Below are 57,671 nucleotides of genomic sequence, written 5' to 3'. Positions count from 1 at the left end.
GACCCAGAGCAAAAGTATACGTTTTGGAGTGGAATAACGGGAGGTTTTTTCCTAGCATTGGCGTATTTTGGAACCGACCAATCACAAGTAGGACGGTATTTATCTGGAAAATCGGTTCGAGAAAGTCAAATGGGATTGATTATGAATGGGCTACTCAAAGTTCCTATGCAATTCTTTATCTTATTGACTGGTGTTATGGTTTTTGTTTTTTTTCAATTCAATCCAGTACCGCTTAACTTCAATCCGAATAACAAAACGGTGATTGAAAATTCTAAATACAAAAAGGAATATCAAGCCTTAGAAAACAAACTTAATGCGCTTTCTGAAGACAAGAAAGTTATTAATCTTTTGTACATCGACCAATTGAATCAGGATTATGACAACCCTACTTTGCGCAAGGAATTGGTAGCTTTATCGAATAAAGAAAAAGATTTACGCGACCGCGCCAAAGACATTATCACCAAAGCCGACCCCGATAGCGAAACGAATGATAAAGATTATGTGTTTTTTCATTTTGTACTCAACTATCTACCTAAAGGTTTAATCGGTTTGTTGTTGGCGGTTATTCTTTCAGCGGCTATGTCCTCTACGGCTTCTGGATTGAGTGCTTTGGCTTCAACAACAGCAATTGATATTTACAAACGCAATCTCAAAACCGAAAAATCAGAGACACATTATTTGAATGCTACGAAGTTTTTCACTTTGATGTGGGGAGTAATCGCTATTCTTTTTGCTTGTATTGGAACATTATTCGAGAACTTAATACAGTTGGTTAATATCATTGGTTCTATTTTTTACGGTACTGTATTAGGGATATTCTTAGTTGGTTTTTATATCAAAAAAGTACAATCACAAGCCGTATTTTATAGCGCAGTAATCAGTCAAATTACCATTTTTATCATCTACTATTTTGCGATTTTCATCTATCCGAGTGGTGAAGAAAAATTAGGCTACTTGTGGTTGAATTTTATTGGTGCCTTATTAACAATTATTTTGTCTGTTTTGATTCAAATGGTAGTGCCAAAAAAGGAAATAGCCGTTGAGGGTGAATAGCTAAATGATAAAAAATCATTGAAAGCAATACTTTTATAAAATAAATTCTATGCAGATGAAAGCTACCAAAAAAAGAAAGCTATTGCTAATAAGTTTAATGGTATTGTTTTTATTCGTTGCTGAAAATACAATAGCTCAAGAAAAAAAACAAATGGTTCGGATTGCAAAAATAAAAGTGCATCCAACACATCTTGATGCCTATAACAAAGCTTTAAAAGAGCAAATGAATGCAGCCATTCAGCTAGAACCAGGTGTACTAACTTACTATGCAGTTTCGGATAAGAATGTACCAACTAACATTACCATCTTAGAAATCTATGCTGATACAATTGCTTATAAATCTCACATTGAAACAGTTCACTTTAAAAAATATAAAACTACTGTAAAAGATATGGTACAATCGTTAGAACTCGTAGATGTTGACCTTATTGCAGCAGCAGTAAAAGATAAAAAATGAGTTTTTATAACCCTTAAAGCAAAAAAAATCCCGTTCTTATGATAAGAACGGGATTTTTATAAGATAACAATTGCAGCTTATTTTTTACTCCACTCTGCAATACTGTCTTTGTTCATTTTTACGTAATCTTGGTTTTTAGCAGCTTCAGCTGCTGCAAGAGATTGTTTCGCAGTTTCGATAGCACCAGCTTTATCACCTTGTTTTGCTTGAATCAATGATTTCAAACGCAAGAACCAAAATGGTTTTTCAGTGCTTAATTCTAAAGCTTTGTCAACATACGTTCTTGATTTTGCAATATCTCCATTAGCTTGGAATAAATATTGAGAAGCCGAAAAATAATCATTCGCCGTTGGACCAGCTAATACTTTTTCGATGCTTGCTGTAGCTATTTTTTGAGTTGGTACTTCAAATTTCATTGATACTGAAGAATTTTCCCAAGCTAAATCCAAATGTCCAGAATTCAAATCTAGATTATTGATTCCGATAGTGAATGATTCTACTGCTTTTGGTAAAGCTTCTTCTTTTACAGTAGTTCTCAAAGCCACATTAGCTTCTTTGAATTCTTCTGGCAATCCCCAGTTGTCTGTAGTCGTGTAGAAAATAATTTCCCAACTTTCGATTTTTGGAATAGTGTACAAAGCATATTTTCCTTTTTTCAAGGTTTTACCATCAATCACTACGTCATCTGAAAATGAAATTGTAGTATTGGCGTTTGCCCCTGTTCTCCATAATTTCCCAAAAGGAACTAAGTTTCCAAAAACTGGTCTTCCTTTGGCAGCAGGTCTTGAATACACCACCTCTACATCTGTCAAACCTACTGTTTGCATAATAGTCGCTTTTGGACTTGGAGCTGGCGTTTTTACTTGTGCTTCGATAGTGAAATTCGCAATAAAAATCGCTAAAGCAATAATAATTTTTTTCATATGTCTTAATTAAGTTAGTGGCTCAAATTTACAAATAAGAAGCTTTTGATTTGTTAATTTTATTATAATTTGAACCCGTAATTGGATACCATTTTTGCATTTATTGCATTAAAATCGTTTATCACAATATCTGCTGTTTCTAAATTCTGGTCTTTGGAATGAAAACTTTTATATCCAACACAAAAAATTCCTGCGGCATTGGCTGCTTTTACACCATTCGTACTGTCTTCAATGACGATACAGTTTTCTTTGGGAGCAATTGAGAGGCTCGCCGCGTGCTCAAAAATGGCTGGATGCGGTTTGGACTGTGGAAAATCTTCACCACTAACAATATGAGAGAAATATTGATGCAAATTGAAACGAGTAAACACCCTATCAATCGTAACTTTTGAAGCTGATGAAGCTACAATTAACTGCATTCCGTTTTGATGCAAATCTTTAATTAAATTTTCTACGCCATCCAATAAAGTTAAATCTTCTTTGGTATCAAAAGCATCATTAAAACGGTTGCGTTTTTCCTGAATCAGGTCCTCCACGTCTAGTGATAAATCAAAATTAGTTTTCAAAATTTGAAAAGTATTTCGAGTTGAAAAACCAGTAAAAGAAGTATACATTTCCTCGGGAACAGTAATATTTAATTCTTCGAATAATTGGTAATAGGCATAACGATGAACAGGTTCTGTATCTACAATTACCCCATCCATATCAAAAATTACAGTTTGTATCATATTTTTTTAAGTTGCTAAATAGCTAAGAAACTAAGTTTCTGAGTCGCTTTATTTGTATTGAACTAATTACTAATCACTAGGTACTAAGGACTAATTCTTCAGTAAATGACGAATTACAGTCTCTGCGGCATGCAAACCAAAAAGACCTGGCATATAACTGTTAGTTCCGTAAAAAGATTTCTTGAAATTAGAACCATCTGTCATTCTTAAGCTATTTGGGTCTTGAATTTCTGAAGAAAAAACTACTTTCAGTTTGTTGATTTTTAATTCTTTTAAGCGACGTCTTATGGTTTTGGAGAAGTAACAATTCATTGTTTTGGAAATGTCTGTGACTTTTACTTTTGAAGCCAACATTTTACCTCCTGCTCCCATACTACTGATGATTTTGACTCTGTTTCTTTTGGCTGACAAAATCAAATTCAATTTTGGCGTTACGCTATCGATACAATCCAAAACATAATCATAATCGGTTGAAACAATTTCTAAAGCGCGTTCTGGAGATAAAAACTCTTGTACTCGAGTAAGGTTAAGCGCGGGATTGATATCCATTAATCGGTCGCCAACGACGGTTACTTTGGGTTGCCCTACAGTGGAATGTAAAGCTGGTAATTGACGATTGATATTAGTAATATCTACCACGTCTCCATCTACAATGGTCATGTTTCCTACGCCTGCTCTTGCCAAAAACTCGGCAGCAAATGAGCCTACTCCTCCTAGTCCTACGACTAATACATTGGCGTTTTGTAATTTTTGTAATCCTTCGGCTTTAAATAAAAGCTCGGCTCTTTCGGTCCACTCTGCCATATTCTTTGTTTAAAGTTATTCTTTGTTATTAATCGTTTTCCTACAAAGTCTTTTTCTGACTTAGTATTTATTTAAATTTATGAAACATACCTACAAGGTTTTGAAAACCTTGCAGGAAATAAAAATATTTGAAATTTAACTATCTAATTGCCTATCATTTTTCTTTATTTGAAAATCCAATCTTGCCTTCTAGCCCCGGTAGGAGCGGCATCCTTTGCTTTTTTTCTTTAAAAAAGCAAAGATATAGCGGATAACGGGACTTTGCTGGCTAAAATGCCTATTTTTTCTGCTCCTAAAAACTCATTTTATTCTAAAATCAATCGAGAGTTAGTCCAAAGACTCGTTTTATGTTTGCGTTGATTTGTTGCTGTATGGCTTCAACGGTTGTGTTTTTGTATTGGGCGGCCAAAGCGTAGACTTCTTCGATTCCGTTTTCGATGGTATCGGTTTCTAGAAAGAACTGATGGTCTGGCACTTTTTGAAAAACGCTTGCCAAGGCTGGATTTTGAACCAAATACTTCCCGAAGGACAGATAAAATCCGTTGTTGAGTAACGATTGTGCCACGATTTCGTTCTTAGAGAATCCGTGAATGAGTAACGGAACAGTGATTTTTAACTTTTTGCTACTAGCAATTACCTCCTGATACGCCGCCACACAATGAATCACTACAGGTTTGTTGTACTTTTGCGCCAAATGCAACTGTTGTTCAAAAACGGATTGTTGCACCTCCAAGGGAATGGCAATTCGCTTATCTAAACCGCACTCGCCCAAGGCCAAACAATTGGGGGCTTGGAGTTGTTGCTCGATGATTTCCAAATCGCTTACTATCCGCTCCTCCACAATATACCAAGGATGAATGCCAATGGAATAATAGGGAAAAGAGTTCTCGAACTCGTTTGGATACTGATTGACCAACTCGATTCGGTTGGGATTTTGGGTGGCTTTGTGCGTATGTAAATTGAAATATTTCATTTAGTCGTGAAACTTTTTTACTCCCGCATTTATGGCTACTGGCAAATCATTTTCAAGCGGCACTATAGGGCAAGAATATTTGTGATTGTAAGCGCAATAAGGGTTGTAAGCCGTATTGAAATCGATAAAAATGGTATCGCTTGTTGGGATTTTCAAATCGATGTAGCGTCCGCCGATGTAACTTTCTTTGCCACAAGTCAGGTCAGAAAAAGGCAAAAACAAATAGTCTATGTATTCTTTCTTTTTGGAAAGTTCGATGTTTTGATAAATATTGAGCACTAAATCTTTCCCATCGATTTTGAAATGTGCTTCTCCGAATTTAATGTACAAGGGTTTTCTTGTCGTAGAGGTTTTCATTTCGAACACCTTCTCATTCGGCGTACGAACAAAACGGGCTTCAATTTGCAAGTTGGGATTGAAAGGAAAAAAATCCAAGCTTTTGAAAACGGCTAAATCCTCTTTGAGCAAAGGACTTTTTTCAGCGGAAGCATATTCTTCATTGAGTTCTTTTTGGAATTTTTCTACGGCTTCGCTACCTTTTTGAGCTTGTCCGAAAGTCCAATTTGAGCAAATAATCATCAATACAAGCAGTGCTTTTTTCATCTTTGAGTCATTTTTGGCAAAAATAACTTAAAGTTAGCAGTCAGCAAAGTGCTTCCAAACAAAGTTACTACCTTTGGCAAAACGAAAAAAAAGATGCTGACCACTGCCATTCAACGCTATTTTGACAATTACCGAGGCTTTTCGAGAGAAATTTGGATACTTACTTTAATGACTTTCATCAATCGAGCTGGAACGATGGTGTTGCCTTTTTTGTCCAAATACTTGAAAGAAGACCTTGGTTTTTCGTTTGGCCAAGTCGGATGGATTATGGTATGTTTTGGTTTAGGCTCTATGCTCGGTTCTTGGCTAGGTGGTAAACTATCTGACAAGATAGGGTTTTACAAAATAATGATTTTCAGTTTATTCACTACTGGAGTGTTGTTCTTTTTTGTGCAATATGTGACTTCCTTCTGGGGATTGTGCTTCAGTATGTTTTTTATTATGTCGATAGCCGATATGTTTCGACCCGCAATGTTTGTTTCGTTAGGAACTTATGCCAAACCAGAGAACAGAACTAGAGCCTTGACATTAGTGCGATTGGCCGTAAATCTAGGTTTTGCAGCTGGACCAGCGCTGGGCGGTTTAATCATTATGGGAATGGGGTATCAAGGATTGTTTTGGGTAGATGGTGCTTCGTGTATTTTTTCTATTTTAATTTTTGCCCTTTTGGTAAAAGAAAAGAAAAGCACTATCGACAAAGAAAAACTGAAAGAAATCAATGCTACAAGAATCTCGGTGTTTAAAGACACGGTTTTTTGGATTTTCTTGTTTGTGTGTTTCATTACAGCAGTGTTATTTTTTCAACTATTTACAACTTTGCCTTTGTACCATAAAGAACAATTTGGCTTGACTGAATTTCAAAGCGGATTGCTATTGTCGTTGAATGGATTGATTATCTTTTTTCTCGAAATGCCTATCGTAAGCGCTTCCCAACGCAAAAACGTGAACAAACTCAAAATCATTCTTTGGGGCTGCGTTTGTATGTCATTTAGTTTCCTAGCGTTGTTGTTCAATTTTTGGGTGGGCTTTTTAGTAATTAGCTTATTGTTTATCACTTTTGGAGAAATGTTCATTTTTCCTTTTTCGAATTCTTTTGCTTTGAGTCGAGCTCCCAAGGGACACGAAGGGCGTTATATGGCCCTTTTTACGATGAGTTTTAGTTTGGCTCATATCGTTAGTTCCAAAACAGGAATGGATATTATCAGTCGATTTGGCTACCAAAACAATTGGCTTTTTATGGCTTTCTTGGGCGTAGTATCCATTTTGGGTTGTATTTGGGTAATGCGATTGGTTCGCAAAGAAAACCAATAACTCCTTATTTTACTGCATTTTGCGATAGTAAAATTTGAACTAACTTAAAATTTAGTTAAATAACTATATTTTTAGTTTGTCAACTACAAAAATAGTTGTAGGTTTGTTTTGTCATTAAATCAAACTTAATCAAGATGCAAAAATTAACCAACAAGGAAGAAGAAATTATGCATATTTTATGGAAGCTAAAAAAAGCTTTTGTAAAAGAAATTCAAGCAGAAATCACAGAAGAACAACCCCACTACAACACCCTTTCTACTATTGTCAGAAATCTAGAAGAGAAAGGATATGTTTCGCACAACGCTTTTGGTAACACCCATCAATATTTCCCTGTCGTTAAAATTGAAGACTATCGCAAGAAATTTATGTCGAATGCCATAGAAACTTTTTTTGGCAGTTCCTACAAGAATATGGTATCGCAATTTGCGAAAGAAGAGAAAATATCTGCTGAAGAGTTACGAGAAATATTAGCGATGATTGAACAAAAATAAGCGTTATGGAAACCATCTATATCTACTTACTAAAAGCAAGCGGTTTGATTGCCTTATTTTATTTGGCTTACTATTTCTTGTTAAGAAAAGAAACTTTCTTTACAGCCAATCGCTTTTTCTTAATCGCTGGATTAGGAACAGCTGTGGTGCTTCCGTTATTCTACATAACCAAAATCGTTTGGGTAAACCCTACTCCACTCACTTTTCCTATTTCTGAACTGCCAATGCAGGAAATTGCGCCTGAGGAAACCTTTGAAATAAATTGGTATTTGACTGCCATTGCCATTTATATAGTAGGCTCTGCTTTGTTCTTCATCAAATTCGGAATGGATTATTGGAGTTTGAATCGAGTATTGTATAAAACCAAAGCACAACAACAAGCCGACTTCAAATTGATTGATGTTCCAGAAAAAATAGCGCCATTTTCGTATTTCAACACGATTGTTTTCAATTCTTCTTTGTATTCGCCATCAGAATTACAAAGCATTTTAGAACACGAAAAAGTACACAGCGAGCAACACCATACCATAGATGTTTTGATTATTCGCTTTTTTACTATCGTATTTTGGTTCAATCCTTTTATTTGGTTGTACCAAAGAGCCATACTTCAAAACCTAGAATTCATTGCAGATAACGAAGCTACCAAACGACTAGACAACAAAAAGGCCTATCAAATGGCACTTTTAAAAATAACAACACACGAAAATTGTGTTGCCCTTACCAATCATTTTTATCAATCATTAATCAAAAAACGAATCGTTATGTTAAACAAAAATCAATCAAAAAAATGGAATTCGTGGAAGTACGCGCTGATACTTCCAGCATTAATCGCCTTTGTATTTATCTTCCAAATTAAGGTTTTAGCTCAGGAAAAAACAGTAACACACACTACATCATCCAAAACAACAACAGAGGACATCATTTTAGTCATAGACAAAAATACTTCTGATACCAAGTTAAAACAAGAAGCACAATTACTAAAAGACCAACACGGTATTAACCTAAAAATTTCGAAAGTTAAGCGTAATGCGAATCAAGAAATTACAGGAATCAAAGTCCAATTTGATGACAAAAACGGCAACAAAGGAACCAATCAGGTTGATAGCGACCGTCCTATTTCACCTATCACTTTCATAAAAAGTACCGATAGCAAAGGAAAATCAAGTATCGGATTTTATACTGGAAAAGCCAATCCGAAAGGAAAAATCAATAAAAGAATAGTACTAAATTCTTCTGATGATGAAGAATCTAACTTTGCTTTTTCTTTTAGTGATGACGAAGAGGATTTAACTCCACCTGATGCTCCAAGTATTCCTGATGCAGCAGACGCACAGGACGCTCCAGATACTCCAGATGCTCCAAACGCACCAAAAGTTCAAATCCAAAAAAAGGTAATTGTAACCAGAAGTAAAAATGGTGAAAAACCAATAGTGTACATCAATGGTAAAAAAGTGGATGTAAGTATGGATGACTTAGATTCCAAATTAGATCCTAATTCAATCGAAAGAATGGATGTTTATAAAGGAGACATCTCTATTGAAAAATACGGAGACGATGGCAAAAACGGCGTAATCGCAATTACAACTAAAGATGGAAGAACTGAGGTAAATGTGAACAAAATAATCAAAAGAGCTCAAGCTGATGTAGAACGCTCTCTCAACGACAGAGAAAATATGCAAGCCGATATGGAACGTGCTAGAAAGGAAATAGAGCTATCAAAAATTGAAATGCAAAAAGCAAAAGCCGAAATAGAAAAAGCGAAACAAGAAATTCTAAAAGCCAAAAAAGAAATAGAAAAGGCGAAAGCTGATACTCAGAAAAATCAGAAAAAATAATCACAAAAGACGGTCTCATTTCAAGACCGTCTTTTTTTATATCTTTGAAAAAAATATTTTTATGTACAAAATTTTAGCTCAAATCAACAAAATACTATTACCAAGTTTTACCAAACAACGTTTAGACATCAGCAAAGCTAAAAAATGGCAAATGGCTATAATAGGCTACAGATATTACGTTACAACCAGAGCATTAGATTGCTAATAGCAGTAATGAATTAATAAGTAATCGCAGCAAAAATTTCGTTACTTCCTAATTTTTCTCTTCCGTTTAAGAAAGTGAGCTCCATAATGAAGTTACACTGAACAATTATACCTCCTAATTGTTCTACTAGTTCACAAACAGCCTTCGCAGTTCCACCTGTAGCTAATACGTCGTCGTGAATAAGCACACGGTCTCCTTTTTGAATTGCATCTGTATGGATTTCTAAAGTGTCTGTTCCATATTCCAAGGCATAAGAAGCCGCAATTGTATCATAAGGCAATTTATTGGGTTTACGAACAGGAACAAAACCTGCATTTAACTCTTGCGCAAGTAGCGTTCCAAAAAAGAACCCTCTACTTTCTACTCCAATTACTTTGTTGATGCCTTTATCTCTCAAGGTCGAAACCAAGATATCCAAACATTCTTTTCTTGCAGAGGTATCAATTAATAACGGAGTAATATCTTTAAATAAAATTCCCTCCTTAGGAAAGTCCTGAATATCACGAATGTACTTATCAACTGTCATTTTTTTTTATTTTTATACAATTTTACTCTTGCAAGTTACACATTTATTCCTATATTTGCACCCGCAATAAGGCACTAGTACTTTTTTAAAAAGTCGTCTTAAAAAGTAAAAAAGGCCTCGTGGCGCAACTGAATAGCGCATCTGATTACGGCTCAGAAGGTTACTGGTTTGAATCCAGTCGAGGTCACTAAAAAAACGCAATTATCACTTGATAATTGCGTTTTTTGCTTTAAAACACTTCCTTTGTGCATGCCAAACTACAATCTAGACCAACATTACCAAAAAATCATCTACAGCAGAGACGAATTGAACCATAATGAATTCGAGTGTTGTACTTTTGAAAATTGTGATTTTACGGCTTGTAATTTTATGGATGTTACCTTTATTGATTGTGTTTTTACAAAGTGTAATTTTAATGGAGCACACATCAATCACGTGGCGTTACGAACCGTTACTTTTGATCATTGTCAAATCAGAGAGGTTAATTTTGCAATGTGCAATAAATTAATTTTTGAAGTACATTTTCAAAATTGTGTATTAGACTTTTCAAAGTTTTATACTTTAAAACTAAAAGGAACCACTTTTATGAATTGTAGTTTAATTGCGGTAGATTTTATGGCAACTGACTTAACCGAAAGTATTTTTGATAATTGCGACTTGTACCGCGCCGAATTTGACAAAGCTATTGCCAACAAAGCGAATTTCAAAACAAGCTATAATTATACTATAGACCCTTCCAAGACCAAACTCAAAAAGGCAACTTTCAGTCTCAACGAAGTAAAAGGCTTACTTTTTAAACACGAAATTCTAGTAGATTAACTTTTTATGATTCGACCGTCTTGCATGGTTATTGTTCTATCTGAACGCTCTGCAAAATCATTATCATGCGTTACAATTAATAGCGTCTGTTTCTGCTCATGGGTCAATTGCTTAAAAATATCAAACACTAAGTCGCTGTTTTTTTTATCTAAATTTCCTGTAGGTTCATCTCCCATAATGATTAAAGGATCATTGATTAACGCTCTCGCTATAGCTACCCTTTGTTTTTGTCCACCGCTCAATTGATTCGGCAACTTCAAAGCGTGTTCGTGCATGTCTAATGTTTTCAGATGCTCCATTGCACGATGCTCAATTTCCTTTTCAGAAAACTTAGCCAATTTCAAACCCGGAAGCATTACGTTCTTCAGCACATTATATTCATTGAGCAAATAATGAAATTGAAAAACAAAGCCGATTTTTTCATTGCGAATCAAAGCCAATTCTTTATCTGATTTTCCCGTAATCAATTCATTATTCACAAACAATTGACCATCATAATCTGTATCCATAGTCGAGAGCAAATACAACAACGTTGATTTTCCACAGCCTGATTTACCTACAATCGAAACAAACTCGCCATGATTGATACTCATATCGATTTCCTTCAATACTTGAAATTTTACAGGATCATAAAAATATTTACTCAATCCGATAGTTTGCAGTACTTTATTTTCCATTTTATTTTCCTCTAATAATTTCTACTGGATCTACTTTGCTGGCTTTTAAAGCAGGAAACAAACCTGCAATAGTCGTGGTGAACAACGCAAATACAATTCCGATGATATAATACAAAATATTGAAATTAATTGGATACGTTTTGACCGTTGGTAAAGCCGCAGTTTCAAAAGGAATCACATCAATAATTGAAGTAAAAATAAAGCTAAAAATGAGACCAAAAATACCTCCAGCCAAACCAATAATTATTGATAACGAAACAAAAATCCACTTGACGTCATTTCCTGAAAAGCCAGTCGCTTTCAAAATAGCAATACTGTCCATTTTCTCGTAAATCATCATGTTTAGAATATTGTAAATTCCAAAACCTGCCACTATCAACAATACAATTCCAACCGCATAGGAAATTATTGTTCGCACAGAACTTCCGGTCTCAAATTGTGAATTGGCCGTTTGATAATCGATAGTATCCAATTGATACGTTGCTTGCAATTCTTTGGCTACAAGAGGTGCCGAAGTCATGTCAAACAATTTAATCTGAATATCCGTAATGTAATTTGTGGCTTCCCCCAACATTTTTTGAGCCGTATCTAAAGAAGTATAAGACATTGTATCGTCTATTTCTGCAATACCAATTTGAGAAATCCCGACTACTTTTAAGGTTGCCAAATTCCCTTTGGATGTGGTGACTTTGATTCGGTCTCCAACAATCAATAGCATTTTATCCGCCAATCCTTTACCAATGATAATGCTATTGTTTTGCACCAAATCGGTTATCTTTCCTTCGATGATATAATCGCTGGTTTGAAACAATTTTTCTTCTGCTAAAACATCTATTCCATTCACCACTCCAGAAATCTCAATAGTTCCCGAATTAAAAAAAACAGGAGCCACTACCTTTGGAGCCACATCAATGATTCGTTTGTCTTCTTTAAGAGCTTTGATAATTGGAATTCCGTTATATATTGATTTCCCTCTATCTTTAGGCTTGACCGAACGGATAAAATTGGTAGTATTTTTATAGCGATTTGATAAATCAATGGGTTGATTAGCCGTAGGTTTTATTTCGTTATACAAGCGAACATGAGGTGTTCTATTTAGCATCAATCCATCTAATAAATCATTGAGTCCGTTCATAAAACTAACCAATGAAATAAACATAGCGATACTAAAGGTAACCCCAATTGCTGCCACAATGGTTTGTTTTAAGCGGGCACGCAACAAATGCAAAGCGATGTTTAAGATAAGCTTGTAGTTCATTAGTTCGGTTTATAAAGCGTTTCATTGGCTTGCAATCCTTCTAAAATCTCAACTTTTTTGTAATCACTTAAACCGACTTTTACTTTTCGTTTTTCATCTTTATTTACCAAAACATAAGTACCTTCTATTAAATACTCTTTCGGAATAGTGAGTGCGTTTTTTTTGGTTTGAATAACGATATTTGCTTCTGCTGTTAAATTAGGATACAACTTGGGAGGAGCTTTTGCAAACTGAGCTTCTATCTTGAAAGTTCTCGAACGCTCATCCATTATGGGATAAATTTTTGAAACTACTGCATCAAAAACAGTTCCTTTATAGCTATCCATAGTAACAACGATATTTTGTCCCAACACCACTCGAACCATATCGTTTTCATCGACATCCAATTCAAGAATAAAAGTATTACTTTTCCCAATCGTAGCAATCGGTGTTTGGGGTGTCACCAAGGTTCCTTCTTTAACAGGCAAGTCGAACAATTGACCGTCAAATTCACTTTTTACAGCAAAATCACTTTGACTTTTTTGGCTAATTTTTAAATTGATTGCATTCTTACTTTGGTCATTTTGTAGTTGGCTTTTGAATTGAGCCAATTGTTTCTGAGCCATTTCAAAATTACTTTTCGAGCTTTTGTAGGTTTGCGCTACTCTATCAAAATCAACTTGGGAAATTCCTTCATACTGTAATGCTTTTTGATTCCTGTGATAAATAGATTCATCCAAAAGTAGTTTGTCTTTCGCTGCCAAAACTTTCAACTCTAATTCGGCAATTTTATCTTGAATGTAACGACTATCTTTTTTGCTCAATTCATACGCCAATAAAGCGTTTTGAGTATTCAAATCGGCTTTGTCGCTATCTAACTCAAACAATAATTGACCTTTGCTGATTTTTTGACCAACTACCACTTTTGTTTTTTTCAAAATCCCACTTACAGTAGGATAAACAATGTATTGGTCCTTGGCTTTTATTACGCCAGATGCATAAACGCTTTCAGTAATATCGCTTATGGTAGGTTGAATTTCTTGAGATTCTTTTTTGGAACAATTTATTAGAAATATCGAAAAAAAAGATACTACTACAACTACTTGTGAACGCATGGCATTTTATTTATTATGAAGAAAGTTACCTCATAAATATACGCTTTTTCAACTTAGCATTTTGATATAAAACAAAAAACAAATCAGCGACAAGATTCCTTCTATATTGGTCGTTCCATCACATAATCTTCCATCAAGTAGCCATGTTCTAACTCGATGTTTACCTCACTAATGATAGAAAAACCCATTCTTTCATAAAAAGCAATCGCTTTATTAAAGCGATTGACATTCAAACACAAGGTAAGAGAACCTTGCTTTCTCGCTTCAGTGGCGATATAATCTATAAGTACTTTACCTACTCCTTTACCTTGGGCGGAAGGAAGTATATAAATTTTATGAATCTTGGTTTGTTTTTGATGGTCGTAATTCCATTCAAAAGAAGCAAAACCTAAGGTTTGATTTCCTTCATTTGCCAAAACAAAATGATGTCCTCTTTGTGACACACTTTCCTTTAATGCTGTATCATTATAAAAGGCACCCAACATATAATCTAACTGAGATTTTGACAAAATTTCACCATAAGCTATTGGCCATGTTTCGTAGGCAATAGAACGAATCGTAGCAAAATCCGTTTCGGATGCTGGGAGAACTGTAATCATAAAAGGAGTAAATTGGAATTAGACTTAAAAATGGCTGCTATTATTTAAAAATCAACCATGAATGGTTTCATTCTTTCCATAATTTGAGATGACAGATTCTTCAAAAGCCAACCATTCTCTCCAACGTTTCTCAACATCAATACCTACTCCGTATTTACGAGCATAGGTTATAAAAGTAGTATAATGTCCTGCCTCACTTTCCATTAAATCTCTATAAAAAGAAGCTAATTCTTCGTCTTTAATATTTTCTGAAAGCACTTTAAATCGTTCACAGCTTCTTGCTTCAATCATGGCAGAAAACAATAATCGCTCCACTAAACCAGAAACGCGACTACCATCTATGCTTTTTTTCATATAAGCATACAATTCATTAACATAATCATCTTTGCGTTCTCTCCCAAGTTTTAATCCTCTTTTAATGATAATGTTATGGACTTGCTCAAAGTGGTCGATTTCCTCTTTGGCTAATGCCAATAAATCTTGCACTAAATCTTGATGTTCAGAGTTATTCGTTATAATCGTAATAGCATTTGTAGCCGCTTTTTGTTCACACCAAGCGTGGTCAGTTAAGATTTCTTCAATATTTTTCTCAACAATATTTACCCATCTCGGGTCTGTTGGCAATTGTAAACGCAGTACTCCCATTATTTCATTATTTAAAAATTTAAAAAAATGTTTAAAGTTGTCTTAAAAATGAAAAAAGTTTAAAGTTCAAATTCTTTGTGACAACGCAATGTTAGCACAAACCTTCAAACTTTAAACCTTTAACAATTTATACTTTTAAACCTATTTAGAAAACGAAAATTGCTCTTTCGCTCATCATTTCATTTACTTCGGCTGCTACTTCTTCAATAACATCCTCATTTGTATGATTCATTAATACTTTATCAATCATAGCAACAATAGTTTCCATATCCTCTTCAACTAAACCACGAGTTGTAATAGCTGCAGTACCTACACGGATACCTGAAGTTACAAAAGGAGATTTATCATCAAATGGAACCATGTTTTTATTTACTGTAATTTCAGCTTTCACTAAAGCATTTTCTGCATCTTTACCAGAAATATTTTTATTTCTTAAGTCAATCAACATCATGTGATTGTCTGTTCCTCCAGAAATGATTTCGTATCCTCTAGCTACAAATGCCTCAGCCATAGCTTTAGCATTTTTTTGTAATTGCATAGCATAAGTAAAGAATTCATCTTGTAAAGCTTCGCCAAATGCAACTGCTTTAGCAGCAATAATATGCATTAATGGTCCACCTTGATTACCAGGAAAAACAGCTAAATCCAATAAAGATGACATCATACGAATTTCACCTTTTGGAGTTTTGTGTCCCCAAGGGTTTTCAAAATCTTTACCCATCATAATCAAACCACCACGTGGTCCACGAAGTGTTTTATGAGTAGTAGTTGTTACAATATGACAATGTGGAATTGGGTCGCTCAATAATCCTTTTGCAATAAGTCCTGCAGGATGAGAAATATCAGCCATCAAAATTGCACCAACACTATCCGCAATTTGTCTGAAACGAGCAAAATCCATATCACGAGAATAAGCAGATGCTCCAGCGATGATTAATTTAGGCTGCTCTTTAGTAGCGATTTCTTGAATTTTATCGTAATTCAAACGACCAGTTTCCTTATCTACACCATAAAAAACAGGATTGTACAAACGTCCTGAAAAATTAACTGGAGAACCATGCGTTAAATGCCCACCATGAGACAAATCAAAACCTAGAATCGTATCGCCTGGTTTTAAACATGCATGATAAACAGCTGTATTTGCTTGAGAACCTGAGTGAGGCTGAACGTTAGCATACTCAGCACCAAATAAAGCTTTTGCTCTATCAATAGCAATTTGCTCAACTACATCTACTACTTCACAACCTCCGTAGTATCTTTTACCAGGATAGCCTTCAGCATATTTATTAGTTAAAACAGAACCCGCTGCTTCTAATACTTCATCACTTACGAAGTTTTCTGAAGCGATTAGCTCTAATCCGTGTATCTGTCTCTCTTGTTCTTCAAGAATAAGGTCAAAAATTTGTTCGTCGCGTTGCATTTCTTTGTTTTTCGTTAATATGGTGCAAAAATACAAAAAAACGTTTGGTTAGTACTTAGATTATAATATATTTGATGTGGAATTTTCAACAATATAATTAACACATTATGCCAATAACAGCAAATAATCCAAATAGAAAGTCATGGTTAGACGTTCCTGTTGACAGTGATTTTCCCATTCAAAACATCCCTTTTGGTGTTTTTCTTACCAAAGAGAATATAGTAACGGTAGGAACGCGAATTGGTGATTACGCGATTGACCTTGGAGCATTACAACAACTCAATTATTTTGAAGGTATCGAATTAACTGACGATATGTTCATGCAAGATACACTTAATGATTTCATATCTGACGGAAAAAAAACATGGAGGTTAGTAAGAAACAGAATTGCTGATATTTTTGACGAAACCAATCCAAAATTGCGTGACAATGACAAACATAAAGAAGTTGTTGTTTTCAAAATTTCAGAAGTAGAAATGCAACTCCCTGTGCTAATCGGCGATTATACAGATTTCTATTCTAGCAAAGAACACGCAACTAATGTTGGGAAAATGTTCCGCGACCCAGAAAATGCACTATTGCCTAACTGGCTTCATATTCCTGTAGGTTATCACGGAAGAAGTTCTACCATAATTCCTTCTGGAATACCCGTTCACCGTCCGATGGGGCAAACCTTACCTAATGGAGAAACAACTCCAGTTTTTGGTCCTTCTCGACTAGTTGATTTTGAACTAGAAACAGCATTCATTACAACTGACGTAAACATTATGGGAGAAAATATTCCTGTTTATGAAGCTGAGGACTATATTTTTGGTATGGTTTTATTAAACGATTGGAGCGCTAGAGATATTCAAAAATGGGAATATGTTCCTCTTGGACCTTTCTTGGCTAAGAATTTTGCATCCTCTATTTCACCTTGGATTGTAACGCTTGATGCTTTAGAACCTTTTAGAACCAAAGGACCAAAACAAAATCCTGCACCATTACCCTACCTACAATTAAAAGGCAAACACGCTTTCGATATCAATCTTGAAGTAGCAATTACACCTAAAAATGGTGTTGAAAACGTAGTTTCTCATACCAATTTCAAATATATGTATTGGACGATGAGCCAACAATTAGCACATCATACTTCAAACGGTTGCCGAATCAATTCAGGTGATATGATGGGGTCAGGAACTATCTCTGGACCAACTCCAGATAGTTTTGGGTCGATGCTTGAATTGACTTGGGGAGGAAAAAATCCTATTCAAATGAATGATGGAAGTGAGAGAAAATTCATTAATGACTATGATACTGTTACCATTAAAGGCTACAGTAAAAACAATGAGGTTCGAATTGGTTTCGGAGAAGTTACAAGTCAATTATTACCACCATTTGTAAGACAATAGAAAAAAATAAAACCCTAAAAATAAAATCCGACAAATTGAATTGTCGGATTTTTTTTGGCACTATATTTGGCATCTCCAAAAAGAGCCAAAATCAAATCGTAACCCCAGAAATTACATTAAATATGAAGAAAACTACTCTTATCCTATTCCTCCTTTTTATTATTAGTGGTTGTGGAGTAAAGCAAACCCAACAATTAGTTAGCACCGGAAATTATGATGAAGCCATTAACAACGCTTTGGCTAACCTAAGAACCAACAAAGACAAAAAGGGAAAACAAGACTACGTTTACCTACTCGAAGAAGCCTTTGCAAAAGCTAAAGAAAGAGATTTGAACAACATTCAAATGTTAAATATTGAATCCAATCCCAATCAAATCGAAAAATTGTACAATTATTATGTGCAGCTACACGACCGCCAAGAAAAGATAAAACCAGTACTTCCTTTGTTTTTAATTAAAGAAGGACGCAATGCTATTTTCCCTTTTGAAAATTACAACAGCCAAATCGTTTCAACTAAAGCTGCGCTAGCCGAATACTTATACACAAAGGCGCTTCAATTGATGAAAACCAATACTAAAGTAAATTTCAGAAACGCTTTTGAAGAATTGACATATCTCAATAAAATTAGTCCTAACTATAAAGAAGTAAATCGATTACTAGACGAAGCTAAATTCAAAGGAACCGATTTTGTTTTGGTAAAAACCAAAAACGAAACCAATATGATAATTCCTGCACGTTTGCAAACCGATTTGTTGGACTTTAGTACGTATCGCTTGAATAATCCTTGGATTGTATATCACAATGCGCCTGAAAAAGGAACCAAATACGACTTTTCTATGATGATTTTGTTTAGAAACATTTTGGTTTCGCCAGAACAAATCAAAGAGCGCGAATTCATCAAAGAACGCGATATCAAAGACGGTTACAAAAAAGTAGTTGATGCTAATGGTAAAGTAGTGTTAGACGAAAAAGGCAAAGAGGTCTTGGTCGACAACTTCAAAAAAGTAACGGTTCAAATCTATGAATACCGTCAATTAAAAACGTGTCAAGTAACGGCTAAAGTAGAATTTGTTACCACAAAAGCCAATCAATTGCTTCAATCCTACCCTGTTACTAGCGAATTTGTTTTTGAAAATATTTATGCCACCTACAAAGGAGACCGAAGAGCTTCTGATGAAAGCTATTATTCTAACTTTGACCGTAGAGCTGTTCCATTTCCTACTACAGAGCAAATGGTGTATGATACAGGAGAAGATTTAAAGTCAAAAATCAAAGATATTATGAATTCTAACCGATTCGAATAAGAAAAGTAGCTTTTCAAAAAACAATTCTTCCCCGTACTACCATAAAAAAAGTGATTTTGACTTTCAAAGTCACTTTTTTTGCTTTAAAAAATAAATTTTGTCGAAATTTAACAATTTTAAGTAAAATTTGATTTTTTATAAAATTTTATATCGTAAATTTGCAGCGATGAAAAATACAAGTTTACATATAACTTCTATCTACCGGATAAATTTACTTCCTGCTTCTCCCGAAGTGCGGATGCTATGCCTATAGTTTCCAAAAAAGTATTTTCTATATTTTATCCTTTTTCATTTTACCATTTTGAAATCAAATCCATTTTTTAATGGAGTTTCAAATCTGACTGAAACTCAATATAATCTTATAAGTAACTACATTTCAATTATTTACAATAAAATATTTGGAAAAAATGTGGTACTTTTAATAGCTCATTGACTATGATTGCTTTAAAAAAAAGAACCAAACGATTTTTAACCTCTAAATCGAATTCCGAAATGAATATTTCTATAGTAGTAGCACAAAAAGAGCACTATGCATTTGCTGCAGAAATTTGTGATACAATTGAAACCTCGGCCTTACAAAGAGGAACGGGAATAGCTAAAAGAACCCCAGAATACATCCAAAAGAAAATGGAAACCGAAAACGCGGTTATCGCCATAATCGATGGAAAATTCGCCGGTTTTTGTTATATCGAATCTTGGCAACACGGACAATTCGTAGCCCATTCAGGTTTGATAGTTCACCCAGACTTTAGAAATTTAGGATTAGCCAAAAAAATCAAAACTTTCGTTTTTGAGTATTCCCAACAAAAATACCCAGAAGCCAAAGTTTTCGGTATCACCACTGGATTAGCGGTAATGAAAATCAATTCCGATTTAGGATACAAACCCGTTCCTTTTTCTCAATTGACTACCGACCCAACTTTCTGGAAAGGTTGCCAAACGTGCACCAATTTTGAAATTCTAAAAAGCAAAGACTACAAAATGTGTTTGTGCACCGGAATGCTGTATGACCCAAAAGAAAAACAAAAAAATCCACCGAAACACCCATTCAATGTCCGGATTTGGAATCGTTTAAAAGAAATCAAACAAGCCCTTTTCTTAAAAAAATAATAGTTCAAAAAATAAAAAAACAACGTTTTGTCAGACACAAAACATCAAAAGATATACAATGGAAAATAAAAAAGTAGTATTAGCCTATAGCGGAGGATTAGACACTTCCTATTGTTTAAAATATTTAAAAAACGAAAAAGGATTCGAAGTACATACCGTATTAATTAACACGGGTGGATTTGATGATGCCGAGTTAAAAGCCATCGAAGACAGAGCCTACGAATTAGGAAGCGCCAAACACGCCAACCTTACTATTCTAGACAAATATTACGACAAAGCCATCAAATACTTGATTTATGGCAATGTCCTAAAAAACAACACCTATCCGCTATCCGTGAGTGCTGAGCGTGTTTTTCAAGCCATCGAAGCCATAAAATACGCCAAATCTGTTGGAGCAACAGCCATTGCACACGGAAGCACTGGTGCAGGAAATGACCAAATTCGTTTTGATTTAATTTTCCAAACCATCGCTCCCGAAATCGAAATCATCACCCCTATTCGTGATTTAAAACTTTCTCGTCAGGAAGAAGTAGATTATTTAGCCAAAAACGGCGTGCATTATTCTTGGGAAAAAGCACAATACTCTATCAACAAAGGACTTTGGGGAACCAGTGTGGGCGGAAAAGAAACCTTAACATCAGGGCAACCGTTACCAAGCGAAGCCTACCCTTCGCAATTGCAAAAAGAAGGAGAAGAGAAAGTAACTTTAGAATTCCAAAAAGGGGAATTGGTTGCTATAAATGGTAAAACCGACAAGCCTTCGAATAATATTGTAGCCTTAGAAAAACTGGCAAGCGCTTACGCCATCGGAAGAGACATTCACGTGGGCGACACCATTATAGGTATCAAAGGAAGAGTTGGTTTTGAAGCCGCAGCCCCATTAATCATCATCAAAGCGCACCATTTGTTAGAAAAACATACGCTCGGCAAATGGCAGCAATACTGGAAAGAACAACTGGGCAACTGGTACGGGATGCTATTCCACGAAGGGCAATTTTTAGACCCAGTGATGCGCAACATCGAAACGTTCTTAGAAGACACGCAAAAAACAGTCAACGGAACCGTAACGGTCTCTTTAAAACCATATCATTTCAGCTTAGACGGCATCGAATCACCAAACGATTTAATGAACACCGGCTTCGGTCAATACGGCGAAATGAACAATGCTTGGACGTCTGACGATGCCAAAGGATTCATCAAAATTCTTGGCAATGCCCAAAACATATTTTCATCTGTGAATCAAGAAACTTACGAATAGTATAATTACTGATTAGGAGCGAAAGTTCAGGCATTTTTGGAGACATTAGTTCCCGCTATCCGTTGTAATCTTTGTAGGCTGAACCCCAGCCCACAAAGGATTTCCACTACTATCGGGGCTAAAAGAGAAAAAACGGGAACTTTTGAATAACAAACTTACATTTTAAAAACAAACCCTTAGCGCTTTGGCGTCTTTGCGGTGAAACAAAATAAAAAATTATGATTAATGTTGGAATTATTGGCGGTTCGGGTTATACGGCTGGCGAACTCATCAGAATCTTGATGTTTCATCCCAACGCCAATCTCGACTTTGTGTACAGCACTACCAATGCGGGCAAACCACTTTCGGTAGCGCATCAAGATGTGTTGGGCGATATCGAAATGAACTTTACAGATACCATCAACCCCAATGTAAACGTTGTTTTTCTGTGTTTAGGTCACGGCAAATCCAAAGCCTTTTTATCCGAAAACACATTTGCCAGCCACACCAAAATCATTGATTTAGGCAATGATTTCAGGTTAGAAAAAGACGCAATTTTTGAGGGCAAAAAATTCATATATGGATTACCAGAACTGAATAAAAAAGCCATCAAAAACGGACAATTCATTGCCAATCCCGGTTGTTTTGCCACCGCGATTCAATTGGCTTTATTGCCTTTGGCGGAAGCCAAATTACTCAACAGCGATGTGCACATCAATGCCACAACGGGAAGTACTGGAGCTGGAGTGAGTCTTTCTGAAACCTCACATTTTAGTTGGAGAAACAACAATATGTCGCATTACAAAGCTTTTGAACACCAACATTTGGGAGAAATTGGCGAAAGTTTGCACCAATTACAGGAAGATTTCAAAAACGAATTGCTTTTTATTCCTAATCGAGGTGATTTTCCAAGAGGAATTTTTGCCACCTTGTACACCCATTGTGAGGAAAGCTTAGAAGATGTCGTAGCCAAATATGAAGCCTTTTACAAAAGCGAACCATTTGTAACTGTAACCACAACCAACATCAATCTAAAACAAGTCGTTCAAACCAATAAATGCATCATTAGTTTGATGAAAAAAGGCAACCGCATTTTGATTACTTCGGTTATTGATAACTTAGTGAAAGGCGCCTCAGGTCAAGCCATTCAAAATATGAACTTGCTCTTTGGTCTCGACGAAAGTACCGGATTGCATTTGAAACCAAGTGGATTTTAAAAAAATTTGTTTCAAGTTTAAAAGTTTAAAGTTGCTCGTGTAACCTTAAACCATAAACTTTAAACCATAAACAAAAAACAACAATGAACCTATTCGACGTTTACCCATTATACAACATCACGCCTGTAAAAGCAGTAGACTGCACCATTACGGATGAAAACGGTGTGGAATATTTAGATTTATACAGCGGTCACGGAGTCATCTCTATCGGTCACACACAACCGCATTATGTGGCGAAAGTAAAAGAACAATTGGGTGCTATTGGATTTTATTCTAACGCCATCCAAAATCCATTACAAGTGGAATTAGCCCAAAAACTAGGTGAATTATCAGGCTATGATGATTACGCTTTGTTTTTGTGCAGCTCTGGAGCCGAAGCCAATGAAAACGCACTAAAACTAGCCTCTTTCCACAACGGAAAATCGAGAGTGATTGCTTTCGATAACTCCTTTCACGGAAGAACATCGGCAGCAGTGGCGGTAACAGACAACAAAAAAATTGTAGCGCCCATTAATGCGCAACAAGTAGTTACTTTTTTACCACTAAACCAAATTGATTTGGTAGAAACCGAATTACAAAAAGGCGATGTGTGCACCGTTATTATTGAAGGCATTCAAGGTGTGGGCGGTTTAGATGAAGGCACTACTGAATTTTTCCAAGCCTTAGAAAAACTGTGCAAACAATACGAAGCGGTTTTGATTCTAGACGAAGTACAATCGGGTTATGGAAGAAGCGGGAAGTTTTTTGCACATCAGTACCATAACATCAAAGCGGATATTATTTGTTTGGCCAAAGGAATGGGGAACGGTTTCCCGATTGGAGGTATTTTGATTGCACCACATTTTAAAGCGAGTTATGGCTTGCTAGGCACCACTTTTGGCGGAAGTCATTTGGCTTGTGCCGCTGGAATTGCCGTTTTGGATGTAATCAAGAGCGAGAAGTTAATGGACAATGTAAATGCCGTTAGCGAGTACTTTATGAAAGCCATCCAACAAGTGCCTGAAATCATCAAAGTTAAAGGAAAAGGATTGATGTTGGGCGTTGAATTTGATTTTGACGTGAGCGCCTTACGCAAGAAAATGATTGTGGAAAAACATATTTTCACAGGAAGTGCCAATAATAAAAACTTATTGAGAATTTTACCGCCACTGACCATTACCACAGCTGCAATTGATACCTTTATCGTTGCCTTGAAAGAGTCGTTGGCTGAATTGAAATAAGAAACTGCGTGAGTATTCCTTGCCAGTCCCCTGCGTGAGAGATAGTCCCGATTTTTTCATCGGGAAGCGGGAAACCCGACCTACTGAGCCTATCGAAGTATCGGGAGGGGCACGCCCAAAAAATTAACTAACCAAAAACTATGAATACACTACTAACCATCGAAAAGAGAAACGCCGTTTTAACCACGATGGCGGCTTTGCTAGCGCAGGAACGAACGGCGTTGAAAAGTAGTAACCAACAAGATTTAGCCAATTATTCCGGAGAAGATTTGGCAATGGAAAAACGTTTGTTGGTCGATGATGCCAAAATTGACGGTATGATTTTGTCCTTGCAACAATTGGCCAGTCAAGAAGACCCGGTGGGGAAAATTCGCTTCGAATTTGTTCACGATAATGGCCTTAAAATTTATAATAAGACTGCTGCATTTGGCACTATTTTAATTATTTATGAGTCTCGACCTGATGTAACAGTTGAAGCTGGTGGTATTGCTTTCAAATCTGGAAACAAAATCCTTTTGAAAGGTGGCAAAGAATCATTATTATCGAATCAAAAGATTGTAAGTCTTTGGCATCAAGCCTTAGAAAGCAATGGTGTAGCAACGGATTGGGTAGGATACCTGAATTATGATAGAGCACAAACCCAAGCTTTTTTGGAAAAACCAACTCAAAAAGTCGATTTGATTGTGCCACGTGGTGGTGAAAAACTAATTGAATTCACCAAAAAACACGCTACTTGTCCGGTGATTGTAAGTGGACGCGGTAATAATTTTGTGTACGTAAACGCCGATGCCGACTTGAACAAAGCAATGGCAGTTATTATTAATGCAAAAACCTCAAATATATCTGTTTGCAACGCTTTAGATAAAGTATTGATTGATGTTAATTTACCGAATTGGGAAGTCTTTGCTAACCAATTAATTCGTGCTTTGCAGGAACGAAAAGTGACTGTTTTGGGAGATGCCACAATTGCCAAAGCAACTCAAATTTCCCAAATTGATTCAGACGAGATTTGGTATGAAGAATTTTTGGATTACAAGATTGTAATTGGCTCTGTTTCTTCTAATCAAGAAGCAATAGCTAAAATCAATAAATATTGCGGAGGTCACTCAGCTGCTATCATCACCGAAAGTGAAACTACAGCCCAAGAATTTATGGATAACGTTGATGCTTCATCCGTTTATCATAATGCTTCGACTCGTTTTACCGATGGAGGCCAATTTGGTTTAGGCGGAGAATTAGCCATCAGCACAGACAAATTACACCAACGCGGCCCAATTGGTTTACAACATTTGGTCACCAATAAATGGTATATTTACGGAGAAGGACAAGTCAGATAAGATGGCAGAATTGAGATTATAGATTTTAGACGAAAGATTTGCGAACGTTGCGTTTTAATCGTTCCAATTATAAAAAATTTGCGCCCTTTGCGGTTAAAAAGATGACAAAAAAAAGAATATTATTAAAATTAGGCAGCAATACCTTAACCAAGGAAACCAATCATATCTCGAGAGGAAAGATTGAGGATATTGGAATGCAAATTGCCGCCTTACAAGACCAATACGAATTCATTATTGTGAGTTCTGGGGCGATTGCCGCTGCCAAACAGTTTGTTAAGCTAGACAATAATGACCAAGAAGTCTTTGTAAAACAAGCCTTGGCATCTATTGGGCAACCCCATTTGATGCGTATTTATCACGAAAATTTCAGCGATTTAGGATTGCATATTTCACAATGCCTACTCTCCTACTCTGATTTTGAGAAAGAACAATCCAAAGTCAATATCGTGAATACCATCAATGTTTTGGTTAAAAACAATTACATTCCCATCATCAATGAAAATGACACGGTAGCCACGGACGAAATCAAGTTTGGCGACAACGATAAATTAGCCGCTTTAGCAGCCGTATTGTTAGATGTAGATATTTTGATTATTGCTACAAATACCAATGGCATTTACACCAAAGCGTCTATCAACGATGCACTTCCATCAACGATTGAACTAGTAACCGATTTGTCTTTGTTAGAAAAAGAAATTGGCGATAAAAAGTCGTCTCACGGAACTGGAGGAATGCAATCTAAAATAGAATCGGCAGCAATTGCCAAAAAAGCCAATATTGAGACTTGGATTGTGAATGGACTAGAAGATGATTTTATGCGGAAAGCACTGCGGAATGAAATCCCTTTCACTAAAATTATTTAACTTAGAGCCACTAAAAATCACAAACTACAAATCCGCTTATTCAGCATTCTAATAAGATAAAGCCATGAATTACACCTCAATAAAAGAAATCGATTCCCTAAAGAAATGGGTTAAACAAGCCCTTAAAATAAAGAAAGACCCTCTAAAAAATCAAAGATTGGGTAAAGACAAAACATTGGTTATGCTCTTTTTCAATCCAAGTTTGAGAACGCGTTTGAGTACTCAAAAAGCAGCCATCAATCTAGGAATGAATGTTATGGTGATGAACTTTGGTGCTGAAGGTTGGACTTTGGAGTTCGAAGACGGCACAATTATGAATCAAGGTGCCTCAGAACACATCAAAGAAGCCGCCGAAGTCGTTTCACAATATTGCGATATTATTGCCATCAGAGCTTTTGCGGGACTAACGGATAAAGAAAAAGATAATGCAGAAACGGTGTTGAATGGTTTTGTAAAATACGCCACTGTGCCTATTGTCAATATGGAAAGCGCAACAGGTCATCCGCTACAATCCTTAGCCGATGCGATTACAATGGCCGAATTCAAAACCAAACACAAACCCAAAGTAGTATTGACTTGGGCGCCTCATCCAAAAGCATTACCTCAGGCTGTGGCCAATTCGTTTGTTGAAATGATGCAACTGCAAAGAGATATGGATTTTGTAATTACACATCCAGAAGGGTATGAATTGAATCCTGAAATCACCAAGGATTCGGTAATAGAATACAATCAAAACAAAGCTTTTGAAAATGCTGATTTTATTTATGCCAAAAACTGGAGCAATTACAACGACTACGGAAAAGTGACGAATACCGATGAAAATTGGACCGTTACGGCTAAGAAAATGAAGTTGACCAACAATGCCAAATTTATGCATTGCCTTCCGGTGCGTCGCAATGTGATTGTAGCCGATGAAGTGATTGATAGCGAAAACTCTATTGTGATTCAGCAAGCTCATAACAGAACCTATTCGGCACAATTGGTTTTACAAAAAATACTGAAAAGATTACCTAATAAATCCAAAAGTTTAGAGTATTAATTCAAAAGAATGGAACAACTAACAATAGTAAAAATCGGTGGTAATATTATTGATAATCCAGCCGAACTAGAACAGTTTATTGCCGATTTTTCAAAAATTGAAGGATATAAAGTGTTGGTGCACGGCGGAGGAAAATCAGCTACCAAAATGGCGAAAAGTATTGGTTTAGTCCCCCAAATGATAGATGGAAGACGCATCACCGACCAGCCTATGCTAGACATAGTGGTGATGATTTATGCGGGAGAAATCAACAAAAATATCGTAGCACAATTACACGCAAATGGAACTAATGCTATGGGCTTTTCGGGTGCCGATGGCAATTTGATTCAGTCCACAAAAAGAAATCATCCAACGATTGATTACGGTTTTGTGGGTGATGTACAAAAAGTAAACACCTCTTTGTTAGAAACATTGCTAAAAAACGAGATAACACCCGTTTTTTGTGCTATTACACACGACAAACAAGGACAATTATTAAATACGAATGCTGATACGATTGCTAGTGAATTGGCCATTGCATTGTCGGAAGTTTTTGAAGTAACTTTGACGTATTGCTTCGAAAAATCGGGAGTTTTGTATGATGCAGAAGACGACACTTCTGTTATTGAAAACATCAATAAAGAACTGTATGACCAATTAAAAACAGAAGGCGCCATACATTCAGGAATGATTCCAAAACTCGACAATTGCTTTAACAGCTTGTCCAAAGGCGTTCATAAAATAAAAATTGGACATCACAAACTATTGAAAGACAACAACGCACTTTGTACCAGTATAACATTATAGATTACTAACAACGCTTTCAGAATTCAGAACTCTGAAAGGGTTAAATTAAAAATTTTGAAAACCATTACAACCCTTACACAAGAAGCCATCGCCTTACTAAAAGCATTGATTGCGACTCCTTCCTTTTCTAGTGAAGAGGAACAAACAGCGATTTTAATTGAACAATGGTTTCAACAAAATAACATTCCCTTTGAGCGGGAAAACAATAATATTTGGGCGTACAACCAACATTTTGATGCGGCTAAACCCACTCTTTTACTCAACTCTCATCACGATACAGTAAAACCCAACCAAGGCTATACCAATAATCCTTTTGAACCTATCGAAAAAGACGGGAAGTTATTTGGTCTCGGCAGTAACGATGCTGGAGGTTGTTTAGTGGCTTTATTGGCCACTTTTGTTCATTTTTATGCTCAAGAAAATTTGCCTTACAATTTGGTTATAGTCGCTTCTGCAGAAGAAGAAAGCAGTGGCAAAAACGGATTGAATAGCGTACTAAAACATTTACCAGAAATTGATTGTGCCATTGTGGGTGAACCTACCTTAATGCAACTCGCCATTGCCGAAAAAGGACTTTTGGTTTTGGATGTAGTCGTAAAAGGAACCGCAAGCCACGCAGCGCATCATAATCCTGACAATCCTATTTACAATGCGATGTCCATCATCAGTTGGTTTAACAGTTACCAATTCGAAAAAATATCAGAAGTTTTAGGACCTGTAAAAATGACGGTAACCCAAATCAACGCAGGAAAACAACACAACGTAGTACCTGCTGAATGCCATTTAGTAGTCGATATTCGAGTAAATGATTGTTATAGCAATGCAGAAATATTAGACACCGTTCGTCAACAAGTGAAGGCTGAGATTACACCGCGTTCTATGCATCTCAATGCTTCTTCTATTCCTCTTTCACACGGATTAGTACAAGCAGGAATCGCGTTAGGCCGCACCACCTATGGCTCTCCTACGCTTTCGGACCAATCGGTGTTGAGTTGCCAGTCGTTAAAACTTGGTCCAGGAGAAACACTGCGGTCACACTCGGCAGATGAATTTATCTACATCAATGAAATCGAAGAAGGAATTGAATTGTACATTAAAATATTGACAGATTTTTTTAGGAGCTAATCCCGCTATCCGTTACAATCTTTTATGGCGAACCCCGCCATAAAAGGATTTTCACTACTATCGGGGCTAGGAATAAAATAAAACGAGAAATTAAATCTAATAAAGACACTTTGCGAAACTCTGTTCTCCTTTGTAGTGCTTTGTGAAAAATAAAAAAATATGAAACTCTGGGAAAAAGGAATACCAACCGACAAAAAAATCGAACATTTTACGGTAGGAAATGACCGTGAATTGGATTTGGTTTTGGCCAAATACGATGCTTTAGGCTCTATCGCTCACGCTAAAATGTTGGCTCAAATAGGATTATTGGATGCTACAGAGGCTGATGATTTAGTTTTAGCCTTACAAGAGATAATTACAGCTATCGAAAAAGGAGATTTCGAAATCGAAGACAGTTTTGAAGACGTACATTCCAAAATCGAGTATTTATTGACAGAAAAACTAGGCGACGCTGGTAAAAAAATACACACGGCACGTTCTCGAAACGACCAAGTGTTGGTGGATGTCAATTTGTATTTGAAAGACGTTGTTATAGCACTCAAAGAGCAAGTAAAAACGCTATTCGATTTGTTGATGGAATCCGCTGAACAATATCAAAATGTACTGTTACCTGGCTATACGCATTTACAAATTGCTATGCCATCATCCTTTGGTATGTGGTTTTCTGCTTACGCCGAAACCTTGATAGATGATATCACGATGTTGAATGCCGCTCTGAAAGTGGTAAATCAAAATCCATTAGGTTCCGCCGCTGGTTATGGCAGCTCCTTCCCTATTAACCGAACCTTTACTACTCAGGAACTAGGTTTCGCTACTTTAAAATTCAATTCCGTGGCAGCACAAATGAGCCGTGGAAAATCCGAAAAAACAGTCGCTTTTGCTATGAGTAGCGTGGCTGCAACTTTGGCAAAATTCTCTATGGACGTTTGTTTATATATGAGCCAAAACTTTGATTTTATTAGTTTGCCAGCACATCTAACCACTGGTTCAAGCATTATGCCTCATAAAAAAAACCCCGATGTTTTTGAACTAATCCGTGGAAAATGCAATAAAATTCAAGCCTTACCTTATGAAATCACTTTAATCACTAATAACCTTCCTAGTGGCTATCACCGTGAATTTCAATTATTGAAAGAAGGATTATTTCCCGCTATCCAAAATCTAAAAGCCTGCTTGGATATTGCCATTTTTTCTATTAAAGACATCAAGGTAAAAGACAATATTCTAGCCGACCCAAAATACAATTACCTATTTACCGTAGATACCCTAAACGAAATGGTAGTAGCAGGAATGCCTTTTAGAGACGCCTACAAAGCGGTGGCAGAACAATTAGAAAATGGCAGGTACCAATCACCAAAAGCCACCCAACACACCCACGAAGGAAGTATTAATAATTTGTGTTTGAAAGAGATTAAAGAGAAAATGCAAAACGCATTTTAAAAAAAACATGCTAATAGCTAAAGCCGTTCTACCATCTGTTAGAACGGCTTTTTTTTGGGCTCTTTGTAAAATAAAAGAAGAATAAGAATACTTTTAATGTGACTTCAAAACAAATATCTTATTTTTGATTATGCCAGAATCCAAATTATGAAAACAAATACTTACAAGAGTAAAATCGCTGCTACATTGCAAGAAAAAGGTTTTATGACCAATAAACAACTAGGTGCCATTGAAGAATATCAAAAACTTGGCATTTTTTCTTTGCATACTGAATTAAGACTTCTGCTTTATTTATCAGTGCTTCTTTTTACCTCAGGAGTTGGAATACTAATTTATCAAAACATTGACTCTATTGGTCACGATGTGATAATCATCTGTCTTTTTTTGCTAATTGCCGTTAGTCTTTATTTTTGTTTCAAAAAAGCAAAAGGATTTCATAAAGAAGAAGTTGTCTTTGATAATCCAATCTATGACTATTTAGTCTTACTCATTGCCATTCTAAGTTGTATTTTCATCGGATATTTACAATTTCAATATACGCTCTTTGGTGAAAATTATGGAATAGCAACGCTTGTCCCAACTATTATTAGCTTTTGTTATGCCTATTATTTTGATAACAAAAGTGTCCTTAGCATTGCAGTTTCCGGTCTCGCAGCTTGTATCGGTCTGACAGTAACTCCACAGAAAGTTCTTGATACCGAATTTTATTCTAATGACACGCTAGCATTTTCTGCCATAGGTTTAGGGTTATTGCTTATTTTATGGACCATTTACAGTTCAAAAATTAAATTGAAAATGCATTTTAATTTGATTTATCTGACTTTCGCTCTACATCTAATTTGTATTGCTACAATTAGCAAACTTTCAGAAAAAGAAGTTCCAATATGTTTTCTATTTGCCTTGCTTTTAGGAGGAGCTACTTATTATTTTTACAAAATGAGTAAAGAATATGATGCCATTTCACTTTTTGTATTCGCTTTACTTTACGGTTATGTAGGCTTCAATGTGCTTTTATTTAAAGTAATTGATGCTATTAATTTTAATGGATTATGGGAGCTTTTGATTTATTTGTTTCCTGCTTACTTCGTAGGCTCTATCTTTTTATTTATTCAATCGGTAAAAAAGTTTAAACAACAAAAAAACAAGTAAAATGAGAGCTTACGACGAAAATAAATTAACGAACATCGTTCTAATTGAAGAAACAGATACTTTTTTGAATGCTAATTTTATCACTCAAGAACAAGCGCATAGTATAAAGAACAATTTACCCGTTTTTAAGGCACAAAACAACCTACTCCTTCGCTTAGCTTTTTTCATCCTTGGAAGCCTGCTTTATGCTTCAATTTGTGGCACCATCTCAATCATTGGAGTACAAATTGGAGAATCCTATTTCCACTTTTGTTTTTACTTATTTGCAATTATAGGATGGGCTGCTGCTGAGTTTTTGGCTCGAGAAAACTACAAAAATTATGGTGTTGACGACGCTTTTATTTTAGGAAGTATTTTAAATCTTGCTATTGCTATTAGAATCAATTCAGAGACTTTTGAACTTCTAATTGCATTCTTTGTTTCAATTAGTGCCTTACTAATGTATAAAAGATTTATACACAACATATCCCTCCTAGTATTTTGCTTAGCAACAACAGCAACCTTATTCTATGCTTTGTTGGAAATAGGTACTATTGGCAAGACCATTTTACCTTTTGCAACCCTTATCTTTGCGGTTGTGTGCTACTTTTTTACTAAAAGAAAACTGACACAACTAAAAGAACTCTATTATCACAAAGGATTAGTAATCGCAAATAGTTTTTACCTCATCTTAGCCTACCTTTCTTGTAACTATTTTGTAGTTAGAGAACTCTCTTCTGAATTACTAGGCATAAATTTAAAACCAAATCAAGACATTCCATTTGCTCTTTTCTTTTACTTTTTTACAATAACAGTTCCGATTGTTTATATTATGACTGCATTAAAAACAAAAGATCGCTACTTACTATGGATTGGTGCTTTGTGTATAGGATTTTCCATTTTTACTATTCGCTATTACCACTCAATTCTACCAGTTGAAGTTGCTATGACTTTGGGCGGAATACTTCTTTTTACCATTTCTTATTTTTCAATTCAAAAATTAAAAGATAAAACAAGTGGAATCACATTTGAACTTGATCGACTAACTCAGAAAAAAGGTCTTAAAAGTACTGAAGCCCTAGTGGCTGTTACAGCTTTTGGCATAAAACCAGAAACCAAAATAGAGGAATCGCCTATGAAATTTGGAGGAGGTGATTATAGCGGTGGTGGCGCTTCTGGAAGTTTTTAAAGATGAACTTTGCAAAAAAAAAAACAACTTTATCTCATTCTAAAAACGGTGTTTAAAATATCATTCCATTAAGATATAAAAACAAAAAAAGAGTACATTGATGTACTCTTTTTTATTCATTATTACTTATTCGCCATAGCAAACAAAAAGTAATTATACAGTTAGATGTATTAGAAAGCTACATTCCATCTAGGAAGTTTTCCGTTTTCATCTAAAAAGTTTTGCAAAACTTGCCCTTCAACACTTGTTGGAATCCCTTTTACATCTGCGTTAAAAGTTTCGTACCAAACGACTTCAAGAGAAGAAATACCTTCTAATTTCATTTGAGCAGGCCAAGAATATTTTCTTCCTGTTTTAGCAAATTGATGCCCTTCAACAATTTTATCAGCCAAACCTCCATTTTTTATTTTGAGAGTACCATTGTTTTGAACGGTTCCTGTAGAACCCACCATAATTAGTTCTTTAGCTGTGGTCAAATCATAAACCAAGAATACTCCACAACCTTCAGATGCATTGCAAACTTGCTCTAAGCTATCCTCTGGAGAAAACAAAAAACTGTTGGTTACTTTAAACTTTTTTAATTCTTTATACATATCTTTTTATTTAAACAAAATGCCTCACAAAATCGTGAGGCATTTTGAGATTTATAATTTTGAAATCAGGAAATTATCCTAAAACTTCTTTTACTTTTTTACCAATTTCGGCTGGTGAATCAACAACGTGAATACCGTTATCTCTCATAATTTGTTTTTTGGCAGCAGCAGTATCATCAGATCCTCCAACAATTGCTCCAGCATGCCCCATCGTTCTACCAGCTGGTGCAGTTTCTCCAGCAATAAAACCTACAACTGGCTTACGGTTACCGTCTGCTTTAATCCATTTAGCAGCATCAGCCTCTAATTGGCCACCAATTTCACCAATCATAATGATAAGTTCAGTCTCTGGATCATTCATTAATAACTCAACTGCTTCTTTTGTAGTAGTTCCAATAATTGGATCTCCACCAATTCCAATAGCTGTAGTGATTCCTAATCCTTGTTTCACAACTTGGTCAGCTGCTTCATAGGTTAAAGTACCAGATTTAGAAACAATCCCAACTGTACCTTTTTTGAAAACAAAACCTGGCATAATTCCAACTTTAGCTTCTTCTGGAGTAATAACACCTGGACAGTTTGGTCCGATTAATCTAGCATTTCTTTCTTTTACATAAGCATTAGCTTTGATCATATCTGCTACAGGAATTCCTTCTGTAATTGCAATGATAACTTTAATACCAGCATCTGCAGCTTCCATAATAGCATCAGCAGCAAAAGCGGGTGGAACAAAAATAATTGTAGTATCGGCTCCTGCTTGCTCTACAGCATCTTTAACTGTATTGAAAACTGGCAAATCTAAGTGTGTAGACCCACCTTTTCCTGGAGTTACACCACCAACAACATTTGTTCCGTATTCTATCATTTGAGAAGCGTGGAAAGTTCCTTCGCTACCTGTGAATCCTTGAACAATAATTTTAGAATCTTTATTAACTAAAACACTCATGATATATTTTTTATGTAGTTTTTAAAATTGTGTTGCAAAAGTAAGGTTTTTGAAATTATTTCAAACCCATTTAGTATCAAATTATTTAGGATACTTGACTCATTTGATAACCTCTGTAAAGTTTATCATCTTTAATCTCCCAAATCATCATAAAATGAGCCAATAACATTTCTTCTCTAGGGTTTTCAATCGTTTTCACAAAATGAGAATACCGTACAGAAATTAGATTATCTTCTTCAATAATATGGCTAATTCGCACCTTAGACCTTACATAAGCTTTATGCAACTCATCAGCTAAATTAATCAAGGAATTGTAATTCATTTGAACATAGCCTTCAGTAGAGTACCAATCAATTACAATCTCTGGATGAATAAATTCCTTTAAAATTGTACTATCAATCAAAGCATCCGATTTGTAAAATGCTTTAACAAAATCTTTTGCAGACATATTATTTTAATTTATTTAAAATTTCTGGAATCTTTTTGATATTAGCTAACTGTTTCAACTTCTCTCTTGATTCTTGGATTGGAGTACCAAAATAAGACTTGCCTCCTTCTACAGATTTAGTTACTCCAGTTTGCCCCATTACCACTGCTTTAGATCCAATGGTTATTCCACTTGTTGTACCAACTTGTCCCCATAATGTCACTTCATCTTCAATAATCACACAACCTGCAATACCAGTTTGAGAAGCAATTAGACATTTTTTACCAATAACAGTATCGTGCCCAACATGTACTTGATTGTCTAACTTAGTACCTTCTCCAATTCTTGTATCGCCGGTAACACCTTTATCTATTGTGCAAAGCGCTCCTATTCCAACGTTATTCTCAATAACTACTCTTCCTCCAGAAATTAATTGATCAAACCCCGTGTCTCTTTTTTTATAATAAAAAGCATCGGCTCCCAAAACAGTACCAGAGTGAATAATAACATTATCGCCAATAACGGTGTGATCATATATCGCAACATTAGAATGAATCAAGCAATTATCTCCAATCACAACTTCGTTTCCAATAAAAACGTTTGGCTGAATTACAGTATTAACTCCAATTTTTGCCGATAAACTTATAGTGACATTTGAAGCTACAAAAGGCTTAAAATGTATCGTCAACTTATTAAAATCTCTAAAAGGATCGTCAGAGATCAAAAGTGCTTTTCCTTGTGGACATGCTACTTCTTTATTAATCAAAACAATAGTTGCAGCAGATTGTAAAGCTTTATCGTAATACTTTGGGTGGTCAACAAAAACAATATCTCCTGGTTCAACCACATGGATTTCGTTCATTCCGAAAACAGGAAAATCAGGGTCGCCCACAAATGAGCATCCGATTAATGAAGCGATATCTTTTAAAGCTATTTCTTTATGGAATTTCATAACATTTTAGTTTTTAATCACAGTTTCTAGTAGCAGTTTTCAATCAATATGTGCTGACTAAAAACTAAAAACTTATAAAAACTATTCCTTTACACGCTCCATATAAGAACTAGTAGCTGTATCAATTTTAATTTTATCACCTTCATTAATAAAAAGAGGTACGTTGATTGTTGCCCCAGTTTCAACTGTTGCTGGTTTTGTAGCATTTGTTGCAGTATTCCCTTTAACACCTGGCTCGGTATAAGTTACTTCTAACACAACAGATGGTGCCATATCAACAGAAAGAGGTAAATCTGTCTCTGTATTAATTTGAATCATTACGTTTTCTCCTTCTTTTAATAAATCTGGAGCATCCAAAACGTTTCTGTTTAATGTAATTTGCTCAAAAGTTTCAGCATTCATAAAATGGAACTCATTTCCTTCTGGATACAAAAATTGAAAAGTATGCGTTTCTACACGTACAACATCAATTTTATGCCCTGCAGAAAAAGTATTATCTAAAACTTTACCATTAGTCAATGATTTCAATTTAGTTCTTACAAAAGCAGGACCTTTACCTGGTTTAACATGAAGAAATTCAATGATTTTATATATATCGTGATTATATTTAATACAAAGTCCGTTTTTAATATCTGAAGTAGATGCCATTTTTTTTTATTTAATATTGTTACTTTTTTAATTCTTATACTGATAAATTATTTTTTTTTCAAACAATTGAATCAATATGTTACTTGCTTTTAATAATTCCCAGAATAGCCTTTCATAACTCCTCTAGATGAATTACGAATAAAATCTATAATTTCATCACGTTCTGGTGTAGCTTCCATCTCTGCTTCGATAATACCCAAAGCTTGAGTAGTATTATAATTTTTTTGATACAAAATTCTATAAATATCCTGTATCTCTTTAATTTTTTCGGTAGTAAAACCTCTTCTTCTTAGACCAACTGAATTAATCCCTACATAAGATAAAGGCTCTTTGGCTGCTTTTGTAAAAGGAGGAACATCTTTTCTTACCAAAGACCCACCTGAAACCATTGCATGATCTCCAATATGAATAAATTGATGAACTGCAGCTAATCCGCCTATTACAGCATATTTTCCAACAATTACATGACCTGCTAAAGCAACTCCATTCACTATAATCGCATTGTCACCAATATGACAATCGTGGGCAATATGAGCAGTTGCCATAACTAAACAATTATTACCTAAAGTCGTTTGACCTGAAGCAATAGTTCCTCTATTGATGGTTACACATTCTCTAATTGTACAATTATCTCCAATGATGGCCAAAGAATCTTCTCCTCCAAATTTTAAATCTTGAGGCACTGCTGAAATAACTGCCCCTGGAAAAATATTGCAATTTTTACCAATTCGAGCACCTTCCATAATAGTAACGTTTGAGCCTATCCAAGTACCATCACCAATAACAACATTATTATGGATTGTTGTAAAAGGCTCTATCACTACATTTTTGGCAATTTTTGCCCCAGGATGTACATATGCTAATGGTTGATTCATTTTTTCTATTTAATCGTTAAGCTGTTTAATGATTCATGGAGTATACCATTAATCATATAAACAAAGAAAATTATTGTTTTCTAGCAATTTGAGCCATTAATTCTGCTTCAGCTACTAATTTACCATTAGCATAAGCATTAGCTTGCATATGACATATTCCTCTTCTAATAGGTGTAATCAAATCACATTTAAAAATTAAAGTGTCTCCTGGAAGTACTTTATGCTTGAATTTAACTTTATCAATTTTCATAAAGAAAGTCAAATAATTTTCAGGATCAGGAACTGTACTTAATACTAAAATCCCTCCTGTTTGAGCCATAGCTTCAACAATTAAAACTCCTGGCATAACTGGAGCATCTGGAAAATGGCCTACAAAGAAATTTTCGTTCATTGTAACATTTTTCATTCCAGCCACATAGGTATCTGTCATTTCGATAATACGATCAATCAACAAAAATGGAGGTCTATGAGGTAAAACAGACATAATTTTATGAATGTCCATTAAAGGTTCTTGATTCAAGTCATAAACAGGAACAAAATTACGTTGTTCAATTTTAATCAATTTTGCCATTTTTTTAGCAAATTGAGTATTTACGTAATGACCTGGTTTATTTGCGATAACTTTTCCTTGAATTTTTGTTCCAATAAGCGCTAAATCTCCAACTACATCTAATAATTTATGTCTAGCAGCTTCGTTTGGATAATGCAATGTTAGATTGTCTAGAATTCCATTTGGCGTTACAGAAATTGACTCTTTACCGAAAGCAACTTTAAGATTTTCCATAGTGCTTGCAGAAATTTCTTTATCTACATATACTATCGCGTTATTAAGATCTCCTCCTTTAATTAATCCATTATCTAAAAGAGATTCTAATTCATGTAAAAAACTAAAAGTTCTTGATTCGCTAATTTCTGTTTTGAAATCAGCTATACTCTTCATAGTAGCATTTTGAGTTCCTAAAATTTTAGTTCCAAAATCTACCATAGTTGTTACCGAATAGTGATCATTTGGCATAACAAGAATTTCACTACCCGTAGCTTCATCAGTAAAAGAGATAATTTCTTTTACCACATATACATTACGCTTAGCGTTTTGCTCTTCAATTCCAGCCTTTTCAATTGCTTCAACAAAATATTTTGAAGAACCGTCCATAATTGGTAATTCAGAAGCATTCAATTCGATAATAATATTATCTAAATCACAACCTTCTAATGCCGCCAAAACATGTTCAGGAGTTTGAATTTTAACCCCTAATTTTTCAAGATTAGTTCCTCTTTGTGTATTTACAACATAATTAGCATCTGCTTCTATGATAGGTTGCCCTTCAAGATCAACTCTAACAAATGTAAAACCATTATTTACTGGAGCAGGTTTAAAAGTCATAGTAACTTCTTTCCCTGTATGCAATCCAACACCAGTTAAGGAAATCTCCGTTTTGATGGTTTTTTGTTTAACCATTATTTCCATTTTTTTGATTTATTATTTTTTTTAATTCTTCTATTTCTGCTACTAATTGTGGCAACTTTTTAAAATAAACATACGACTTATTAAAATCATTATATCCAAATGTAGGACTGCCTTGCAGCACTTCTTCGTCCTTTATATTTCTTGTTACCCCTGATTGAGCTTGGATTCTAACATTATCACCAAGTGTAAGATGACCTGATATTCCGACTTGACCACCAATCATTCCATTTTTACCTACTTTTGAAGAACCAGCAATACCTGTTTGAGCTGCTATTACTGTATTCTCACCAATTTCAACATTGTGCGCAATCTGTATTTGGTTATCTAACTTAACACCTCGCTTAATAATCGTAGACCCTAGAGTAGCTCTGTCAATTGTAGTATTCGCACCTACATCGACACCGTCCTCTAGAACAACGTTTCCTATTTGTGGTATTTTATCAAAAGTGCCGTCAGGTTGAGGTGCAAAACCAAATCCGTCTGAACCTATTACAACTCCTGAATGAATTACACAATCATTACCGATTATTGTCTCAGAATAAATATTAACGCCGGCAAAAATAGTAACATTATTACCAATCACAACATTATCACCAATAAAACTATTAGGATATATCTTAACATTTGTCCCAATAACAACATTTTGTCCGATATAACTGAAACTCCCTAAATACAAATTATCACCGTATTTTACATTTTCGGAAATAACTGATGGTTGCTCAATACCTGATTTATTTCTTTTTACCTCGTTGTAAAACTCAAGTAATTTTGTAAAAGAAGCGTAAGCATCTTTTACTTTAATAAGTGTAGTAGTTATAGGAGACTCTGGCTCAAAGGTATCATTAACAATAGTTATTGAAGCTTGAGTCGAATAAATGTAGTTTAAATACTTAGGGTTAGACAAAAAGGTCAATGACCCTTCCGTTCCTTCCTCAATTTTTGATAATCTAGACACCGATGCATTTGGATCACCAACCACTTCTCCTTCTAAAATACCTGCTATTTGTTCTGCTGTAAATTTCATCCCGACAAAAATATAAAAAATAGGTTTTAATTGTTAAAAATTATAACAGTTGTTTTGGGAAACAGATGTAATACTTTGTAACAAACTTAGATACAGATTTAAAATTCAATTGATCTGAAGCATCAACAATATCTTCAATGGTCTTGTCTTTTTTAAGAATACGTATAGGCTCAGCTTCTTTACTATAGGCTTGATTTTTGATTTTTCCTCTAAAAATAAAGTAATTAGCCTCAGCTAATGTAATCCCATTTTCTAACACAAATCGCTCTTTGAGTGGCAACAATTCTTCGCTAGTAACTTTTTCACTACTCAACTTTATTTTCAATAAATCGCGATTAATAATCATTTTACTCAATGAAGACAGAATAAAATCGGGATGGTCTTGCCAAGATTTCAAAGCGCTGATAATGTCAAAATCATCTAATTTAGAAAACAAATTCAAGGTATCAGCATCAAAAGTTTCCATTGTTACCTTATTATGCATAAAAAAAGACAATGGTAAACTCGCCGTTAACTCCTCACCTTTTAAAGTAAGCTCCTTTGCTCTTTTTAAAATTTTAGTCAAAATAGATTCAGCAACCAAACTAGTTTTATGAAGATACACTTGCCAATACATCAATCGGCGTGACATTAAAAACTTTTCTACAGAATAAATTCCTTTTTCCTCGATTACCAAAACATCATCAACCACATTCATCATCTGTATAATTCGCTCAGAATTAACATTTCCCTCAGAAACACCAGAATAAAAACTATCTCTTTTTAAATAATCCATTCGGTCCATATCCAACTGACTTGAAATCAATTGCAACATAAACTTCCGATGGTATTCGCCTTTAAATACTTGAATTGCTAAACTCAATTTTCCATCAAACTCCTTATTCAATTGCTGCATAAACAACAAAGAAATTGCTTCGTGATGAACATCTTCTACAATACTACTTTCCATGGCATGAGAAAAAGGCCCGTGACCAATATCGTGCAATAATATAGCTATATACAATGCATTTTCTTCCTCAACTGAGATAGCAACGCCTTTAAAACGAAGGGATTCAACTGCTTTTTGCATGATATGCATACATCCTAATGCATGATGAAAACGGGTATGATTGGCTCCAGGATAGACAAGATAAGACAACCCCATTTGAGATATACGACGCAATCTCTGAAAATAAGAGTGCTGAATTAAATCATAAATTAATTCGTTGGGAATAGTGATAAATCCGTAAATAGGATCGTTGAATATTTTGAGTTTATTGATTTGGCTCACGTGACATTACTTTTTTTAGGACAACAAATATAACTAATTTAGACTTTACAATATTTTAAGACAAGTATTTAATAAAGCCAAACACAAAGTATACACAACATTGAAGTTCTCTGATAAAAAAAAATATTAGCTAAAAAAATCACAATTGTATTATACTGCCTGATATATTTAATTAATTTGGCTAAAAGTTTTATTAATTTTGAATGCTTTACCACTAAATATGGATACAATAAAAATACTTTGGGTAGATGACGAAATCGATTTACTAAAACCTCATATTCTATTTCTAGAAAAGAAAAATTATAGTGTTACTACTTGTAATAACGGCCTTGATGCTATAAGTATCTTTGAAGAAAATAATTTCGACATTGTTTTTTTGGATGAAAACATGCCTGGAATGAGCGGTTTAGAAACTCTTTCTGAAATGAAAGAAAAAAAATCTGCCATACCAATGATTATGATTACCAAAAGTGAGGAAGAATACATTATGGAAGAGGCAATTGGTTCCAAAATTGCCGATTACTTAATCAAACCCGTAAATCCAAATCAAATCCTTTTAAGTCTAAAGAAAAATTTAGATCACTCACGTCTAATCTCTCAAAAAACAACTTTAGATTATCAAAAAGAATTCAGAAAAATTACCCTAGAGATGGCTATGGTAAATTCTTATGAAGACTGGATTGAACTCTACAAAAAATTACTGTTTTGGGAATTAGAATTAGAAAATATAGATGATCAGAGTATGATTGAGATTTTAGAATCTCAAAAAGTTGAAGCCAATTCACAATTCGGAAAATTTATTGAACGTAATTACGAAGATTGGTTTGCACCTAAGAGTGATAAACCCATACAATCCCATACACTATTCAAAGAATTGGTTGTCCCAGAAATTCTAAAGAAAGACAAACCAGTACTTTTTGTAGTGATTGATAATTTAAGATACGACCAATGGAAAGCCTTCGAAAATGTGGTAGCGAATTACTACAAGCTTGAGAAAGAAGTGCCCTACTACTCGATTCTTCCAACAGCAACCCAATATGCTAGAAATGCCATTTTCTCAGGATTAACTCCATTAGAGATGGAAAAAAAGTTTCCTCAATATTGGAAAAACGATCCCGAAGAAGGCGGCAAAAACCTTTATGAAGCTGAATTCCTTAGCGCACAATTAAAACGATTAGGACTAAACTTAAAGGAAGATTATTTCAAAATAACAAACCTTGCAGGCGGAAGAAAGCTAGCAGAAAGTTTCAAATCATTAAAAGAAAATGACCTTGTAACCATTGTGTATAATTTTGTAGATATGCTATCGCACGCAAAAACAGAAATGGATGTGGTGAAAGAATTAGCATCAGATGATAAAGCATATCGCTCGCTAACCTTGAGCTGGTTTAAAAATTCTCCTCTGCTTGAAATCATTCAACAAGCCCAAAAATTAGGTTTTAAATTGATTTTAACAACCGACCACGGCACCATAAATGTTAAAAATCCATCTAAAGTAGTTGGCGATAAAAACACAAGTTTGAATTTAAGATACAAAACCGGAAGAAGCTTGACTTATGAGCAAAAAGATGTTTATGCAGTAAAAGACCCAAAAGAAATTGGGCTACCTGCTATAAATATGACTAGTTCGTATATTTTTGCAAAAAATGATTTGTTTTTGGCCTACGTTAACAATTACAACCATTACGTTAGTTACTATAAAAACACCTATCAACACGGCGGAATTTCATTAGAAGAAATGATTATTCCATTTTTAGTATTTAATCCAAAATAACTATTGCCTAATTATTTACAACAACCATAGTAAAGAGAAACTATAAGCAATAAATGCCATTCCGCAATTCATAAATTTTACAAGAATGACAATCACATTTTCAATCGAACAACTTGACCAAGTTGCTAAACAGCTACTAGAACAAAACCCAAATAAAGTACTATTATTTAATGGAGAAATGGGTGCAGGAAAAACTACCTTGATAAAAAAGCTTTGTGAAAATTTAGGAGTCAACGAACCAACAAGTAGCCCAACTTTTTCTTTAGTTAATGAGTACTATACCACTAACAATCAATACATTTATCATTTTGATTGTTATCGATTAAAAACAGAAATCGAAGCTTTGGATATGGGAATTGATGAATACCTCTACTCTGGGCATTGGTGTTTTATTGAATGGGCTGAGAAAATCTCTAATCTAATTCCGGAACAACATTCGGTTATTACAATAGAAGTACTACCTGATGGAAATCGAAAACTGACATTAGAATAAAAAGTACCATCTACAATGAACAATCCAAAAAACAATATTGACATCATACCATTTTCTATTAACCACAAAGAAGCCATTAAAACATTAAATTTAGAATGGTTGCAAAAGTATTTTAAAGTAGAACCCAAAGATGAATTGGTGTTGAGCAACCCTGTTGAAGAAATCATCAACAAAGGCGGAAAAATATATTATGCGCAACATTTAGATGAAATAGTAGGTACTGTCTCCTTGTTAAAAATAAACACTACTACTTTTGAATTATCCAAAATGGCGGTTACGGAAAAAGCTCAAGGATTAGGAGTTGGTAGACAACTACTAGAATTTTGCATTGAAGAAGCCCAAAAACTCGGAATCCAGAAGTTAATTTTATATTCAAACCGACAACTAAAATCGGCGCTACACTTGTATGAATCCTTTGGTTTCAAAGAAATTCCAGTAGAATCTGGTGTGTACGAAAGAGCCGATATCAAAATGGAACTGCTTTTACCTCAGTAAATAAAGAGTTCCTGCAATCTAAACCCAAAATACTTAAATACTTTTTGTAAATTGTACGCTTAAATTTTTAACAATTATGTCGATTAGCCCATTCACCAAACAACAGTTGATGCCCCAAGAAGAGAAATTGGAAGTTGCAAGACATAAAAGTGAGCTTTTCATTGGGATTCCTAAAGAAACCAGCTATCAAGAAAAACGAATTTGCCTAACTCCTGACGCTGTTAATTCGCTTACCTTTCAAGGGCATCGCGTAATGATTGAATCGGGTGCTGGCGAAAGTTCAAGCTACAGTGACAAAGAATATTGTGATGCAGGTGCCGAAATAACTAAAGATACCGCAAAGGTTTTTAGTTGCCCAATGATTTTAAAAGTAGAACCACCTACTCTAGCAGAAATAGAAATGCTTAACAACAAAGCAATATTACTCTCTGCGATTCAATTAAAAACCAGACAAAAAGCTTATTTCGAAGCTTTAGCAAGAAAAAAAATCACAGCTTTAGCGTTTGAATATATTAAAGATGAAGATGGCTCTTACCCAGCCGTAAAATCCTTAAGCGAAATAGCTGGAACCGCTTCTATACTCATTGCTTCAGATTTAATGATTACCACCGAGTTTGGCAAAGGATTGTTATTTGGAAACATCACGGGAGTTCCTCCAACCGAAGTGGTGATTCTAGGCGCTGGAACTGTGGGTGAGTTTGCTGCCAAAACAGCTATTGGACTTGGCGCTAATGTAAAAGTTTTTGATAATTCCATTACCAAATTAAGACGTCTGCAAAACAATTTAAACCAACGCATATTCACTTCAACCATTCAACCCAAAGCTTTATTAAAAGCATTGAGAAGGTGCGATGTAGCTATTGGCGCGATGCGTGGCAAAGAACGTTGCCCAATTGTAGTGACAGAAACGATGGTCGAGCATATGAAAAAAGGTGCAGTTATCGTTGATGTAAGTATTGATACCGGTGGTTGTTTTGAAACCTCAGAAATAACAAGTCACGAAAAACCAACTTTTATCAAAAGCAATGTATTGCATTATTGCGTCCCTAATATTCCCTCCCGTTATTCCAAAACAGCTTCGCTTTCAATTAGTAACATCATTACTCCTTATTTGCTACAAATTGCTGAAGATGGTGGTTTAGAAAGCGCTATACGTTGCAACAAAGGACTTAAAAACGGAGTGTATCTGTACCACGGGATACTTACAAATAAAGCTATTGGAGATTGGTTTGACATTCAAGACAACGATATTAATTTAATTGTTTTTTAAGCTAAGTTTCAATTACCTTTGCAAAAAAAATTACTTCATGAAGTTTACATATCGTTTCGCTTATTATTTGATTGGTTTATTGATGGGATTATTTGTTGTAGCCGCTATCTTTTCTGGCAAAGACACCCGATGCAATTATTTTCCAAACGCTCGTGTGTTGAATGATTTAAGAAACAAACCCTTTGAATACTCTGAAAAAGCCTCTCAAATTCTAAACGAAAAATGGGTCGACACTGCTGATATTAAAAATACCTTAAAATTCGGCGATGTAGATTTCGACAAAAGCAACCTTCCGCTTGAAAAAGGAAAACTTTACACCATTTACGGAAAAACTGCCAAAAATCAAGAAATCACAGTTGAAGTAATCAACTATTCAAACAAAGCAGTTTTAAGAGATATCATCAAGAGATAATTATAACCAGATAATATGTTGTAACCCTTTTGAAGCTAAATAGGCATTGGTTTGTGAAAAATGTTTATTTCCAAACCATTTTCCTTGATTAGCACTCATAGGCGATGGATGACCCGATTCTAAAACCAAGTGTTGCGTTCGGTCAATTTTATTGCCTTTTTTTTGCGCAAAACTTCCCCAAAGTAAAAAAACAAGCTGTTGTTTTTCAGAAGCTAATTTTTCGATAACGGCATCTGTAAACTGACTCCAAGCTAAATGTTTGTGGCTATTGGGACTGTCTTTTCGAACACTCAAAGTAGCATTCAACAACAAAACTCCTTGTTTTGCCCACGCTTCTAAATTTCCCGAAGTAGGCATAAAAATAGCACCTAAATCATCTGTTAATTCTCTATAAATATTGCGTAAAGACGGTGGGATTTTAACTCCATCATTCACAGAAAAGCTCAAACCATTGGCCTCGCCTTCTCCATGATAAGGGTCTTGACCAATGATGACTACTTTTACCTCTTCTAATGTACAATGATTAAAAGCTGAAAAAATCAAGTCTTTTGGCGGAAAACAGGTATGATTTTGATATTCTTCATCGACATCTTGCATCAATGTTTTAAAATACTCTGCTTCTATCTCGTCTTTTAAAAACAATGCCCAATCTGAAGCCAAGTACAATGATTTAGATTCGGACTTTAAATTATTCATATTCAAAAAATACTTGAGTTATTTTTCCACCTTCCACTTTATACATTGCGATTACTTGAACCACCTCTCCTGACACTCTTCCAATGACTTTTTCTTTATCAATAACCAAATTCCCTAAACTCATTCTCTCATTAACAATTGCCTTTTGATTTGGATTCATTGCCCATGCCTTTGCATAATGATTTTCAAAATTGATAGTACCAGAATACTGCAATAGATTAGGGAATTTATACACTTGAACGTCCTCTGAAAAACAAGCTACAAATCGCTGTAAATCTTGAACATTATAAGCTTCTAATTGTTCTTGAACTAATTCTTCTGGAGTCATATCTTTTTTGTTCAAATGTAAAAATTGTTTTTGAGAGTGAGAATCTATTTTATTTGTAGTTGGCATAAAAAAGTATTTATTGAATATAAAAGGAAGCTATCGACTAATTATGCGAATACTCAAAAAGGAATACTTATTTTTGCATACCAAAATTAAACGATTTCATGATTGCTATCACCGAAAAAACATTACAAGATTTACAATTCCCCACTGTACTCGAAACCCTATCGGATATTTGCAATACCGATATTGGTAAAGAGAAAGCATTAAAAATAACGCCTTTCAGAGAGAAAGAAACGTTGATGGAAGCTTTGTTGCAAACTTCAGAGTATGTTTCTTCTTTTCAAAATAACAATGCCATTCCAAATCACGGATTTGACGCCATTACTTATGAAATCAAATTTCTTGGAATTGAAGATAGCTTTCTAGAAGTAGGAAGTTTTAGAAAAATTGCTACGCTATCCAGTACAAGCAACTTCTTATTGAATTTCCTAAAAAAATTCGAAGACTATTATCCTAATTTGAATGCTAGAGCCGCTAGAGTAGAATACACCAAAAATATCATTACGCTAATTGATGAAGTCGTAGACAAATATGGTGAAATCAAAGACAATGCTTCTCCAGATTTACTCAACATTCGAAGAAATATGAACGTGGTTCGTGGTAAAGTAAACCAAAGTTTTGGCGTGGCCTTATCGCAATATAACGGCTTGGGATATTTGGATGATATCAAAGAAAGTTTTGTTCAAAATCGTAGAGTTTTAGCTGTTTTGGCGATGTACCGCAGAAAAGTAAAAGGAACCATTTTAGGTAGCTCGAAAACAGGCAGTATTGCTTATATCGAACCAGAAGCTACTTTGAGATATTCACGTGAATTGAGCAATCTAGAATATGAAGAAAAGGAAGAAATCACCCGAATCTTAAAGCAATTATCAAACGCTATTCGTCCGTATTTGCCTTTGCTTATCGAATACCAAGAGTTTTTGAGTGATATTGATGTTATTGCTGCGAAAGCCAAATATGCCAACAAAATCAATGCTATTTTACCTCAAATCAGCGAAGAAAGAAGGTTATTTCTAAGAGATGCTTACCATCCTATTTTGTATTTGAACAACAAACAAAAGAACGAAGTTACGCATCCGCAAACTATAGAACTGAACCAAGATAACCGAATCATCGTTATTTCTGGACCTAATGCTGGTGGAAAAACCATTTCCTTAAAGACCGTTGGTTTATTACAATTAATGTTGCAATCGGGTATGTTGATTCCGGTACACGAACGCAGTGAAACCTTTTTGTTTGACCGAATTTTAACGGATATTGGCGACAATCAATCCATAGAAAATCATTTGAGTACCTACAGTTATCGCTTAAAAAACATGAATTATTTTCTAAAGAAGTGCAATAGAAAAACCATGTTTTTGATTGATGAATTTGGTACAGGTTCTGACCCAGATTTGGGTGGCGCACTTGCCGAAATTTTCTTGGAAGAATTTTACCATCGTGAAGCTTTTGGAATTATTACGACCCACTACTCCAATTTAAAGATTTTGGCTAATGAATTACCTTGTGCTCAAAATGCCAATATGCTTTTTGATGAGAAAACATTAGAGCCGTTGTACAAACTCGTTTTGGGACAAGCAGGTAGTTCGTTTACTTTTGAAGTAGCTCAGAAAAACGGTATTCCGTTTGGCTTAATCAATCGTGCCAAGAAGAAAATCGAAACCGGAAAAGTACGTTTTGACAAAACTATTGCCACGTTGCAAAAAGAACGTTCTAAACTCGAAAAAACCTCTCAAGTACTAAAAGAAGAAGAATCGAAAGCCAGAGAGGAAAGCAAAAAAATGGAAAACATCAATGTAAAAATCAAGCAAAAACTGGAAAGCTATCAGGAATTGTATGACAGCAACCAAAAAACGATTTACATTGGTCAAAAAATAGAGGACATTTCTGAGAAATACTTCAACAATAAGAACAAAAAAGAACTCATTGGTGAGTTTTTGAAAATTATTGAAATAGAAAACTCCAAGCGTAAAAAGATTTCAGCCAAAGAAGCCAAAGTCATCATAGAGAAGAAAAAAGAGATTATCAAAGAGGTTGAAGTTAAGGTTGAGGAAATCAGAACAATCAAAAAAGAAAAGAAACTGAAACCCGTTGTTGAAAAACCAAAACCTATTCTAAAATTAGGCGATAGAGTGCGCATGGCTGATGGAAAAGCGGTGGGAACGATTGATAGTATTGAGAAAAATAAAGCTACTGTCAATTATGGTATTTTTACTTCGAAAGTAAGTTTAGACGATTTGGAATTAGTTGAAGCAGTAAAAAAATAAAAAAATGCAACACTCGCTATCGCTTCCTGAAAACAAAAAAATCATACTTTTTGATGGCGTTTGCAATTTGTGTAATTCTGCCGTACAAACCATTATACAACACGATAAAAAAGATGTGTTCCGATTTGTGGCTTTACAAAGTGAATTGGGTATAGCTATACAAAAACACATTGGTATTGATACCCGCAAAATAGACAGTCTTGTTTTTTATGCGCCAGGGGTTTCGTATTCTTATAAATCGGAAGCGGTTTTGAACATTGCAAAGGAGCTTGGTGGAATTTTTAGTTTGGCTATTGTCTTTAAAATCCTTCCCGCTCCCCTTTTGAATTCCATTTATGATTATGTAGCCAAAAACAGGTACAAATGGTACGGTCAACAAGAACATTGCTTATTGCCTACTCCTGAATTGAAAGCAAAATTTCTTTGATTCCAGAATAGTACTTATGAAAACGCTTGCGTGAGTGATGGCAGTGGAGCTCTCCCGATTTTTTCTATCGGGAAGCGGGAACGTACAGCACGACCTTCTCTAGCCTTTTTCTGGCTAGAGGAGGGCACGCCCAAATAAAAAATCGTTTACAAAACTTCTGTCTTATAAACGATTTTATTTTGAATGCACAAGGCTATTTTATTTTGAACACGGAAATCGCCAAAGGAGGCAACGTCAAGGCGATGGAATAATCTCTGCCATCATAAGGTGTGGCTTCGACTTTTAACTTTCCGTTTTGTTGTACGCCACTTCCGCCAAATGACTTGGCATCGCTGTTGAATATTTCGGTTAACTCACCTTTTCTAGGTATCCCAATGCGATAGTTTTCTCGAACTACTGGAGTGAAATTGCAAATTACAATCAAATCATTCTTTGCATCATTCCCTTTTCGGATATAAGTCATAACTGCATTATCGTGGTCGGAATAGTTAATCCATTCGAATCCCTCGGGACTAAATTGCTTTTCATACAAGGCAGGCTCAGACTTATACAAAGAATTCAAGGCAGTAATCACGGCTTTGATTCCTTGATGAAAAGGATATTGTAGCAAATGCCAATCGAGACTCGCTTCAAAATTCCACTCAGCGCTTTGCCCAAATTCGCTACCCATAAACAGCAGTTTTGTTCCTGGATGCGTGAACATGTACCCGTATAACAACCTTAGATTCGCATACTTTTGCCATTCATCACCTGGCATTCTTCCTGCGATGGAATGTTTTCCATACACCACTTCATCGTGAGAAAGTGGCAACATAAAATTCTCTGAAAAAGCATACGTCATAGAAAAAGTCAACTCATTTTGATGGTATTTTCTATAAACCGTCTCTTTTTGAAAATAATGTAAGGTATCGTGCATCCAACCCATCATCCATTTCATTCCAAATCCAAGTCCACCAGCAAAAGTTGGTCGAGACACCATAGGAAATGAGGTACTTTCCTCGGCTATGGTTTGCACGCCTTCGTAATTGGCATAAACGGCTTCATTAAAATCTTTAAGGAAACTTATCGTGTCTAGGTTTTCGCGTCCACCAAAAATATTTGGTTCCCATTCCCCATCGTTTCTAGAATAATCTAAATACAACATAGAAGCCACAGCATCAACTCGCAATCCATCCACATGATAGTGGTGCAACCAAAACAAAGCATTACTTATCAAGAAAGAACGCACTTCGTTACGACCATAATTGAATACCAAACTCTTCCAATCTGGATGGTAACCTTTTCTGCGGTCTGGGTGTTCAAACAAGTTAGAGCCATCAAAAAAACCTAGACCGTGTGCATCATCAGGAAAATGTGACGGTACCCAATCCAAAATCACCCCAATTCCTGCATCGTGTAAACGATCTACGAGATACATAAACTCTTGAGGGTTGCCAAAACGAGAAGTTGGCGCAAAATACCCAACCAACTGATACCCCCAAGAAGGATCGTAGGGATATTCCATTACGGGCATGAACTCAACGTGTGTAAATCCTGTTTCTTTGACATACCCCACAAGGTCTTCAGCCATTTCAGTATAACTTAAGAAACTATTGTCATCCGCATGGCGTTTCCAAGATCCCAAATGCACTTCATAAACAGAATAGGGTTTATCTAGCGCGTTGTGCTCTTTTCGAGACTTCATCCATTTGTCATCATCCCATTTATAATCCAAATCCCAAATTACAGAGGCGGTGTGTGGCGGTTTTTCGCAATAAAAAGCAAAAGGATCCGCTTTTTCAGTAACTATTCCGTTGTTGGATGACTGAATTTTATATTTATAAGTCGTACCTTTAGTGATATTTGGAATAAAACCTTCCCATATACCCGAAGCATCCCAACGCACATACAACTCATGATTGCCTGCTATCCAATAATTAAAATCTCCAACCACAGAAACGGACTGCGCAGAGGGTGCCCAAACGGCAAAATATACTCCTTTCACGCCATTCACTTCAATTGGATGTGCGCCTAATTTTTCATAGAGACGAAAATGCTTCCCAGCTTTAAATAAATCGATATCAAATTCAGTGAAAAGGGAATGTACTTGTACTTTATTCATTTTTTATTTTTTAAACTGATTGCTCAGTACTGTAAGTTATTTTGTTTTAAAATTCATTATACTCGCAATTCCTGTCAGTGGAATTACAGACCAACGAGGTCTTGAATTCAACTCATACCCTAATTCATAAACTGCTTTTTCTAGCAAACAATATTTGAGTAAAAAGTCAATTTCATTTTTGTAACCAATATTAAGATTACCTGCCTGAGCTACTTCAGTGTAGGTTTGCAAAAAGATTCCAACAAAGTATTTGTACAACAACTCTCCCGCCATAAACAATTCAGATTGCTCATAATTGTACTTGTCTTTATTATTAAAAATGGTCGCATAGATGGCATAATGAAAGGAACGAAATATTCCAGCAACATCTTTCAATGGGGGCTGTTTTACTTTTCGATCGCGAATGGTACTTTCTGGTTCTCCTTCGAAATCTAGAATGAAAAAATCTTCTCCGTTAACTAATACTTGACCAAGATGATAATCACCGTGTATTCGAATACGCTCAGATTTCATTTTGGTCCAATCAAAATCCAAGAAAACTTTACGAATGTTCTTTTTTTGATCTAAAAACTGATTGGCCAATTCCAGAGCCAAGCCATCCAGTTTGTGTAAGTTGTTTTCAAGAATATTTAATCGGTTTTGAAATTGATAGGTCAATCGGTTCTTTAACCAAACCGAATAATCACTATTGTAAGTTATTGGTGTAAATGCTGTTTCATGAATATCGCTTCCTAAGGCAATGTGCATTTCGGCAGTACGTGTAGCCAATGTTCTAATGCGTAAAAAAATCTTCAACCCTGCCCAATCGATAATTTCATGTGGAATATCATTCAATCGTAATCTAGAAAATAATTCGACCTCGGGTAATTTGTCAATTTTAATTTTGCGATAGCTCAAGTTTTCGAAAATGCGGTCTACCTCTTCTAACATAAATTTCCATGCATCACCTTGATTTGGCACCAACTCTTGCATTAACCCCAAAGTGATATTTCCTTCTGTCAAAATAACGCTGATACTTCCTGTGTAGGCCGGTGAATTTTCAAAATGCATACGCTCAGTTAAAAAACGGCTTATCTCATAATCTGGATTCATATTGATATAAATCCTTCTGAAGATTTTTAAGACCAAAGTGTCATTGTAAATTATAGAGGTATTGCTTTGCTCCACCCCCATAAATTTAGAGCTCTGATAGGTCTTTTGTGTTAATTTGGTACCACAATGAAAGTTCAATTTAGCATCTAACTTACTACTAGAATGCACTATATTGTCAAACAATAATTTACGAAAATCTTCCTGATGAAGTGCATCGACCAAATAGCCTTGAACGCCATTCATTATTACTGGAGCAATTACCGTATTGGTTTCTAAATCGACTTCAGACATGAATGAAATAGGCATAAAATAATGTTGGTAGAAAGCTTCTTTAAAATTAACTTCAAACAAAACCCCATAGTAAGTATGCTTTTTTGAAGAAATTTGAAAGGATTCTACAATCTCAATATACTTTAGCGTACTGGCTTTTCCACCATACCATCGTTTATTGATAATGTAATTTTCGAGTATATCCGAAGAAAATACTTTGACAAAATCTTCTTCAGCAAAAGCGTTTTTCCAATCAATATTGAAAACAAACGGATTTTGGAATTCGTCTTCGTTAATTTTATCAACCATTACTTAATTATTTTAAATAAATGAAAAGGTACATTAGGTCCTAATTCTATAAAATTCCATTCGTTTTCCCAGTAGTAAGTGGCATCTGTAATTAAATCGTGTACGCGGATGGGCTGATTTCCTAACTGCGTATAAGGCAATCGCACCATAGCTTGAACCACATGTTGATCGTTTAAACTAACCACCATTAAGGTTTCATTTTGTTTGTTATCATCATATTTATAGTAAGCAATAACTTGATCGTTATTGGTCTCACAAAAAACAATGTTATTGGTTTGTTGCAACGAATTTTGTTCTTTTCTAATTGCATTAATTTGGGTTATTCTGCGGGTCAAATTGTTTTGAATACTCCAATCCCACTTTACAAACTCGTATTTTTCAGAATCTAAATACTCTTCTTTTCCTGGAGCCATTGGAGCACTAATCATGTATTCAAAAACAGGTCCGTAAATCCCCACATTAGAACTTAAAGTAGCCGCCAAAAAATACTTTTGCAAATGAATCGATTCATTACCTCCTTGCAAGGCAAAAGGATTAATATCTGGCGTATTAGGCCAAAAGTTAGGTCTATAAAACTCTTTTTGAGAAGACTGCGTTAACTCCGTAACATACTCTATTAACTCGGCTTTGGTATTTCTCCAAGTAAAATAAGTATACGATTGACTAAATCCTTGTTTGGCCAACTCATTCATTATTTTGGGACGGGTAAAAGCTTCGGCTAAAAACAATACATCAGGATGTTTTTTCTTGATTTCACCAATCAACCATCCCCAAAAATAAAACGGTTTGGTATGTGGATTATCTACGCGATAGACTTTGATATTGCATTCTTCAATCCAAAACAAAGCTACATCTAATAACTCTTTCCAAAGGTTTTTCCAATCTTTGCTTTCAAAATATATTGGTTGAATGTCTTGGTATTTTTTGGGAGGGTTTTCAGCATATTGAACTGTACCATCAGGTCTCCACTTAAACCATTGAGGAAAATCTTTAACATAAGGATGATCGGGAGCCGCTTGCAAAGCATAATCCATTGCCACCTCAATACCTAAATCGTGCGCTTTTTTTACCAAAGATTTAAAATCTTCGATAGAACCTAATTCAGGATGAGTTGATTTGTGTCCACCATATTGAGAACCAATTCCCCATGGAGAACCAACATCACCTTCTTGTGCATTGGTCGTGTTGTTTTTTCCCTTTCGATTGATTTCTCCAATAGGATGAATGGGTGGAAAATACAAGGTATCAAAACCCATAGCAGCTACTCTCGGCAACAATCGTTCACAATCTTTAAAAGTACCGTGCTTTCCTTGTTCTTCGGATGAAGATCTAGGAAAAAATTCGTACCAAGTACTAAACAACGCTTTTTTTCTATCTACATAGACCTTTAATTCCGAAGATTTATTTTCGATGTAACGAACAGGATATTTTTTAAAAATACTCTTTAATTCGTAGGAAGTAGCCTCTTTAACGGCTTCATCGTAATCCGCTTCGTTTTTGAAAAGTTGAATTAACTTTTTCAAATAGTCTTTCTCAGAAGCATCGACTTTTTTTACAATTGCTTCTATATACTCCGCTCCTTCAAGTAATTCTGATTTCACATATTGATGATCTTGAATTTTACGCTCAGTGCCATGTTGCCAATTCAGCGCATAATCAACCCAACCTTCTACAAAATAGCTATAAAAACCTTGTTTTTCAACTTTAAAACTTCCATTCCATTCATCATTATTAGTAGGCCACATTCGTACTTCCTGCCATTTTTTTTCAGATTCGTGTTTGTATTTAATACAACATTCAATTACATCATGTCCATCCGAAAAAACATCTGCTGTAAGATGTATAGTTTGCCCCACTATTCTTTTGATAAAATGAGCACCACCATCTAATTGTGGCATCACATTTTCAATAACAATTCGAGTTTGCTTCATAATATTAAAAAAAATTAAATCACTTTCTATACGATAGAAATTGATACTACAATCATTATGTTGATAATTACTTTAGAGCAATAATCTATTCTATTCTAAAATTATCGGGTAAGGTTTTACCTTTTTTAATTACCACAATTCCATCTTTAACACAATACAATTCCTCGGAACAATTGGTAAGATGCTTCCCTCCATTGATATAAACATCATTACCAATTCGGCAATTCTTATCCACTAAAGCATGATTAATGTAACAACGTTCACCAATACCTATTAATTGATTCTCATTTTCGATATCCTCCTTCATATCAGTTAAACTTTGATAGAAATCATTACCCATAATATAAGAATTCTCAATTACGGTACCTTCTCCTATTCTAGATCGGTTACCTATCACAGATTTTTTTATTGCTTTGGCATTAATAATGCAACCTTCAGAAATCAAGGAATTATCTAAATGAGTACTTTTAAACTTCGATGGTGGCAATAATCGAGGTCTAGTGTAGATTTTATTATCGTTATCAAATAAATTGAAATCAGGAATATCATTCGTTAATCCAATATTAGCATCAAAAAAAGATTCAATATTTCCAATATCAGTCCAATACCCTTCATATTGATAACTAAGAATTTTTTGCTTACCAACAGCTTGAGGAATTATCTCTTTACCAAAATCTTTAGTTTCGGGATTTTTCATCAACTCAATCAATAGTTTTTTATTAAAAATATAAATCCCCATTGAAGCTAAATAGTGTTTACCTTGTTGTTTCATCTCCTCACTTACATCAGACTCCCATTGGGGCAAAAGTTCGGCGGCAGGTTTTTCAATAAAAGCCTCAATAAAACTAGCATCATTTGTTTTTAAGATACCAAACTCAGGAGCATCTTTTGCATTTACAGGTAAAGTTGCTATTGAAATATCAGCACCATTATCAATATGAGCTTCAAGCATTTCATTAAAATCCATTTGATACAATTGATCACCTGACAAAATCAAAGCATACTCAAAATCATGATTCAAAAAGTGAGGCATACATTGTCTAACGGCATCAGAGGTTCCTTGAAACCAAGTAGGATTATCAGGCGTTTGCTCAGCAGCTAAAATATCAACAAAAGCATGACTGAAAATACTAAAATTATAGGTGTTTTTAATATGAGCATTTAAAGATTTGGAATTGAATTGGGTCAAAACAAACATCCTAAAAATATCAGAATTCATACAATTCGAAATAGGGATATCAACTAAGCGATATTTCCCACCAATAGGTACCGCAGGTTTTGAACGAAACTCAGTCAATGGATACAATCTAGAGCCTTGACCCCCTCCTAAAATAATAGCAATTACATTCTTTTTTTGCTGTTTCATTTTCTTTTAGTTAAAAACATTACACCTAATTAACACTTTAATAAGAAATTAATAATATGAACAAACAATAATATAAATCATAAATATCTATACATTAATCAAAAAATTGAGCTATAAAATAGATTTTATATTACTTTTATGTTTCTTAAATTTAGTAAAAAAGAACGTCACTACAACTTTTTAAAAAAAATTAGTAAAATGCCAAAAACAAAGACTAGTTCTCCAAAAAATTTGCGAATTCCAAAAGTAATTTTAATAACCGCTAAAATATTCGCTTTTATTTCGACAAAATTAGTCACACGATTCGCAGCAAAACTTTTTGTTACCCCAATCAAACATAAGACTCCGAAAAGAGAGCATGAAATGGAATCAAAATCAAAGAAACAAATCATAAAAGTTGCTGCAATCAATAAAGAAATAATGACTTACCATTACGGAAATTCAGATAAAAAAATATTGTTGGTACATGGATGGTCAGGCAGAGGAACTCAATTGTTCAAAATTGCAGATGAATTAATAAGAAACAACTATTCTACAATAAGCTTTGATGCACCAGCTCACGGAAAATCTCCAGGTCAAACCTCAATTATGACCGACTTCATTGAATCTATATTGGAAATAGACAAACAGTTTGGCCCATTTGAAGCAATTATTGGTCACTCATTAGGTGGAATGTCAACACTGAATGCTATAAATAAAGGACTAAAAGTAAAAAATGCAACCGTTATTGGGAGTGGTGATGTTGTACAAGATATAGTAGATGATTTCGTTATTAAACTAAAACTAAATCCAGAGATAGGTAATCAACTTAGAGCTCATTTTGAAAAAAAATATGGTAGTATTATGGATGATTATTCTGCCTACAAAGCTGCAGCTAATATCAATGTTCCAATATTGGTTATTCACGATCGCAATGATGTTGAAGTGCCTGTTTCAGCAGGTATACATATTCATGAACATTGCAAAAAAGGAACACTTTTACTTACCAACAACCTTGGACACCGTAAAATTTTAGGAGATAAAGATGTTATTGAGGCTACTACTAATTTTATATTAAAAAATTAATTGACTGAATAAAATTATGACTACTTCTGATTATAGTAAAAGCTACACACGAAACAGAATATACAACTTAATAAATTTTTCTATACAATACTCAAATTTAAAAAATATATACTTTTCTGAAATCATTACTTAAAATTAATCAACAAAAAAAAAAAAAAAAACTGCTTGTACGACATAAAAAAGGTTAAATAATTAAATAAAGTCAATATTTAACGTCATTCTTACAAAATGCGCATAAATGTTAATTATCATATTTCATCATTGAAACTACTTACAAATAACATTTACTAGCAGCTACTAAA

The 57,671-nt window shown here is 34.9% G+C and carries 56 protein-coding genes and 1 tRNA gene (1 of these 57 running past the window's edge); 30 read left to right on the top strand and 27 right to left on the bottom strand.

Features of this window, described 5'->3' with window-relative positions; genetic code table 11:
* Positions 1-1,053: the 3' portion of a sodium:solute symporter gene (locus ACSVH9_RS07000; RefSeq protein ID WP_438063088.1), read on the top strand. The gene continues 675 nt to the left of window position 1, outside the view; the window shows 1,053 of its 1,728 coding nt (coding positions 676-1,728); its start codon lies off the left edge, out of view; its stop codon occupies positions 1,051-1,053.
* 55 nt (positions 1,054-1,108) lie between these two features.
* A complete protein-coding gene (locus tag ACSVH9_RS06995) occupies positions 1,109-1,510 on the top strand; it encodes a putative quinol monooxygenase (protein WP_438063087.1) in 402 nt (133 codons plus the stop codon).
* 77 nt (positions 1,511-1,587) lie between these two features.
* On the opposite strand, the gene ACSVH9_RS06990 is transcribed toward ACSVH9_RS06995, so the two are convergent.
* From ACSVH9_RS06990 to ACSVH9_RS06970, 5 genes are all read right to left on the bottom strand, one after another.
* Entirely contained in the window at positions 1,588-2,433 is an 846-nt protein-coding gene (locus tag ACSVH9_RS06990; protein ID WP_438063086.1) for a DUF2911 domain-containing protein, read from the bottom strand.
* Between the two features lie 62 nt (positions 2,434-2,495).
* On the bottom strand, positions 2,496-3,161 hold the full coding sequence (locus ACSVH9_RS06985) for an HAD family hydrolase (RefSeq protein ID WP_438063085.1): 666 nt from the start codon (positions 3,159-3,161) through the stop codon (positions 2,496-2,498).
* Between the two features lie 90 nt (positions 3,162-3,251).
* Positions 3,252-3,965, bottom strand: a complete 714-nt coding sequence (locus tag ACSVH9_RS06980) for a tRNA threonylcarbamoyladenosine dehydratase (protein WP_159685021.1) — start codon at positions 3,963-3,965, stop codon at positions 3,252-3,254.
* A gap of 316 nt (positions 3,966-4,281) precedes the next feature.
* Entirely contained in the window at positions 4,282-4,938 is a 657-nt protein-coding gene (locus tag ACSVH9_RS06975) for a TatD family hydrolase (protein WP_438063084.1), read from the bottom strand.
* Entirely contained in the window at positions 4,939-5,541 is a 603-nt protein-coding gene (locus ACSVH9_RS06970; protein ID WP_438063083.1) for a DUF1684 domain-containing protein, read from the bottom strand.
* A gap of 93 nt (positions 5,542-5,634) precedes the next feature.
* Between ACSVH9_RS06970 and ACSVH9_RS06965 the strand changes: the two genes are divergently transcribed.
* From ACSVH9_RS06965 to ACSVH9_RS06950, 4 genes are all read left to right on the top strand, one after another.
* On the top strand, positions 5,635-6,852 hold the full coding sequence (locus tag ACSVH9_RS06965; protein WP_438063082.1) for an MFS transporter: 1,218 nt from the start codon (positions 5,635-5,637) through the stop codon (positions 6,850-6,852).
* A 134-nt stretch (positions 6,853-6,986) separates the two neighbouring features.
* Positions 6,987-7,343, top strand: a complete 357-nt coding sequence (locus tag ACSVH9_RS06960; RefSeq protein WP_024982158.1) for a BlaI/MecI/CopY family transcriptional regulator — start codon at positions 6,987-6,989, stop codon at positions 7,341-7,343.
* A 5-nt stretch (positions 7,344-7,348) separates the two neighbouring features.
* Positions 7,349-9,178 (top strand): M56 family metallopeptidase, encoded by a 1,830-nt coding sequence (locus ACSVH9_RS06955; protein ID WP_438063081.1) that lies wholly within the window; start codon positions 7,349-7,351, stop codon positions 9,176-9,178.
* Between the two features lie 61 nt (positions 9,179-9,239).
* Positions 9,240-9,383, top strand: coding sequence for an SsrA-binding protein (locus tag ACSVH9_RS06950; protein ID WP_159685009.1), 144 nt, complete (start codon positions 9,240-9,242; stop codon positions 9,381-9,383).
* A gap of 13 nt (positions 9,384-9,396) precedes the next feature.
* On the opposite strand, the gene ACSVH9_RS06945 is transcribed toward ACSVH9_RS06950, so the two are convergent.
* Positions 9,397-9,909, bottom strand: a complete 513-nt coding sequence (locus ACSVH9_RS06945; protein ID WP_438063080.1) for an adenine phosphoribosyltransferase — start codon at positions 9,907-9,909, stop codon at positions 9,397-9,399.
* A gap of 113 nt (positions 9,910-10,022) precedes the next feature.
* On the opposite strand from ACSVH9_RS06945, the gene ACSVH9_RS06940 reads away from it, so the two are divergent.
* Positions 10,023-10,096, top strand: a tRNA-Arg gene (locus ACSVH9_RS06940).
* A 62-nt stretch (positions 10,097-10,158) separates the two neighbouring features.
* Positions 10,159-10,728: a pentapeptide repeat-containing protein gene (locus ACSVH9_RS06935; RefSeq protein ID WP_438063079.1), complete on the top strand. Its 570-nt coding sequence runs from the start codon at positions 10,159-10,161 to the stop codon at positions 10,726-10,728.
* On the opposite strand, the gene ACSVH9_RS06930 is transcribed toward ACSVH9_RS06935, so the two are convergent.
* The 6 genes from ACSVH9_RS06930 to glyA form a co-directional block, all read right to left on the bottom strand.
* Entirely contained in the window at positions 10,725-11,405 is a 681-nt protein-coding gene (locus tag ACSVH9_RS06930) for an ABC transporter ATP-binding protein (protein ID WP_438063078.1), read from the bottom strand. The genes ACSVH9_RS06935 and ACSVH9_RS06930 overlap by 4 nt on opposite strands.
* A gap of 1 nt (position 11,406) precedes the next feature.
* Positions 11,407-12,663 (bottom strand): ABC transporter permease, encoded by a 1,257-nt coding sequence (locus tag ACSVH9_RS06925; RefSeq protein ID WP_438063077.1) that lies wholly within the window; start codon positions 12,661-12,663, stop codon positions 11,407-11,409.
* Positions 12,663-13,757 (bottom strand): efflux RND transporter periplasmic adaptor subunit, encoded by a 1,095-nt coding sequence (locus tag ACSVH9_RS06920; RefSeq protein WP_438063076.1) that lies wholly within the window; start codon positions 13,755-13,757, stop codon positions 12,663-12,665. Before ACSVH9_RS06920 ends, ACSVH9_RS06925 begins: the two co-directional genes overlap by 1 nt.
* 101 nt (positions 13,758-13,858) lie before the next feature.
* Positions 13,859-14,356: an N-acetyltransferase family protein gene (locus ACSVH9_RS06915; protein ID WP_438063075.1), complete on the bottom strand. Its 498-nt coding sequence runs from the start codon at positions 14,354-14,356 to the stop codon at positions 13,859-13,861.
* Between the two features lie 51 nt (positions 14,357-14,407).
* Positions 14,408-15,001 carry a tRNA-(ms[2]io[6]A)-hydroxylase gene (locus ACSVH9_RS06910; protein WP_438063074.1) on the bottom strand — a complete coding sequence of 198 codons (594 nt, stop codon included), beginning with the start codon at positions 14,999-15,001 and terminating at the stop codon, positions 14,408-14,410.
* Positions 15,002-15,146: 145 nt separating this feature from the next.
* Entirely contained in the window at positions 15,147-16,421 is a 1,275-nt protein-coding gene (gene glyA, locus ACSVH9_RS06905; RefSeq protein WP_159684938.1) for a serine hydroxymethyltransferase, read from the bottom strand.
* A gap of 107 nt (positions 16,422-16,528) precedes the next feature.
* Between glyA and fahA the strand changes: the two genes are divergently transcribed.
* From fahA to ACSVH9_RS06835, 14 genes are all read left to right on the top strand, one after another.
* Positions 16,529-17,812, top strand: a complete 1,284-nt coding sequence (gene fahA / locus ACSVH9_RS06900) for a fumarylacetoacetase (protein WP_438063073.1) — start codon at positions 16,529-16,531, stop codon at positions 17,810-17,812.
* Between the two features lie 122 nt (positions 17,813-17,934).
* A complete protein-coding gene (locus tag ACSVH9_RS06895) occupies positions 17,935-19,116 on the top strand; it encodes a hypothetical protein (RefSeq protein WP_438063072.1) in 1,182 nt (393 codons plus the stop codon).
* Between the two features lie 492 nt (positions 19,117-19,608).
* Complete coding sequence (locus tag ACSVH9_RS06890; protein ID WP_438063071.1) at positions 19,609-20,226, top strand: GNAT family N-acetyltransferase; 618 nt, start codon at positions 19,609-19,611, stop codon at positions 20,224-20,226.
* 58 nt (positions 20,227-20,284) lie between these two features.
* On the top strand, positions 20,285-21,484 hold the full coding sequence (locus ACSVH9_RS06885; protein WP_438063070.1) for an argininosuccinate synthase: 1,200 nt from the start codon (positions 20,285-20,287) through the stop codon (positions 21,482-21,484).
* Between the two features lie 218 nt (positions 21,485-21,702).
* A complete protein-coding gene (argC, locus tag ACSVH9_RS06880) occupies positions 21,703-22,680 on the top strand; it encodes an N-acetyl-gamma-glutamyl-phosphate reductase (RefSeq protein WP_438063069.1) in 978 nt (325 codons plus the stop codon).
* 83 nt (positions 22,681-22,763) lie between these two features.
* Positions 22,764-23,900: an aspartate aminotransferase family protein gene (locus ACSVH9_RS06875; protein ID WP_438063068.1), complete on the top strand. Its 1,137-nt coding sequence runs from the start codon at positions 22,764-22,766 to the stop codon at positions 23,898-23,900.
* Between the two features lie 140 nt (positions 23,901-24,040).
* Positions 24,041-25,237 carry a glutamate-5-semialdehyde dehydrogenase gene (locus tag ACSVH9_RS06870; protein ID WP_438063067.1) on the top strand — a complete coding sequence of 399 codons (1,197 nt, stop codon included), beginning with the start codon at positions 24,041-24,043 and terminating at the stop codon, positions 25,235-25,237.
* A gap of 101 nt (positions 25,238-25,338) precedes the next feature.
* Positions 25,339-26,100 carry a glutamate 5-kinase gene (gene proB, locus ACSVH9_RS06865; protein ID WP_024980771.1) on the top strand — a complete coding sequence of 254 codons (762 nt, stop codon included), beginning with the start codon at positions 25,339-25,341 and terminating at the stop codon, positions 26,098-26,100.
* 64 nt (positions 26,101-26,164) lie between these two features.
* A complete protein-coding gene (locus ACSVH9_RS06860; protein ID WP_438063066.1) occupies positions 26,165-27,139 on the top strand; it encodes an N-acetylornithine carbamoyltransferase in 975 nt (324 codons plus the stop codon).
* Positions 27,140-27,148: 9 nt separating this feature from the next.
* Positions 27,149-27,925: an acetylglutamate kinase gene (gene argB, locus ACSVH9_RS06855; RefSeq protein ID WP_438063065.1), complete on the top strand. Its 777-nt coding sequence runs from the start codon at positions 27,149-27,151 to the stop codon at positions 27,923-27,925.
* A gap of 54 nt (positions 27,926-27,979) precedes the next feature.
* The gene (locus ACSVH9_RS06850) at positions 27,980-29,050 is read left to right on the top strand and encodes a M20 family metallo-hydrolase (RefSeq protein ID WP_438063064.1); all 1,071 of its coding nucleotides are present in this window, start codon (positions 27,980-27,982) and stop codon (positions 29,048-29,050) included.
* Between the two features lie 159 nt (positions 29,051-29,209).
* Positions 29,210-30,490, top strand: coding sequence for an argininosuccinate lyase (gene argH / locus ACSVH9_RS06845; RefSeq protein WP_438063063.1), 1,281 nt, complete (start codon positions 29,210-29,212; stop codon positions 30,488-30,490).
* Positions 30,491-30,637: 147 nt separating this feature from the next.
* Positions 30,638-31,639, top strand: a complete 1,002-nt coding sequence (locus ACSVH9_RS06840; protein ID WP_438063062.1) for a DUF2157 domain-containing protein — start codon at positions 30,638-30,640, stop codon at positions 31,637-31,639.
* Position 31,640: 1 nt separating this feature from the next.
* Positions 31,641-32,807 carry a hypothetical protein gene (locus ACSVH9_RS06835; protein ID WP_438063061.1) on the top strand — a complete coding sequence of 389 codons (1,167 nt, stop codon included), beginning with the start codon at positions 31,641-31,643 and terminating at the stop codon, positions 32,805-32,807.
* Between the two features lie 170 nt (positions 32,808-32,977).
* Here ACSVH9_RS06835 and ACSVH9_RS06830 read toward each other — a convergent pair whose 3' ends face one another.
* The 9 genes from ACSVH9_RS06830 to ACSVH9_RS06790 form a co-directional block, all read right to left on the bottom strand.
* Positions 32,978-33,400 carry a hypothetical protein gene (locus ACSVH9_RS06830; protein ID WP_438063060.1) on the bottom strand — a complete coding sequence of 141 codons (423 nt, stop codon included), beginning with the start codon at positions 33,398-33,400 and terminating at the stop codon, positions 32,978-32,980.
* A 73-nt stretch (positions 33,401-33,473) separates the two neighbouring features.
* Positions 33,474-34,346: a succinate--CoA ligase subunit alpha gene (gene sucD / locus ACSVH9_RS06825; RefSeq protein ID WP_438063059.1), complete on the bottom strand. Its 873-nt coding sequence runs from the start codon at positions 34,344-34,346 to the stop codon at positions 33,474-33,476.
* 85 nt (positions 34,347-34,431) lie between these two features.
* Positions 34,432-34,794 carry a nuclear transport factor 2 family protein gene (locus ACSVH9_RS06820; RefSeq protein WP_438063058.1) on the bottom strand — a complete coding sequence of 121 codons (363 nt, stop codon included), beginning with the start codon at positions 34,792-34,794 and terminating at the stop codon, positions 34,432-34,434.
* A gap of 1 nt (position 34,795) precedes the next feature.
* Positions 34,796-35,725 carry a UDP-3-O-(3-hydroxymyristoyl)glucosamine N-acyltransferase gene (locus ACSVH9_RS06815; protein ID WP_438063057.1) on the bottom strand — a complete coding sequence of 310 codons (930 nt, stop codon included), beginning with the start codon at positions 35,723-35,725 and terminating at the stop codon, positions 34,796-34,798.
* A gap of 81 nt (positions 35,726-35,806) precedes the next feature.
* Complete coding sequence (efp, locus tag ACSVH9_RS06810; RefSeq protein WP_438063056.1) at positions 35,807-36,373, bottom strand: elongation factor P; 567 nt, start codon at positions 36,371-36,373, stop codon at positions 35,807-35,809.
* 89 nt (positions 36,374-36,462) lie between these two features.
* Positions 36,463-37,248: an acyl-ACP--UDP-N-acetylglucosamine O-acyltransferase gene (gene lpxA, locus ACSVH9_RS06805; RefSeq protein ID WP_159684876.1), complete on the bottom strand. Its 786-nt coding sequence runs from the start codon at positions 37,246-37,248 to the stop codon at positions 36,463-36,465.
* Positions 37,249-37,318: 70 nt separating this feature from the next.
* A complete protein-coding gene (locus tag ACSVH9_RS06800) occupies positions 37,319-38,707 on the bottom strand; it encodes a bifunctional UDP-3-O-[3-hydroxymyristoyl] N-acetylglucosamine deacetylase/3-hydroxyacyl-ACP dehydratase (RefSeq protein ID WP_438063055.1) in 1,389 nt (462 codons plus the stop codon).
* Positions 38,700-39,740 (bottom strand): UDP-3-O-(3-hydroxymyristoyl)glucosamine N-acyltransferase, encoded by a 1,041-nt coding sequence (gene lpxD / locus ACSVH9_RS06795; RefSeq protein ID WP_438063054.1) that lies wholly within the window; start codon positions 39,738-39,740, stop codon positions 38,700-38,702. The genes ACSVH9_RS06800 and lpxD overlap by 8 nt, the downstream gene beginning before the upstream one ends.
* A 40-nt stretch (positions 39,741-39,780) precedes the next feature.
* Positions 39,781-41,010 (bottom strand): HD domain-containing protein, encoded by a 1,230-nt coding sequence (locus ACSVH9_RS06790; RefSeq protein WP_438063053.1) that lies wholly within the window; start codon positions 41,008-41,010, stop codon positions 39,781-39,783.
* Positions 41,011-41,230: 220 nt separating this feature from the next.
* Between ACSVH9_RS06790 and ACSVH9_RS06785 the strand changes: the two genes are divergently transcribed.
* From ACSVH9_RS06785 to ACSVH9_RS06765, 5 genes are all read left to right on the top strand, one after another.
* Positions 41,231-42,784, top strand: coding sequence for a PglZ domain-containing protein (locus tag ACSVH9_RS06785; RefSeq protein ID WP_438063052.1), 1,554 nt, complete (start codon positions 41,231-41,233; stop codon positions 42,782-42,784).
* An 85-nt stretch (positions 42,785-42,869) separates the two neighbouring features.
* Entirely contained in the window at positions 42,870-43,277 is a 408-nt protein-coding gene (gene tsaE, locus ACSVH9_RS06780; RefSeq protein WP_438063051.1) for a tRNA (adenosine(37)-N6)-threonylcarbamoyltransferase complex ATPase subunit type 1 TsaE, read from the top strand.
* Between the two features lie 15 nt (positions 43,278-43,292).
* A complete protein-coding gene (locus tag ACSVH9_RS06775) occupies positions 43,293-43,772 on the top strand; it encodes a GNAT family N-acetyltransferase (RefSeq protein WP_438063050.1) in 480 nt (159 codons plus the stop codon).
* A 76-nt stretch (positions 43,773-43,848) separates the two neighbouring features.
* Entirely contained in the window at positions 43,849-45,042 is a 1,194-nt protein-coding gene (locus ACSVH9_RS06770; protein WP_438063049.1) for an alanine dehydrogenase, read from the top strand.
* A 37-nt stretch (positions 45,043-45,079) separates the two neighbouring features.
* On the top strand, positions 45,080-45,454 hold the full coding sequence (locus ACSVH9_RS06765; RefSeq protein ID WP_438063048.1) for a DUF4258 domain-containing protein: 375 nt from the start codon (positions 45,080-45,082) through the stop codon (positions 45,452-45,454).
* On the opposite strand, the gene ung is transcribed toward ACSVH9_RS06765, so the two are convergent.
* Complete coding sequence (ung, locus tag ACSVH9_RS06760) at positions 45,455-46,150, bottom strand: uracil-DNA glycosylase (RefSeq protein WP_438063047.1); 696 nt, start codon at positions 46,148-46,150, stop codon at positions 45,455-45,457.
* Positions 46,143-46,544 (bottom strand): nuclear transport factor 2 family protein, encoded by a 402-nt coding sequence (locus ACSVH9_RS06755; protein ID WP_438063046.1) that lies wholly within the window; start codon positions 46,542-46,544, stop codon positions 46,143-46,145. Before ACSVH9_RS06755 ends, ung begins: the two co-directional genes overlap by 8 nt.
* Positions 46,545-46,642: 98 nt before the next feature.
* Between ACSVH9_RS06755 and ACSVH9_RS06750 the strand changes: the two genes are divergently transcribed.
* Together ACSVH9_RS06750 and ACSVH9_RS06745 are read left to right on the top strand one after the other, a co-directional pair.
* A complete protein-coding gene (locus ACSVH9_RS06750) occupies positions 46,643-48,808 on the top strand; it encodes an endonuclease MutS2 (protein ID WP_438063045.1) in 2,166 nt (721 codons plus the stop codon).
* 4 nt (positions 48,809-48,812) lie between these two features.
* A complete protein-coding gene (locus ACSVH9_RS06745; protein ID WP_438063044.1) occupies positions 48,813-49,235 on the top strand; it encodes a thiol-disulfide oxidoreductase DCC family protein in 423 nt (140 codons plus the stop codon).
* A 193-nt stretch (positions 49,236-49,428) separates the two neighbouring features.
* Here the strand turns inward: ACSVH9_RS06745 and glgB are convergent, their stop codons facing one another.
* The 4 genes from glgB to ACSVH9_RS06725 form a co-directional block, all read right to left on the bottom strand.
* Positions 49,429-51,336 (bottom strand): 1,4-alpha-glucan branching protein GlgB, encoded by a 1,908-nt coding sequence (gene glgB / locus ACSVH9_RS06740; RefSeq protein WP_438063043.1) that lies wholly within the window; start codon positions 51,334-51,336, stop codon positions 49,429-49,431.
* A gap of 36 nt (positions 51,337-51,372) precedes the next feature.
* Entirely contained in the window at positions 51,373-53,007 is a 1,635-nt protein-coding gene (locus tag ACSVH9_RS06735; protein WP_438063042.1) for a trehalose synthase, read from the bottom strand.
* Positions 53,007-54,938, bottom strand: a complete 1,932-nt coding sequence (locus ACSVH9_RS06730; RefSeq protein ID WP_438063041.1) for an alpha-1,4-glucan--maltose-1-phosphate maltosyltransferase — start codon at positions 54,936-54,938, stop codon at positions 53,007-53,009. Before ACSVH9_RS06730 ends, ACSVH9_RS06735 begins: the two co-directional genes overlap by 1 nt.
* Positions 54,939-55,023: 85 nt before the next feature.
* Positions 55,024-56,304 carry a glucose-1-phosphate adenylyltransferase gene (locus tag ACSVH9_RS06725; RefSeq protein ID WP_438063040.1) on the bottom strand — a complete coding sequence of 427 codons (1,281 nt, stop codon included), beginning with the start codon at positions 56,302-56,304 and terminating at the stop codon, positions 55,024-55,026.
* Positions 56,305-56,667: 363 nt separating this feature from the next.
* On the opposite strand from ACSVH9_RS06725, the gene ACSVH9_RS06720 reads away from it, so the two are divergent.
* Positions 56,668-57,369, top strand: a complete 702-nt coding sequence (locus ACSVH9_RS06720) for an alpha/beta fold hydrolase (RefSeq protein ID WP_438063039.1) — start codon at positions 56,668-56,670, stop codon at positions 57,367-57,369.
* Positions 57,370-57,671: the final 302 nt, after the last annotated feature.

This window comes from Flavobacterium sp. RSSB_23 (genome assembly GCF_051547145.1).
Classification (GTDB): domain Bacteria; phylum Bacteroidota; class Bacteroidia; order Flavobacteriales; family Flavobacteriaceae; genus Flavobacterium.
The sequence above is the reverse complement of the archived record's forward strand: the minus strand, read 5'-3'. Positions and strand labels throughout refer to the sequence as shown.

Bases quoted from the DNA above. Each gene is read 5' to 3' on its own strand.
- ACSVH9_RS06770 (WP_438063049.1), top strand. From the start codon at position 43,849: ATGTCGATTAGCCCATTCACCAAACAACAGTTGATGCCCCAAGAAGAG.
- ACSVH9_RS06830 (WP_438063060.1), bottom strand. From the start codon at position 33,400: ATGTATAAAGAATTAAAAAAGTTTAAAGTAACCAACAGTTTTTTGTTT.
- ACSVH9_RS06995 (WP_438063087.1), top strand. From the start codon at position 1,109: ATGAAAGCTACCAAAAAAAGAAAGCTATTGCTAATAAGTTTAATGGTA.
- glyA (WP_159684938.1), bottom strand. From the start codon at position 16,421: ATGCAACGCGACGAACAAATTTTTGACCTTATTCTTGAAGAACAAGAG.
- ACSVH9_RS06975 (WP_438063084.1), bottom strand. From the start codon at position 4,938: ATGAAATATTTCAATTTACATACGCACAAAGCCACCCAAAATCCCAAC.
- ACSVH9_RS06815 (WP_438063057.1), bottom strand. From the start codon at position 35,725: ATGAAATTCCATAAAGAAATAGCTTTAAAAGATATCGCTTCATTAATC.
- ACSVH9_RS06910 (WP_438063074.1), bottom strand. From the start codon at position 15,001: ATGGGAGTACTGCGTTTACAATTGCCAACAGACCCGAGATGGGTAAAT.
- ACSVH9_RS06820 (WP_438063058.1), bottom strand. From the start codon at position 34,794: ATGTCTGCAAAAGATTTTGTTAAAGCATTTTACAAATCGGATGCTTTG.
- ACSVH9_RS06885 (WP_438063070.1), top strand. From the start codon at position 20,285: ATGGAAAATAAAAAAGTAGTATTAGCCTATAGCGGAGGATTAGACACT.
- ACSVH9_RS06875 (WP_438063068.1), top strand. From the start codon at position 22,764: ATGAACCTATTCGACGTTTACCCATTATACAACATCACGCCTGTAAAA.
- ACSVH9_RS06945 (WP_438063080.1), bottom strand. From the start codon at position 9,909: ATGACAGTTGATAAGTACATTCGTGATATTCAGGACTTTCCTAAGGAG.
- ACSVH9_RS06860 (WP_438063066.1), top strand. From the start codon at position 26,165: ATGAATTACACCTCAATAAAAGAAATCGATTCCCTAAAGAAATGGGTT.
- tsaE (WP_438063051.1), top strand. From the start codon at position 42,870: ATGACAATCACATTTTCAATCGAACAACTTGACCAAGTTGCTAAACAG.
- ACSVH9_RS06750 (WP_438063045.1), top strand. From the start codon at position 46,643: ATGATTGCTATCACCGAAAAAACATTACAAGATTTACAATTCCCCACT.
- argB (WP_438063065.1), top strand. From the start codon at position 27,149: ATGGAACAACTAACAATAGTAAAAATCGGTGGTAATATTATTGATAAT.
- ACSVH9_RS06840 (WP_438063062.1), top strand. From the start codon at position 30,638: ATGAAAACAAATACTTACAAGAGTAAAATCGCTGCTACATTGCAAGAA.
- ACSVH9_RS06955 (WP_438063081.1), top strand. From the start codon at position 7,349: ATGGAAACCATCTATATCTACTTACTAAAAGCAAGCGGTTTGATTGCC.
- ACSVH9_RS06925 (WP_438063077.1), bottom strand. From the start codon at position 12,663: ATGAACTACAAGCTTATCTTAAACATCGCTTTGCATTTGTTGCGTGCC.
- ACSVH9_RS06755 (WP_438063046.1), bottom strand. From the start codon at position 46,544: ATGCCAACTACAAATAAAATAGATTCTCACTCTCAAAAACAATTTTTA.
- efp (WP_438063056.1), bottom strand. From the start codon at position 36,373: ATGGCATCTACTTCAGATATTAAAAACGGACTTTGTATTAAATATAAT.
- ACSVH9_RS06725 (WP_438063040.1), bottom strand. From the start codon at position 56,304: ATGAAACAGCAAAAAAAGAATGTAATTGCTATTATTTTAGGAGGGGGT.
- ACSVH9_RS06960 (WP_024982158.1), top strand. From the start codon at position 6,987: ATGCAAAAATTAACCAACAAGGAAGAAGAAATTATGCATATTTTATGG.
- ACSVH9_RS06895 (WP_438063072.1), top strand. From the start codon at position 17,935: ATGAAGAAAACTACTCTTATCCTATTCCTCCTTTTTATTATTAGTGGT.
- glgB (WP_438063043.1), bottom strand. From the start codon at position 51,336: ATGAATAAAGTACAAGTACATTCCCTTTTCACTGAATTTGATATCGAT.
- ACSVH9_RS06950 (WP_159685009.1), top strand. From the start codon at position 9,240: ATGTACAAAATTTTAGCTCAAATCAACAAAATACTATTACCAAGTTTT.
- lpxA (WP_159684876.1), bottom strand. From the start codon at position 37,248: ATGAATCAACCATTAGCATATGTACATCCTGGGGCAAAAATTGCCAAA.
- ACSVH9_RS06980 (WP_159685021.1), bottom strand. From the start codon at position 3,965: ATGGCAGAGTGGACCGAAAGAGCCGAGCTTTTATTTAAAGCCGAAGGA.
- ACSVH9_RS06735 (WP_438063042.1), bottom strand. From the start codon at position 53,007: ATGGTTGATAAAATTAACGAAGACGAATTCCAAAATCCGTTTGTTTTC.
- ACSVH9_RS06935 (WP_438063079.1), top strand. From the start codon at position 10,159: ATGCCAAACTACAATCTAGACCAACATTACCAAAAAATCATCTACAGC.
- ACSVH9_RS06920 (WP_438063076.1), bottom strand. From the start codon at position 13,757: ATGCGTTCACAAGTAGTTGTAGTAGTATCTTTTTTTTCGATATTTCTA.
- ACSVH9_RS06870 (WP_438063067.1), top strand. From the start codon at position 24,041: ATGAATACACTACTAACCATCGAAAAGAGAAACGCCGTTTTAACCACG.
- ACSVH9_RS06765 (WP_438063048.1), top strand. From the start codon at position 45,080: ATGAAGTTTACATATCGTTTCGCTTATTATTTGATTGGTTTATTGATG.
- ACSVH9_RS06835 (WP_438063061.1), top strand. From the start codon at position 31,641: ATGAGAGCTTACGACGAAAATAAATTAACGAACATCGTTCTAATTGAA.
- argC (WP_438063069.1), top strand. From the start codon at position 21,703: ATGATTAATGTTGGAATTATTGGCGGTTCGGGTTATACGGCTGGCGAA.
- ACSVH9_RS06890 (WP_438063071.1), top strand. From the start codon at position 19,609: ATGAATATTTCTATAGTAGTAGCACAAAAAGAGCACTATGCATTTGCT.
- fahA (WP_438063073.1), top strand. From the start codon at position 16,529: ATGCCAATAACAGCAAATAATCCAAATAGAAAGTCATGGTTAGACGTT.
- proB (WP_024980771.1), top strand. From the start codon at position 25,339: ATGACAAAAAAAAGAATATTATTAAAATTAGGCAGCAATACCTTAACC.
- ACSVH9_RS06730 (WP_438063041.1), bottom strand. From the start codon at position 54,938: ATGAAGCAAACTCGAATTGTTATTGAAAATGTGATGCCACAATTAGAT.
- ung (WP_438063047.1), bottom strand. From the start codon at position 46,150: ATGAATAATTTAAAGTCCGAATCTAAATCATTGTACTTGGCTTCAGAT.
- ACSVH9_RS06775 (WP_438063050.1), top strand. From the start codon at position 43,293: ATGAACAATCCAAAAAACAATATTGACATCATACCATTTTCTATTAAC.
- ACSVH9_RS06915 (WP_438063075.1), bottom strand. From the start codon at position 14,356: ATGATTACAGTTCTCCCAGCATCCGAAACGGATTTTGCTACGATTCGT.
- ACSVH9_RS06970 (WP_438063083.1), bottom strand. From the start codon at position 5,541: ATGAAAAAAGCACTGCTTGTATTGATGATTATTTGCTCAAATTGGACT.
- ACSVH9_RS06720 (WP_438063039.1), top strand. From the start codon at position 56,668: ATGGAATCAAAATCAAAGAAACAAATCATAAAAGTTGCTGCAATCAAT.
- sucD (WP_438063059.1), bottom strand. From the start codon at position 34,346: ATGAGTGTTTTAGTTAATAAAGATTCTAAAATTATTGTTCAAGGATTC.
- ACSVH9_RS06930 (WP_438063078.1), bottom strand. From the start codon at position 11,405: ATGGAAAATAAAGTACTGCAAACTATCGGATTGAGTAAATATTTTTAT.
- lpxD (WP_438063054.1), bottom strand. From the start codon at position 39,740: ATGAAATTTACAGCAGAACAAATAGCAGGTATTTTAGAAGGAGAAGTG.
- ACSVH9_RS06990 (WP_438063086.1), bottom strand. From the start codon at position 2,433: ATGAAAAAAATTATTATTGCTTTAGCGATTTTTATTGCGAATTTCACT.
- ACSVH9_RS06965 (WP_438063082.1), top strand. From the start codon at position 5,635: ATGCTGACCACTGCCATTCAACGCTATTTTGACAATTACCGAGGCTTT.
- ACSVH9_RS06785 (WP_438063052.1), top strand. From the start codon at position 41,231: ATGGATACAATAAAAATACTTTGGGTAGATGACGAAATCGATTTACTA.
- argH (WP_438063063.1), top strand. From the start codon at position 29,210: ATGAAACTCTGGGAAAAAGGAATACCAACCGACAAAAAAATCGAACAT.
- ACSVH9_RS06800 (WP_438063055.1), bottom strand. From the start codon at position 38,707: ATGGTTAAACAAAAAACCATCAAAACGGAGATTTCCTTAACTGGTGTT.
- ACSVH9_RS06745 (WP_438063044.1), top strand. From the start codon at position 48,813: ATGCAACACTCGCTATCGCTTCCTGAAAACAAAAAAATCATACTTTTT.
- ACSVH9_RS06985 (WP_438063085.1), bottom strand. From the start codon at position 3,161: ATGATACAAACTGTAATTTTTGATATGGATGGGGTAATTGTAGATACA.